The sequence below is a fragment of the Ramlibacter sp. AN1015 genome (assembly GCF_037726105.1).
Lineage (GTDB): Bacteria > Pseudomonadota > Gammaproteobacteria > Burkholderiales > Burkholderiaceae_C > Ramlibacter.
The window spans coordinates 1-55195 of sequence record NZ_JBBJUM010000010.1 but is presented as its reverse complement, the minus strand read 5'-3'; the positions used below and the strand labels follow the sequence as shown (position 1 = coordinate 55195).

The window sequence follows — 55195 nt, the reverse complement described above, 5'->3', positions numbered from 1 at the left end:
TCGGCGAGCTTGCGCCGGGTGATGTCCGAGGCGATGCAGATGAAGCCGTTGACGTGGCCTTCGTTGTCGCGCGTTGGCTGCAGCTCCGTGTCGGTCCAGTAGCGCACGCCTTCGCGCATCTGGTTGAGCAACTCCAGGCGCCGCACCTCCCGCTTGGCAACCGCCGCGCGCAGCAGCGCGCGGGAGGCCGGTTCCACCCCCGCGATCTCGGGCAGTTCACCGGCGAAGCGGCCCACGCATTCGTCGGCCGCCAGCCCGGTGAGGCGCTCGAATCCGGCGTTCGCCCAGGTGATGCGCCCGTCCAGGTCCATGCCGAACACGGCGCTGGAGGTGCGCTCGACCACACGTGCCATGCGTTGCAGGTCCCCCGTCATGCCACTCGCCATGCGGCGGGCGCGGTCCTTGGCCGACATGAGCAGCCAGCTCGCCAGCGCCAGGAGTGCACTGAGAAGGCCGCCGCTGACGCCGATCACCCACGGCAGCGTCTGCCCCGGCGCCAGCTGCAGCGCCGGCGTGCTCACCACCCGCAGGGTCAGCGGCCGGTCGCCCACCACCAGCTGCTCCTCGCTGGCGAAGCGCCCGCGCGGCAGGGGCGCATAAGCGAGGGACGCGCCGGGCATCGCCCGGCTGTCGTAGAGCAGGCTCTGGGGCCGCCCTTCGTCGCCGTCGAACAGCTGGAACTGCAGGCCCCGTCCCATCCCGTCGCGCAGCGGCTCCATCACTTCACGAATGCTCAGCGCAGCGAAGAACAGCCGCGCGGGCGCCTCGACGCCCTGCGCGCCCGCGGCGTCGTGGGCCGGCACCATCAGCAGCCAGGCCTTCCTGCCGCCCTCGAGCCCCATGGAGACGGGCCCGCTCAGGACCGCGCGGCCGGTCGCGACCGCCTGCTGGGCGAGGGCCAGGCGGGCCCAGTCGGCGCCCAGCGCCTGCGCAGGAGCCCAGCCGCTGCCGTGGGCCGGCTCTGCGAAGTGGGTGATGCGCAGGCTTGCCGCGGCAGGCCTGGCCACCGCGTGCGGCCTGTCGGCCGCGGCGACCCGGCGCCCCGACAGATCGTCGGACGGTGCCACGAGCGCAGGCTCCGCGTCCAGCACCCCCAGGCCGCGCACGCCGGGAAAGAGGGCCCCGAGATCCCGATTGGACGCATAGGCGCGGAACTGGTCCTGCGTGAGCCTGCCGGAGATGCCGAAGGTCGCGCGGGTGCCCTTGAGCAGGTCTTCGGCCAATGCGACTTGGCGATGCAGCCCAGTCTGAAGCCGATCGACCTGCGTCAGGAAGCGCGCCTGGGTCTCGGCCTGCAGCGCCGAGCGGGCGCCGGTGACGGCGGTGGCGGTCAGCCCCAGGCCGAGCACCAGCACCAGCAGCGACAGGCCGGCGGCGCTGCGGGCGTCGGCCCGGTCGGCGGGAGGCGTGCTCGTCGGCCGGGAGGTGGCCCAGGAGCGCGGGCGCGGAACGCGCGGAAGGCTCGGAAGGAAGGTCATCTGCCGCGCATTGTTGCGTGGTTCTGCTCAGCTGGCATCAGGTTCGCGTCTGCGGGCGCGGGTCGGGCGCCGATAGAATCGCGGCTCCTCAAGGAGCGTTGCAGCGGCGGCACATCGGTTGTGCGGCCGTCAGGCTTGAGCATGGTTCAACGGCGCTCACCTCACGATCTCTCCGGGCCGCGGCCCGGCAATTCCGGCAGGTGAACCATGCAGCCCCAGACCCCTTCTCCTTCGCGGACCACCTCCCTTTCGCCGACGACTGCGGCCCCGCCGCCGCTGCACCTGGCCGGCCTGGAGCCTCTCTCCATCGCGCCCGGCAGCCTGTTCGTGAACATCGGCGAACGCACCAACGTCACCGGCTCGCGCGCATTCGCGCGGCTGATCCTGAACAACCAGTTCGAAGAGGCCCTGGCGGTGGCGCGCCAGCAGGTGGAAAACGGCGCCCAGATCATCGACGTGAACATGGACGAGGCGATGCTGGACAGCCGCGCCGCCATGGTGCGCTTCCTCACCCTCATGGCCAGCGAGCCGGACATCGCCCGCGTGCCCGTCATGGTGGACAGCTCCAAGTGGGAGGTGATCGAGGCGGGCCTGCGCTGCATCCAGGGCAAGGGAATCGTCAACTCGATCAGCCTGAAGGAAGGCGAGGCCGAGTTCCGCCGGCAGGCCACGCTGGTCAGGCGCTACGGCGCCGCCGCGGTGGTGATGGCCTTCGACGAGAGGGGCCAGGCCGACACCTACCAGCGCAAGATCGATATCTGCGCCCGGGCCTACCGCATGCTGGTCGATGAGATCGGCTTCCCGCCCGAGGACATCATCTTCGACCCCAACATCTTCGCCATCGCCACCGGCATCGAGGAGCACGACAACTACGCCGTCGATTTCATCGAGGCCACCCGCTGGATCAAGCAGAACCTGCCCGGCGCCAAGGTCTCGGGCGGGGTGTCCAACGTGAGTTTTTCCTTCCGCGGCAACGACCCGGTGCGCGAGGCCATCCACACCGTGTTCCTCTACCACGCCATCCAGGCGGGCATGGACATGGGCATCGTCAACGCCGGCATGGTCGGGGTGTACGACGAGGTCGAGCCGACGCTGCGCGAGCGCGTCGAGGACGTGGTGCTCAATCGCCGGCCCGACGCCGGCGAACGCCTGGTCGAGATCGCCGAACAGGCCAAGGGCGCGGCGCGCGACGACAGCAAGCGCAACGAATGGCGCGCCGGCACCGTCGAACAGCGTCTGTCGCATGCCCTGGTGCACGGCATCACCGACCACGTCGTGGCCGATACCGAGGAAGCCTGGCAGGCGGTACGGGCACGCGGCGGGCGGCCGCTGCACGTGATCGAAGGCCCGCTGATGGACGGCATGAACATCGTCGGCGACCTGTTCGGGCAGGGCAAGATGTTCCTGCCGCAGGTGGTCAAGTCGGCCCGGGTGATGAAGCAGGCGGTGGCCCACCTGATTCCCTACATCGAAGAAGAGAAGCAGCAGCAGGAGGCTGCGGGCGAGGACGTGCGGGCCAAGGGCAAGATCGTCATCGCCACCGTCAAGGGCGATGTGCACGACATCGGCAAGAACATCGTCACCGTGGTCCTGCAGTGCAACAACTTCGACGTCGTGAACATGGGCGTGATGGTGCCCTGCCACGAGATCCTGGCGCGGGCCAAGGTCGAGGGCGCGGACATCGTCGGCCTGTCGGGCCTGATCACGCCCTCGCTCGAAGAGATGCAGTACGTGGCCGGCGAGATGCAGAAGGACGAGCACTTCCGCATGCGCAAGATCCCGCTGCTGATCGGCGGAGCGACCACCAGCCGCGTGCACACCGCCGTGAAGATCGCGCCGCACTACGAGGGGCCCGTGGTCTACGTGCCGGACGCCTCGCGCAGCGTCGGCGTGGCGCAGAGCCTCCTGTCCGACCAGGCCGCGCGCTACATCGCCGAGGTCGAGGCCGACTACGACCGGGTACGCCGCCAGCATGCGAGCAAGAAGCAGACGCCCTTGTGGCCGCTGGCGCAGGCGCGTGCCAACAAGACCCCTATCGACTGGAGTGCCTGGCGCCCGCCGGCTCCGAAGTTCCTGGGGCGGCGGGTGTTCCGCAACTTCGACCTCGCCGAACTCTCCCGCGCGATCGACTGGGGCCCCTTCTTCCAGACCTGGGACCTGGCCGGCCCCTTCCCGGCCATCCTCAAGGACGAGGTCGTCGGCAGCGAAGCCGTGCGCGTGTTCTCGGACGGCCAGCGCATGCTCAAGCGGCTGGTCGAGGGCCGCTGGATCACGGCCAATGCCGTCCTGGGCTTCTGGCCCGCGCACAGCGTGAACGACGACGACATCGCGCTCTACACGGACGAGACGCGCGAGCAGGTCGCCATGACCTGGTGGGGGCTGCGCCAACAGGCGGAGAAGCAGGCCGTGGACGGGCAGATGCGGCCGAGCCGCGCGCTGGCCGATTTCGTGGCGCCGCGTGGCGCGGCGCCGGACTATGTGGGCATGTTCGCCGTCACGGCGGGGATCGGCGTCGATCGCAAGGAACAGTACTTCCTCGACGACCACGACGACTACTCCGCCATCATGCTCAAGGCCCTTGCCGACCGGCTGGCCGAGGCCTTCGCCGAGGTGCTGCACGAGCGCGTGCGGCGCGACCTGTGGGGCTATGCGCCGCACGAACAGCTGTCGGTGCCGGAGCTCATCGCCGAAAAGTACCAGGGCATCCGCCCCGCGCCCGGATATCCGGCCTGCCCTGACCACAGCGTCAAGCGCGACATGTTCGCGCTGCTGCAGCCGCAGGAGATCGGCATGGACCTGACCGAGAGCCTGGCCATGATGCCGGCGGCCAGCGTCTGCGGCTTCTACCTGAGCCACCCCGAGAGCCGCTACTTCAACGTGGGGCGCATCGGCACCGACCAGCTCGAAGACCAGGCCCGCCGCCGCGGCGAAGAGCGCACGCAGCTCGAGCGGCTGCTGGCGCCGAACCTCCAGTACTGAAGCCGGCGGCCGGCACGCAGCGCGTCGGCTGCACGAGCGCGCATGTCCGTGAGGAAAGGCGCGGCCCGGCTCCGTTGCTCGCGCCCTCGGCTGCTTGAGCGGCAGCTGCTTCCTGCAACGTGCCCCGTGCCCCGTGCCCCGTGCCCCGCGCTTCGAGCTTCGTCCGCGCCGCACGCGTTGAACCGTGGGGCCGGCGGGGCATGCGCCAGCAGCCGCACCTGCACGCCTCACGGCACACCGTCGGCCGCGGACTACGCGCAGCTTCAAGCATGGCCGATAGGCCGGCTGGCTCTGCCATGCCTACGCTGGCCCATGCCCTCGTTCAAGCTCCGGGCGTCCGCCTGGGCGCAGCGCATGCAGTCCGCGGCGCAGCCGCTGTGGCGTGCCATCGAGCTCTGGAACGGAGCCGAAGGCATGCGCATGAGCGCGGCCATGTCTTTCTATGGCGTCCTGAGCCTGGCACCGCTGCTGCTGGTGGTGGTGGCCCTGCTCGGCTGGTGGCTGGACCGGGCGCTGCTGGAGCAGACCCTCGTCTCGCAGGTCGGAGAGATCGTCGGTCCGCGCGGCGCCGGGCTGATCCGCGAAGCCCTGTCCAGCGCCCAGAGCCCCGAGGAGGGCCTGCTGGCCTCGCTGATCGGCTTCGCGGTGCTGTTGTTCGGCGCCACCGGCGTGTTCGGGGAAATGCAGGAGGCGCTGCACCGGCTCTGGGCCTACGGCACCGACGCCCCGCCTGCAACGGGCTGGCGCCGCTCGGTGCGCCTGCGGCTGCGCGGCATCGGCTACGTGCTCGCGTTCGGTTTCCTGCTGCTGGTGTCGTTGGTGGTCTCGACGGTGCTGAAGATCTTCTCGGGTTGGGCGGGTCGCTGGATCGCGGTGGAAGTGCTGCTGGCGCTGATGAACGAGCTGCTGGCTTTCGGCGCCTGTGCAGGGCTGTTCGTGGCCATGATGCGCCTGAGCGTGGGTCGGCGTCCCCAGCTCCGTTTCATCGTGCTGGGAGCGCTGATCGGCGGGTTGCTGTTCACGCTCGGGCGGCAGTTGCTCGCGGTCTACCTGTCCACCGCACCGATCGTCTCGACCTACGGCGCCGCCGGCTCGCTGGTGGTGCTGCTGTTCTGGATCTACTTTTCGTCGGCGGTGCTGCTGTTCGCCGCCTGCTGCGCGCGGGCGGCACAGGAAGCACGGCGGCGCTGAGCGGTGGGCGGCCGCGCAGGCCCGCCTGTCGATCGCCAGCCGCACGGCTGCACGCGTGCGTCCCCTCCAGGTCCGCAGGCGCGCGCAGCCATCTGCGCCCGGGCATCCCGCGGCCCTGCGCAGCAGGGTGCTGGCCGGGTCCGGTGATCCGCTTGAGCGGGGGGCGCCGCATGCCTACTCGCGTTGCGCGAGCGGCCCCCGGCGCAGCTGCACCGCCTCGGCTACGTGCTCGATGCGCACGCGCTCGCTGCCGTCCAGGTCGGCGACGGTGCGCGCGATCCGCAGCGCCCGGTGCATGCCGCGCGCACTCCAGGCCAGCCGGGTCGCGGCCGTGCGCAGGAAGTCGCGGGCCGCGGCCTCGGCGCCGGCGTACTCGTCCAGCGCGCGGCCCTGCAGCCGGTGGTTGGCGCTGCCCTGACGCGCCACCGCGCGTTCCCGGGCCGCGGCGCAGCGGGCCCGCACCGTGGCGGTGGACTCCCCCGGCGGGCCGTCCAGCAGGGCGTCGGCCGGCAGCGCCGGCACCTCCACCTGCAGGTCGATGCGGTCCAGCAGCGGCCCGCTCAGCCGACCCTGGTAGCGCGCCACCTGCTCGGGCGCGCAGCGGCAGCTGCGCGTGAGGGCGCCCAGCCAGCCGCAGGGGCAGGGGTTCATCGCGGCCACCAGCTGGAAGGCGGCGGGGAAGGTGGTGCTGCGTGCGGCGCGCACGATGCGCACCTGCCCGGTCTCCAGAGGCTCGCGCAGCGCCTCCAGGGCCGCCCGCGGGAACTCGGGCAACTCGTCCAGGAACAGCACGCCGTGGTGCGCGAGCGTGATCTCGCCCGGCCGCGGCGGAGAGCCGCCGCCGACCAGCGCCACCGGACTCGCCGAATGATGCGGGCTGCAGGTCGGCCGCAGGCCCCAGCGCTCGCTGCTGAACTGGCCGGCAAGGCTGGCCACGGCCGCGCTCTCGAGCGCTTCCTGCAGCGGCATCGCCGGCAGCAGCCCCGCCAGCCGCTGCGCCAGCATGGATTTGCCCGAACCGGGTGGGCCGACCAGCAGCAGGCTGTGGCCGCCGGCCGCCGCGATCTCCAGGGCACGGCGCGCGACCGCCTGGCCCTTGACGTCGGCCAGGTCGGCATAGGCCGCCATCGCCACCGGCGCGCCTGTGGGGAGCTCGCGCCAGCCGCCCTCGTCGGCGTCGTCGGGCGCAGCTGGCCCGGCGTCTGCCGCGGGTCGGAAGCGGCGCACCACGTCGAGCAGGTGCCGGGCGCGCCAGACGCGTGCACCGGGCACCAGCGAGGCTTCCTCCGCGCTGCCGGGCGGCAGCACCAGCTGCACCGGATTGCCTTCGGCGCGCAGGGCCAGTCCGATCGCCAGCGCGCCGCGCACCGGCCTGAGTTCGCCGCTCAGGGACAACTCGCCCTGGAATTCGAAGCCCTCCAGCGCCGCCGCGTCCACCTGCCCGCTCGCCGCGAGGATGCCCAGGGCGATCGGCAGGTCGAAGCGGCCCGAGTCCTTGGGCAGGTCGGCCGGCGCGAGATTCACCGTGATTCGCTTGTTGTGCGGGAAGTCCAGCCCGCAGGTGAGCAGCGCCGCCCGCACCCGCTCACGCTGTGGGTAAAAACGGTAGCTGAACAAACGAAAATGCCGGTGAACACGGGACCATTACAAATCAAGTACTTAGCTGGGGAAAGCCCATGCCGCGCCGAACGTGAACAAACATTGCTAGCCCTCCAGCCATCAAGGCGTGATGGCGACCTTGAGCACACCGTCGCGCTGGTTCGCGAAGAGTTCGTATGCCTGCTCGACTTCATCGAGCTTGAACCGATGCGTCACCAAGGGTGCAAGGTCGAGCCGCCCAGCCTGAATGACGGCCATCAGCCGGCGCATGCGTTCCTTGCCGCCGGGGCAGAGCGTTGTGATGATCTTGTGATCGCCCAGGCCGGCGGCGAAGGGACCGAGCGGGATCTTCAGGTCGCCCGAGTAGACTCCCAGGCTGGAGAGCGTTCCACCGGGGCGCAGCACGCGCAGGCACCCCTCGAAGGTTTCCTGCATACCCAGGGCCTCGATCGCCACATCGACGCCGCGCCCGCCGGTCAGCCGCAGGATCTCCTCCACCGGGTCGGCGCGGCTGCTGTCGATGACGTGGTCGGCGCCCATGCGGCGCGCGATCTCCAGGCGGGAGGACAGCCGGTCCACGCCGATCACCGTGGTCGCGCCGCTCAGCTTGGCACCCGCCGTGGCGCACAGCCCGATCGGCCCCTGGGCGAACACCGCCACGGTGTCGCCGATGCGGATGCCGCCACTTTCCGCGCCGCCGAAGCCGGTGGACATGATGTCCGGACACATGAGGACCTGCTCATCTGTGAGTTCGTTCGGCACGGGCGCCAGGTTGGCCATCGCGTCGGGCACCAGCACGTACTCGGCCTGGCACCCGTCGATCGTGTTGCCGAAGCGCCAGCCGCCGAGTGGCTTCCATCCATGCGCCGTGTGGCTAGTGCCAATATAGGTTGTCTGGATCCCCGGAGGGAGGTGCCGGCCCCGCAAAACGCGCTGAGTCTGTCTAGCGCTCGACTTGCAGACCATGCAAGCGGCACTTCGACAATGTATCCTGTCTGAACAGGTGTTCGCACCATCATGGTGCGGCCTTGAGACCTACCTCAACTAACGCGGAAGTGATCGGAACACAAGGGAAATCAAAGACCCCACGGCCAGCGGCTCGGTTCTAGATGTTCACGCTTCGTCCGAGACGCTCATGCGCTGTCGTTCTCGTCACCGTCGGTGGCGATTACCACCAGCGCGTTGGCGAGGTAGTCCGGCATTATCTAGCTGATGCACTAGACACCCACCCGGTCCTCTCAGCAGGATGGGGGCATGCCGACCAACCGTGATTTCCAGCCGGCGGCTCAGTCAGAAGTCGGAAACGCCTCAAAGGACCTCTTGTGCGGGTCGTCAAAAACACCCATAATCGGGGGTCGTTGGAGACCTCCTATGGGAAAAGCGAAGATCAATTTCGAGTTGGATGAGCGCCTGCTTGCTCAGGCGCAAGCGTACGCCGCGGAGAACCGCACTTCGCTGAGCAAGCTGGTCTCAGCTTTTTTTGCCCAACTCGGAAAGAAGGAGCAAGGCATTGCCCGCAGCGCCATGGATGCCACACTGACCGAAGTCGTGGTGGGTAAGGTCTCCGTCGCCGACGCCGCTCGCGAACTCGGCTTGCAGGACGCCGGATTCCTGCTTCAGATCATGCGTGAGAAGGGTCTGCCGCTGCCGTCCATTGATCCTGTCGAGGTCGAAGAGATGGCCGGGCGCAGCCTCGACGCGCTCCGGACTGCGATGCGCCCCGTTCCCCTCAACTCCGAGGAGAAAAGGCCCGCGCGCAGCAAGCGCCTCGTTCCTGGTTGATGGAACTGCTCGTCGCTGATTCGGGGCCTCTGTTCTCGCTGGCGGCCGCAGATCTGCTTGTGGTTTTGGACCACTTCTTCCTGTCGGTCACCGATGTGGTCAAAGAGGAGACCTTCGACAAGGGCCTTCTGCCAAACTGCTCCGTTGAGGCGCAGCGGCTCGTCGACTATTACAACCGGAACGCGCCGAACATCAAAGTCATCGCCACCCAGGTGGGTAGAGTCCTGCGCGCCGCGCGCGCTGCGGATCCGAACTATAAGCAGCCGAGAAACCTCGGCGAGTTGTCGATCCAAAGTTTCCTTATCGATCTTCGCGTTCAAAGCCCCGATGCCAATCCGATCGTCCTTTTCGAGGATGGATGGTTCTTGCGTAATGCCGCTGCGCTTCCCCTTGGCACTTTGATCAGTACGGAATCGTTTTTGCTTGACCTAGAGGCCTTGGGGATCATCAGGTCCGCCGCCAGCGCGCGCGTCGCCATCCAGCAGGCTCGTCCGGACGCAAGCATCGTTGTCCACAAGCAAGGACTGGGAAAGCGAAGCTAGGGCTCGCCGCCTTGTCGCAAGGCGGCAGTATCAGCGAGCGATTGCGTCTACGTGCCGTGATGCAGGTCGGCGCACAGCACCCGCTGCGCGCAGCCACCTCTCACTGTATCGCTGAAATTCAGCCAAGTATGCGATTCGGATGGGCTTTTTGCCCGGTCCAATGCATCAGCTAGATAATTCCTGACTGAGAGCCCCAACCTCGCGCGCGGGGCAATATGCCTTCCCTGGCCGCTTACCATCGAACTTGCGCGACGGCAGGAACACCAAGCGGAGACGCGAGGTCGGCGACCACCGCTCAAAGGGATAGAGGAGTATCCCTTTTCGCAAAAAGCGCAGTTCTCTATCCACTGATGTTCATCCCGCTGTTTCTCGATTTTGATGGCGTACTCCATCCCGAGCACTGCCCCGAGGACCTGCACCTGTGCCGGTTGCCCCTGTTCGAGCAGGCATTGAATGAGCTTTCGCTCCTGCACGTGGTCGTTTCAAGCACCTGGCGGGAGCGTGGGGTGGAGATTCTTCGAGCAGGACTGCAGCCGCAGCTGCGCGAGAGGGTGTTGGGCGTGACTCCGCAGTACTCGGATCTGGGCGAAATCCCGCCAGAGCTGCACTACTTCGGCCGGGAGGCCGAGTGCGTCGCATGGTTGCGCCGCAATGCGTGCTTCGGCCGGCCATGGCTTGCGTTGGACGACAGGCCCTGGCTCTTCAGACCATTTCACAAGAACTTGATTTTGGTTGACGGGAAGAAGGGCCTCCAAGCCCCTGACGTCCAGACCATGAGAGATCGGTATGCGCAGGCACTTTCGTAGCGGCTGCGCTGGATGACGCTGTCGGAGGTAGAGAGCCGAAGTTGCGGACCCCACATACCCGTGGCAGGGTCCTGAAGCACCCCGCTGGACGCGCTTGCAGCTCCTGGAATGAGTTAAGCCTTCTCCAGCTCCTGGAGCGCAGCGGCCTTGGAAAGCTTCCGAACGCGTGCGATTGCATCGAGTTGGGCCCGCCTTGGGCGCACCTTCCCGGACTCCCACTTGTAGACCGAAAGCGCCGAACACCCAACCAGGTGTGCCATCTGCTCAGCGCTCAGCCCAAGGCGTTTGCGGTGCTGAGCGAATCCCTCAGGCCTCCAGCGCAGACTCGTCTCTTGCCGCATCGGCAGAACTTTACTTGGAGCCGGTCTCACGGTAACTCCCTTCTGCAATCGGGTGACCGCCCGCTGCAGCTCAAGGATCTGCTGCCGCAGAGCGGCAATCTGCTTTCGCTGTTCCGAGTTCGTCTCCGCGAGAGCACCGGTTTGGGAGCGGATCTCTTTCCGAGCAATACGAGCAATTTCAGATTTAAGGACTGCGGCGATGTTCGGCATGCTGGTAATTATGACGGGCTGCTGCAAGCATTCGCCTGGAGGAAGGTACGGATCGAATCGGCGCGCGCCCCTAGGCAGGGGGAGCCAAGCCTGTCGTTTCGGCCCGCATACGCGCCACGCACGCACTCTTAACAGGTCCGCGTCCATCAGCAGAAACTGCGCAGACCGCATCCGCAGCCTGCGTCCCTCCAGCAACCGGGTAAAGTTGCCGGCGGTGATCGGGCTATCGCCGATTCCCGGATCCACCTAGGCTCTCGCTTGTCGCTGGCCCTCGCGTCATCCAAGTGCTTCTGTAGCCGCCGTATACTGCCCTCCCCGCCCGGTCTCCGCCGAGCTGTCGAATTCGCGCTATGAGCTGGTCAGCATGCGCGCACAAACCCGCACCAGTCACGTCAGCCGCGGCGGAGGGCTAGCGCGGCGAGTCGCAGATCGAGTCCTTGCGAACGAGCGCCCGATCCGATCGCTTTGCGCCACAGACCCCGGCAGCGTCCTTCCACTGCAGCGAAGCAGCCAGCATGCCTCAGGTGACGAGACCGCGTGCTTTCGCCTGTCGTAGGGAGTGCTTGTAGAGGTATGTCGTTCCGAGCGGCATAGGGTCACATCCGAGCAATGACAGTGTGCGCTCATGCTCCTGACCATCGAAGTACCTTCGCAGCGCTAGCTGGAAACAGCTCTCGTCCAAATTTGCGACTCGATTGAACATCGTCACGCAAGACCAGAAAGCCTCGACATCAGCGCTATCGAATAGCAACTCAATCTTCTTGTGATACGCGATCACGGCGTACAGTTCGCCCGTGAGACGGTGGCGGTGAGGGCCCTGGTATAGGTACGACCATGCTTCAGGAAGCGTCCGTATACCAATGTCATCGGTCCTGTTGGTGGCAACGAGCCCCCAGACCGCCGGGAAAACGAACCGGCGCCAAGGCGTAAGTACCTTACCAGTCGATATCTCCAGGCTGATCCCACCCCATAGTCGGTACGGAACATTGAAGCGGCTGAAATCGAATGTCTCAACGCGTTTGATTGACATGACTGCTCACTCCGGAAAACAGACTTCGACGAGTTGTGCTGAGAATCCCTGACCCTTGGTGAGTGTATGGCCTTGTGAGCACCCCGGTGACGCCCGTCTGCCCGCCGACAACAACCGGGTGGAAAACCTGATCCGGCCCATTGCAATCGGTCGCAACAACTGGCTGTTCGCCGGCAGCCTGCGCGCGGGCCGGCGCGCCGCGGCGGTCATAAGCCTGATCCACTCGGCGCGAATCAATGGGCACGACCCCTACGCCTACCTGCGCGACGTGCTCGAACGCCTGACCATGCAACCGGCCAGCCTGATCGGCGAGCTCCTGCCGAATCGCTGGTGCGCTGCGGCCGCTTGAGCCGAGGATCCCGCCAACCTCGCGCGGTCAAGATGGAATCGCCATCTGCTTACTACAGAAGCCGCCCGGCTTTCCCCATTCGCGTGCAGCTTTGCGCGCAAATGGGGAAACAACCGGGAGTCGAGCCGGATCGCCCGGTAAAGGAGGTCGCGCCTTGGCGGCGCTCATCAAGGGGAAAAGTGACGAGGCAAAACCGCGTCGGTAAAGGGACCGCGGAAAGCACGGGCCTACCTGAAGGACATCATGCAGCGCCTGCCGACGCAGCCGGCCAGCCGCATCGACGAACTGCTGCCGCACCGTTGGCAGCCGCTGCAGGTCTGACCAGCATTCCCCGTCCCGTCAACACGGAATCGCCGGACGCTTACCTCCAGCATGGGCAATGCCGTAGAAGGGCGTGCAGCGGGATCACCGGTTGTTGGCATCAAGCACGATCGCCAGCCGACTTGACCGAGCTCGCCATTGGTGCCCTCCATTCTCGAAGCACGGGTATACGGCACCTTGGCTTTGGCCAGAGCAGCACGCCCATGTTGCCCCGGCGTGCGGCCGCCCACCGGATGGATGGCGTACTCACCGCCTGACCCTGGAGCTTTTCCACGAGTTCTTCACCTCCGCGTGCTGCTGAGCGACACAGGCCCTGCTGTGCTTCAGTGGTCGGGGCGGGACCGCGCCCCCACTCGCGACGCCGCTACAACCGAAACTCTCGTGCCTTCCCACGTGAGCACCTAAATGAGCATGCTGGTCCGCGCCCGAGGCACAAAAAAAGCACCTGCGCTGCCCCCTGAGATCAGCCACGTGACGGTCTGGAGTCCAATTCACCCTGTGAGGAAATTGGACGATGAAGAAGCGATTCACCGAGGAGCAGATCATTGGCTTCCTGCGTGAGGCCGATGCCGGCCTACCGGTCAAGGAGCTGTGTCGCAAGCACGGGTTTTCCGAGCCGAGCTACTACGCCTGGAAGGCCAAGTTCGGCGGCATGAACGTGTCGGACGCCCAGCGCTTGAAGACGCTGGAGGCGGAGAACAACAAGCTCAAGAAGCTGCTGGCCAATTCGATGCTGGAGATCGATGCCATGCGGGAGGTGCTCAAGGGAAAGTAGCGGCCGTGGCGGCCAAGCGCGAGTGCGTTCGACAACTGCAGGCCAGTGGTCTGAGCGAACGCCAGGCGTGCCGGCTGGTAGGCATCAGCACCAGTGTGCTGCGCTACCAGCCGCGCACCGACGGCAACGAGTCACTGCGCGAGCGCTTGAAGGAATTGGCGGGCCAGCACCGCCGCCACGGCTATCGGATGCTGCACAACCGCCTGCGCCATGAAGGCTGGGCGATCAACGTCAAACGTACTTGGCGGATCTACCGCGAGGAAGGCTTGGCGGTGCGCAAGCGGCGGCGCAAGAAGCTGCCAGTGCCCGAGCGCCATCCGCTGGTGCGTCCCGAGCAGCCCAACGAGGTGTGGAGCATGGACTTCGTGTTCGATGAGTTGGCCAACGGCCGCAAGGTCAAGACCCTGACCGTGGTGGATGACTGCACCAAGGAGTCCGTCCAGATCGCGGTCGATACCTCGATCCCTGCGCTGTACGTCACGCGCGTGCTGGACCAGGTCAAGGCCGAGAGGGGCTTGCCCAGGGTGATTCGCACGGACAACGGTCCGGAGTTCGCAGGACGCACGATGCAGGATTGGGCCGCCATTCAACCCGCGGACTCTGAATCGTCATGTTGCTAATCCAGGGGGCAGCGCAATGGCATTGAAGCCGAAGGCGACGTACGTATAGAACCAAAGCCTAAAGCGCTGCGTGTTCTCCTTCACGCCGTACGCATACCCGTTCAGCACTTTGTCGGGGTTGTCCGCGCTAGTGATATCCGACAGCACGTCGAGTGCGTCCGTGAGTTTCGCCGCTCGCAGCGACGCGATGGAGCCGTTCAGACCCCGACGATCTCTCAGCCAAGGCGGAAGATCCCATCGATCCTGCTCAGGCACCCGCTCTATCAGCGCATCGCGGACCGTCCCCCTTGCATTTCGGATGGCCTTGCAAGCTCGCTCGAAGTCTTCGATAGCGATGGTGGCGAGGCAATAGGATGGCTGTGCGCCGAAGCTTACGAGCAGGACTCGTCCACAGCAAGCACCATTGTCAAGCAGGAAGTAGCGCTCCCCCTTCTTCAAGGGTCCGAATCCTGCGGGGGTATGGAGTTGAATGCTCACGTCACCTCGCGAAGAGGTGAGCGTATGCATCCAGGATGTCGAGCTTCTCAGGACGCATCGGCTTGTCATCCAAGATGGGGTCGAAGAGCGACACCCGAACTTGTCGCCGCCAAACGGCCACATAGAAGGCATCACGCGCATCCTCCCAGGCAATGCGGTGCTTTCTCAGGCGCGGGTAAAGGGACGTGAGGGGCTTGCCCTCACTGAGCGTCGAGTTGAACTCCGGCAGAAGCGCCTGCAGCAGCCCTTTAGGCAGGAGCGGCTCACGTCCGTGTGACCACCAGAGGCGCACGAGATTCGTCGCAGCCGTGAAGTCGAGATCGTCGGCAGCCACACGCTTGATTGGGATGCCGAGCTCCTTCATGTACCCCTGATAAATCTCATCCCGGCACTGAGCTCTGGCGATTGCTCGTGGCTGCACCTTAGACGTTGCCGTTGCTGGACCAGGTTTGCCGTGGTCCCCAGTCGACTTCTTGATGTCCCACTCGACGGCATATGGCCCTTGCTCCGCTGCAAGACACACCAGATGGTCGCCGATGTAAGGCCAGTAGATACGAAGAGTGTCACCTCCGTCCGCGTGCAGCACGCTCGCATGACGGCGAAGCAGCCCGAGTTCCTGGGCGATGGCGACGGTCCCCTTAGTGGATGGCCAAGGCACTTGCCCATGCACCGGGTGGCTGGCAAGCGGGTGCTGCGCCGCATAGGGGTTCAGCACGTGCTCCTCAAAAAGTGCAATGGTGTTTGGGTGATATAACGCGAGTGCTGTGTAAACTTCGGCCGCACCGTGACTCACCACTACCCGCCCCAGTTTTTGCGATACGGCCGTCGCCGTGCCGCTCTTGCTGGGCGCTTGGACCCGGGTTCCCGCAATGCCTGGCGTGTACGTGCCATCCCAAAGCGGCTGATTCGCCAACTCCGTCAGACGAAGTACGTGCGTCACCTTCACGGAACGCGATTCATCGGCGCTGTTCATATCATCTCGCCCAATTTGCGCGCATGAATCCCTTCGCAGGCGAAACGACCTTCGCCTCCGATCATCGGAAAACGTGCTTGCAAAGTGCAGCTGCTCACCGCAGCGTCGATCGGCTCGGGCGAATGCTCCTTTCGGCGTTGATGTGGTGACCGTCCAGTGCCAGCCGCGTTCATGGCTGCGCATGAGTTAAAACTGTATCCAAAAACTGCCGCTGTGTTGCACGATGTGCGTGCGAAAGCGCGCCTTTTTTGCCGTGCCTGCCTGACGCGCAGATATTTGAGTTTCGATGGTGGACACCTCGGCTGGCCTCCGGCAACTGTGGTATCAGGCGCGGACAGGTGACTAGGCTAGGGCCAGCACGACTTGCCCGGTGGGGAGAATAGATTTATGGTGGTGCGAACGCTGCCGCCGCGCGGGCCCTCTGTGCGATGCGCGCACTCGGGTGCAGTCCCATGAATGAACATCTGTCCACGGTAGGCGACCCCAGGCGAGGCTCGGCTCGCGAGGAGATAGGGCCGCGATCAAGCGCACAACCCGTTCCGCCGGTTTCACCTGTTCCCCCCTTCCCACCGCTTTCCTGGTTACCTGGTGAAAGTCTATTCAGTCTTGTCAGTCGTGCCCACGTTGTAAGCGGCAATGCCCGCCCGGAGGCAACCACCAGTCGGTTCTTCGGCCATCCGCGCATCGGCTGCGCCCACGACCTGCCCGCACGAATCGACGAGTTTGTGCGCCGCTCCGCTGGCGCAATAGGCCAAGCCGAGGACATCATCAGTCGGCGCACCGTGATCGGAGCGTACCTTCCGCTCCTGGATGCGGCGAACGCCCGGGCCGCTGTTGCGGCGATGAGGTCGTCGAGCATTGCCGGATTGAAAACCCGTCTCGGGCTGCCGGCCAGCGGATTTGGCGCCTGGCACCCGTTGCGGGCCTGCTTCCGTTGCATATCCCAAGACCGTCTCAACTTCGGGCTTGCCTACTGGCATATGGAGCATCAGTGGCCGGGCGTATGGACCTGCTCGAGGCACGAAAATGAGGTACTTGGGTTTGCCGCATCAAAGTCGACGCGCGTCGAGCGCTTTTTTTGGTGCCTCCCTTCCGAGGAAACCCTGATCCGCCCGAGCTTTCGGCAACACCGGCGCGACGACATCACTCACGACGATCTCACCCGGCGGACCGGTGCGATCGCGGCCGGTGTCGCATACCTGGCCACCCTTGACCCTGCATCGGTGTGCCCCGAATCCGTTGCCGCAGCAGTCAAACTCGGTCTTGCTCGTCACGGCCTACTCTCGCCTTCGGGCCGGCTGCGCGTCCAAGAGTTCAGCAAAGCGTTTTCGGAACACTTCTCCCCCTTTGAAGCCTTCGTCCCATTGCATCACCTGGGCGCGAGTACAACGGCCAGCACCAGCCGAATCCATCGAGTCTTGTCAGGATCTCGCGGGCGATCTATTCACCCCATCGTACTGTCTGCTCTTGGTGATTGGCTGTTTGGAAGCGTGGATTCGCTGCTTTCGGCAGCTCGAGACGGGGCTGGAACCAGCACCTTGACGCTCGAAAGAGAGACTCGTCCCAAGTCCCATGCAAGAGGCAATCCCTACGGGGCAGATAAGCGACTCGAACTCGTTCGCCTCGTGCAGCGAGATCATCTCTCTGCAAGGAAGGCTGCCGAGCAGCTTGGGATCAGCACCAACACCGCTCTAGGGTGGCTCGCCCAAGCCGGCTACAGCCCCATGCGAAAGCCCAAACGGCTGGAACGCACCCTGCTAGAAAAGGTGCGAGCTGCGCTCGGCCAGGGAACCTCCCAGGCAGACGTGGCTCGGCGGTTTACCATTTCAATGTCTTCTGTGTCCCGAATCCTGGTTGCGGACGCATCCCTTATGAAGTTGTGGCGTGCTCGATGCTCCGAGGCTGATCTTGTGCACCACAGGGACGCCTGGACCGCTGCAGTCGCCTCGGCTCAGGCTGGCAGCGTCAAGGTAGCTCGAAGTGCCGCGCCCGCGACTTATGCCTGGCTTTATAGGAACGACCGGGAGTGGCTGCAGCTAGTGTTCGGAAGGACAAGGCAGCAAGCCGGCAGAGCTGAGGGCCGTGCTGGCGAGGGCATTTCCTTCGCAGCAAGCCGGCAGAGCTGAGGGCGGTGCTGGCGAGGGCATCTCCTTCGGCGCCCGCCGTTGTTTTCGCGCTCGCGCTTCGGGCGCCCTCCACTTGCAGCTCCAGCTGCGGGTTCCTGACAGGCCGGCTTCATCGCGTGCGGCCTGTACAGCAAAGAGCTCTTTCCTTGCTGCGGACAACTCCGGATTAGCGGCGAGTGCGTGCGCCACTGCTTCTGCCAGGCTCAGGGGAGCACTGGAAGGCTGGGAACTTTGGCAAGACTCAGGCGATGCCGGGATCGGCGTCTGCGCCTGGCTGTGCAGGGAGACGAATGCGGCGGCCGCCACTGGCCACCAAAGATTTTCCATGGATGCTCCTGAAACGTTGAACCAACCCGGAGATCCGGAGCGGTGTGGCAGCGGTCCGGCGATGCGATGGTTCGGACGCTGCAGCCCACTCGAACCAAGCGCATCCTTCGTGTACTCGCGAGGCTTGAGATATCAACCGACCTGCAAGTCCAAAGTCACAGCAGCGCATCGCCACGTGCTGCCGGCGAACAGTTCATGGCGCACTACTGGCGCTGCCTTCATGGGGCAATCGTTTCACTCACGCAAGGCCACTGGAAGAACGGACGGAGCAGAGCCCATTTCCTTTTCGAGCCGGCGTCATAACGGAAAGATAACCCATGGGTAAGCCGACGGTCACTGGCGCGCCAATACATACGTCCTCGTGATGCAAACGCGTCGCGGGTTCCAAGAACGGCCGCAATCGCGGCCTTGGGGATCACAGCGGCGTCACAATGGCGTGTACTGTTCGCGTGCGGCGCCATTCCACCAGCCAGCTCGCTAGCGTTGATCGGGGCATGTGCACGGCCGGGGGGGCGTTACCCCTTGACCTGCTCTTGCCGGTAGTAGGGCACGTCGTCAACGCGAAGCGCGAGACCAGCGTGTGCGCCACCAGGCCAGCGATGGCTGCCCCTGGTCCGCGGTCTGCGGTCTGCGGGGCCTGAGATGTCAGGCGACACGTAAAACTGACCCCCTGGCGACATTGAGAACTGACCCCCTTCTTCAATGAAGGAGGTTCTATGGAACAGTTGGTCCAAGCTCCACCGGTCGTATCAGACCGTGGGGGCGAATGGATATTGTGGATGTCGGCGCCGCAGGAGGTCAAAAGATGCTGGCGCTGCATGCGCTGGGCTGCCGAAGTGCGGCTGGCTGCGGGCTTGCAGAGCGTTTGGGCCGCACAGCAGTACCTGCGCGAAGTGCTGCTACCCCGCGCCCGCGCTGGCGAAATCTTCCTTGTGCTCCGGCGCAAGCACCGACTGTGGGGCGTGCATGAGGGGTTCGCGGCTCCGAATGTCGCCGTCGTGAGGGAGCCATCGATTTCCGCCAGGCGGCCAAACGAGCTTGGGACGCGCATTCGGCAATGGCTGCAAGCGGCAGGCTAGGGCCGCCGCCTCCGACCGGTTGCAAGCGGCGGCCCAATTCTTTCGAGCCTTTGCGGCCGCTATGGGCGCGGAGTCAACGAGCTGGGCGCCCAGGCCCAGCGGCTCCAAGCGGCCAAGCACTTCCGAGACCGGCGAGGTGTGCGCGACCGTGAGCTTTCGCGCGCCAAGGTCGAACGCGAGCGACTGCACGCCCTGCGCGCCCTGCGCGCCCTGCAAGGCCATCCTGACCATGATCTCTTCGGAAGGGCAGTCCATCTTCGGGACTGCGAAGGTGCTTCGTTGCTTCTGCTGATCCACATCCGCTCCAGGGGGCATGGCCGATTTCAAACCTGCTAGCTGCTACAGAGTCAAGCAGGCGCCAGTGGAGGTCTCCTCACGGCGCCGGGCTGGCTGCCCGAGCGCCCCTGACCGGCCGGGCTCTTGACCCTCTAGGGGCTACAGGGTTTCCAATCCAGGGATGAAAGCCACTTCCGCGACCCGGAAGCCTCGCCTAACCCCAGCCAGTCCGCCGGCCGGCGCATGGAGTGATCGCCTCAGCGTTGCCTTGCCTTGGTGGGCCTTGGCTGGCCTCGCGGCGCTCGCGGACTTCGGCACCAAGCAGGTCGTACGCGAGAGGATGGCCGAAGGCTCCTCCGTGAGTCTCGCCCCGTTCTTCAACCTCGTCTCGGCGCGCAACCACGGGGCTGCGTTCAGCATGCTCGCGGACGCCGGCGGCTGGCAACGCCACGCGCTGGCGGCGTTCGCCCTCGCGGTGACGGCCGCCCTCGCATGGATGCTTACCTGGCAAAGGAGTCGGCTCGAGGCGGCGTCTTTCAGCTTGATCATGGGCGGCGCCGTCGGCAACGCGATTGATCGCATCCACTTCGGCGCCGTCACCGATTTCCTGGACTTCCACTGGGCCGGTTGGCACTGGCCGGCGTTCAACGTGGCGGACATCGCCATCTGCGTCGGCGCGGCGCTCCTCGTGACTTCTTCGCTCAGTTCCGCGCGTTCAGGCGGCTGATCCGGCTCAGGTGGGCGCGCGCCTCGCGCAGCTGGCCCCTAGCCGTCACAGACCTGTCGCCGCTCCCGAGATCGCCAGGGCTGCCAGCGCTGCCCCTGGCTCTTCAGGGGTCGGGTCGCGCGCTCCTATCGAGCCAAAATCAGCTAAACCCGGCATTATCTATCTGATGCACTGGATGCCTGTCCAGTGCCTCTGGCATCCTTTGGCGATGTCGAAATACCGTGACTACACCGGACTGTTGAGGACCCCGCCCTCGCTTGCTTGGCTCATTCGTGAGCGATCGCGGCTCAAAGGCCAGATCGATCAGTGCGAGAAGGCGCTGGACCAGTTGCCGCGCACACTGGTCGAGCTGAACCAGCAGCTCGCAGCGCTTGATGCCGTGATACCACGACATGAGGTCAAGGTGGACCCGAAGCGAATCGTCGGCACTCGCCCGCGTGGGCCCGCGCTCCTGCCGTTTGGAGTCATGAGCCGCGAGATTCTGAGGTGCCTGCGCCAGGCTGAGGGGACGCCACGCTATACGTCAGAGATCGCTATGCACGTGGCGCGCGCGACCGGCCTGGACATGACGAAGGTGCGCAAGGCCGACCTAATTGGACGGGTTGGAGATCGCTTGAAGAAGATGAGGGCCGCAGGCCTCATTCGATCTCAGCACGATCAAGCCACGAACTCAGAGGGGACGTGGGCGCTTGTGCAGGACGCGGAGGAGGAGCAATCCCCTCCGGCGATGAAGCGCAAGGCGGGCTGAGCCAAGACGGGTGCCCGCGCCTCCAGGCGCTACGGCTCGAAGATGTCTTCAGTTCGCCGCCGCTTGCGCTGCCAATATCCGCACCAGTCGCGCGCTGCCCGACGAAGCGAAGCCTTCACGAGGTCCTTCACGAGCACGCTGGGAGGCATCCTCCGGTTGTCTTCTCGCCAGGCGACCTCCCGCGCATAGCTCACCATGTACCGCGGCGTGACTCGATGCACTTGGCCGATAACCATTCGGCGCATCCGAGCGAAGTAGCTTTCAGCCTGGTTGTTGCTGACGCCAGCATCGCTCGAGAAGTGCGTGCTGTGATTCACGGTCTCGTGGTCGTACCTGGCCATGAAGCCAGAGTAAGCAGGATGCTCGTCCGTGTGCACTGTCGCATCTCGCTTGATGTACTTCTTCGCCAGCGCGGCGGCGATCTCTGCAGTCTCGCCACGGGTCACTTCAACCACAGTCCGCACGGCGCCCTTACCCTTTTCGGGCGAGACGGTGCGCATCACCATCACGATGCGCCGATTCCGATGGGTCGGGTTGGCGGCGACGTCGACGCGGTCCCGCGCCTGCGCTTTATTGGTCGGCTCCTTCACCCTCGGCTTTCGCAGGCGTCCGGACACGTGCGCCCCGTCCATGTGAACGATCCCATCCAATTGAGCCGGCGAGCATTCTTCTGCGATCCCCTCGCGCAGCTTATGGAGCAGGACGAAGGCGGTCTGGTAAGCGACGTTGATCTGCCGCGCCAGGGCGCTTGCAGAGATCCCCTTCACGTTGGCAGCAAAGATCAGTGCGGCCTTCAGGATCTTCCGCAGGGGTAGCTTGTGGTCTGCGAACTTCGTGCCTGACGTGACGGAGAAGAACCGGCCGCAGGCGATTTCCTTGCACCGCCATTGCTTGCGCGTGCGGATCCAGTAGTGCTTGTCGATTGTCCCGCACTCAGGGCAGACCTGTGTGCCCTCATCACCCCATCGGCATCGCGCGAAGTAGTCCCTGGCGCGCGCCTCGGTCATGCCCTCGAGATCCTCAAGGGTGAAGTTTCTCGCGGTGGCGGTGAGGAGGAAGTGGGCCGGCACGACTCACTCCTAGCCGACCCGCGCGCCGACCCACAAGACCGAATGTGGGCCTTTGCTGGCGGAGTTCAGGTTCGAATGCATGAGCTAAGTCTCTCAACGAAAGCGAGACGCTCGGGCCGGCGCCGGGTTCTCGCAAATCGTTTTCGATGTATTCCAGATAAATAGCTGTTTGCTCCGTCTACGATGACAAATCGGTTTCGATTTAAGGGCACGTGGCAGACAAGGACAGTCTTCAGATCGACTTCTTCCGGCGGTATGCGAAGAAGGTGATCCAGGACGCGCGCCACGACGGCAACTTCCCCTACTGGGAGATCGCCGAGCGCCTCCAGGCGCTCGGGGTCGACATCGAAGAGCAGGCCCTCATCAACAAGGTGAACCGCAACTCGTACAGCTTCGTCTTTGCGCTCCAGCTGCTCTCGGCCATGGGAAAGACATCGATCGACATTCCCACGCTCCCAGAGGAGCTCAAGCGACGGCGGCGCCGTCGCGTGCCCGGTTCGTAGCTGTATTTCTATACAGTCGAGGGCCACCTGGCAAGTTGCCAACTGGCGTTGCCCTTGGACGGCGCTGGGGAACGGCTGCTGGCCTCGCCGCGGGGCCGATGAGCTGGCGGCCGCTGGGCTGAGAAGCGGGGAACTCGGAACCAGTCGCACTCTTCCCCCGGAAAAGTGATAACCTCTCCGGTTAATAAAAACAGATGGACATCACGTTTGCGAACAAGCGCCTGGCCAAGGAGCTGAACGAAGGCAAGACCATGGTTCGCGTGCACGGCCCGCTTAGGACCAAGAAGCTCCAGGTGCTGCTGACGATGCTGAGGGCAGCACCTACTCTGGCGGCGTTCGGGCCGCCTATGAGCCCGCCACACCGATGCCACGAGCTCACGGGCGACCGGCAGGGGCAGCTCACGATGGACCTGGATCACCCCTATCGGCTGGTCTTCAGGGTCCATCACAAGCCACTTCCCACGCGCCCGGAGGGAGGCCTCGACTGGAAGCAAGTGACGGCCATCGAGATCTGCGGAATTGAGGACACCCATGGATGAGAGCAACACCTTGAACGAGTACCGGCCGGACTACGCGGTCCCGCCGGGAGAGGTCCTGGTCGCCGAGCTGGAAATGCGGGGCATGACGCAGCACGAGCTCGCCCTGCGCACCGGCCTAACGCCCAAGCACATCGTTTCGATCGCAAAAGCCAAGTCGGCGATCACCTCGGACACCGCCATCAAACTGGAGCGCGCCCTGGGCATGCCCGCGCAGTACTGGCTCAACCTGGAGAGCAATTACCAGGAGGTGCTCAGTCGCCTGGCGGAGGAAGAAAAGCTTGAGCGGGACCGGACTTGGCTCAAGAAAGTCCCCGTGACCGAGATGATCAAGCGTGGCTGGATTGCGAAGGCGGCGGACGCGAAGGCACAGTTGGTGGAGGTGCTGCGATTTTTTGGCATTGCCAGTGTCGACCAGTGGGACGACATGTGGCCGAACCTAGCCGTGGCCTACCGCCAGCACGTGCAAGGCGAGATCTCGCCGGAGGCGGTGTCTGCTTGGCTGCGCCGCGGGGAGTTGGAGGCCTCCAAGATCTCCTGCGCGCCGTTTGACCGCAGCGCTTTCCGCACCGCACTGGCCGAGATTCGCAGCCTCACATGCGAGGCCCCAGAAGTCTTTGTGCCTCGCCTCGCAAGCTTGTGTGCCGAGGCGGGGGTGGCCGTCGTGTTCGTTCCCGCGCTGCCGAAGACAGGCGTCAGTGGCGCCACGCGCTGGCTCACCCCAACCAAAGCCCTTATTCAGCTGAGCCTTCGGTACCGCACCGACGATCACCTGTGGTTCACGTTCTTTCATGAGGCTGGCCATATCCTGCTGCATGGCAAGAAGGAGTGCTTCCTCGAGGGCGCGAACGGACTCGATGAGGCCAAGGAGCATGAGGCCAATGAGTTTGCCGAAAACGAGCTGATCTCTCGCAAAGAGTTCGCCGCGTTCTCGGCTCGGCCCATCTTCAGTAAAGCCGCGATTGTGGCGTTTGCTCGCCAGGTGGGAATCTCACCAGGCGTCGTCGTCGGTCAGCTCCAGTACAAGAAGCTCCTGCCGCCCTCCCATTGCAACGACTTGAAGATGACGTTCACGTGGACCCAGTAAGGCGCTTATGGTTGACCACGAGCAGATCAAGCGCCGCGCCCTAGAAGCATGACTTGTTGGAGGCTAGTAGGCGCGGACAACCTAGCAGTTTGGCTGATCAGTCCACCTTTGTCGCGCGCAGCCTGAGAGCATTCGCAATCACGCTGACCGACGACAGCGCCATCGCCGCAGCCGCGACCACAGGCGACAAGAGCAGGCCCCACAGCGGGTACAGCACGCCAGCGGCCAGCGGGATACCGGCCACGTTGTAGACGAACGAGAGAAAGAGGTTCTCGCGGATGTTGCGCATGGTGGCGCGCGACAGGCGCCTGGCACGAACAATCCCGAGCAAGTCACCCTTGAGCAAGGTCACGCCCGCGCTCTCCATCGCCACGTCCGTTCCGGTGCCCATGGCGATGCCCACGTCGGCAGCAGCCAGGGCAGGCGCGTCGTTCACGCCGTCTCCGGCCATTGCAACGATCCGGCCTTCCGACTTCAGCCGCTGAACGATTGCGGCCTTGTCTTCCGGGAAGACCTCGGCCACCACTTCATCGATTCCGAGCTCACGTCCGACCGCCTCAGCGGTCGTGCGGCCATCGCCCGTGAGCATGACAATGCGCACCCCTGCCTCGCGCAGTCCTTGGAGTGCCTCTGCCGTCGTGGCTTTGATCGGGTCGGCAATGGCCACGAAGCCTGCCAGCGCGCCATTGATGCCGACATAGATCACCGTGGCGGACTTCGCACGCTGGGCCTCGGCCGCCGCCTCCAGCGCCGTCGTTTGGACGCCATGCTCAGCCAGGAACTTGGCGCTGCCGCTGGCAACCTGTTGGCCGTCGACCAACCCGACGACCCCTTTGCCAACCGGCGAGTCGAAATCGGTTACCTCGGACAGTTGCATGCCTGCTTCCTTCGAAGCAGCCACGACGGCAAGGGCCAATGGGTGCTCACTGGATCGCTCGACGCTGGCGAGCTTGCGCAGCACCTCATCACGCTCGAAGCCAGCCGCCGCTTCCACGTGCACCACCTTTGGCCGCCCCTCAGTCAGCGTTCCGGTCTTGTCGACGACCAGCGTGTCGACCTTCTCCATGTGCTCGAGAGCTTCGGCGTCCCGGATCAGCACGCCGTGCTGAGCACCCTTGCCCACACCGACCATGATCGACATGGGAGTGGCTAGGCCGAGGGCACAAGGGCAGGCGATGATCAGCACCGCCACCGCATTGATCAGCGCGTAAGAGAAGGCCGGGCTCGGCCCCCATGCGAGCCAGGCGGCGAACGTGAGCGCCGCCACGATGATGACCAGGGGCACGAACCAGCCGGCCACCTGGTCGGCCATGCGCTGGATCGGCGCGCGACTGCGCTGGGCGGCGGCCACCATGTGCACGATCTGGGCCAGCAGGGTGTCGGCGCCGACCTTCTCGGCCCGCATCACGAAGCCGCCAGTCTGATTCATGGTGCCCGCCGTCACCTTCGATCCGGCGGACTTGGCCACCGGCATCGGCTCGCCGGTCACCATGGATTCGTCCACCGTTCCCTTGCCTTCGACCAGTTCGCCGTCCACCGGCACCTTCTCGCCCGGACGCACCCGCAGCAGGTCCCCGACCGCGATGGTGTCGATCGGCACCTCGGCATCTTCCTGGCCGGCGGACACCTTGACCGCCGTCTTGGGCGCGAGGTCAAGCAGCGCCCGGATCGCACCGGAGGTCTTCTCGCGTGCCCGCAGTTCCAGAACCTGTCCGAGCAGCACGAGCACGGTGATGACCGCGGCCGCTTCGAAGTAGATGGCGACCGCGCCTCCCATCCCGCGCAGCTGCTCAGGAAAAAGCTGTGGAGCGACCGTGCCGACCACGCTGTACAGCCAGGCAGCACCGGTACCCAGCGCGATCAGGGTGAACATGTTCAGGTTGCGGGTGCGAACGGACGCCCAGCCGCGCACGAAGAACGGCCAGCCGGCCCAGAGCACGACGGGGGTGCCGAAGGCGAGCTGCACCCAGTTGGAGGCCTGCGCGCCAATGTAGTGGCCGAGAGCGAACACGTGCGCGCCCATTTCGAGGACCACCACCGGGATGGCCAGCACCAGCCCGATCCAGAACCGCCGCGTCATGTCGCGAAGCTCGGGACTAGGGCCGGTCTCCGCAGTTGCGAGAACCGGCTCCAGCGCCATCCCGCAGATCGGGCAATTGCCGGGGCCCATCTGACGCACCTGGGGGTGCATCGGACAGGTGTACTCGACGTCCTTGGCGCCCTTTGGTGGCGTCACCACAGCGCGTTGCGTTTCGTGTCCGTGGGGGCCGTGACCCGCCGCAGGCAACGGATGCTCGTGACTCGCGTGATGGCCATGGTGCGTGCACGTCTGCCCGGGGGCTTGACCACCTTCAACGTGATGGTGCGAGTGGTCCGGCATGATCTCTGCGGAGGTGGTATCGCGATTCATTGTTATTCCTTCAGCTAGGCACTACCCGAAGCGCCAGTACGGCCAACTATCAAAATGGCGAGCGCTGCCAGTAGCAACCAACACAGCCAGAAAAGTGCCTGCTCCCACCATCGCGGTTCCCGCTGCTCTTTCTCCCAGCGGTGCTTGAGCGTCATTCCGCCGCCGTGGACGATCAGCCCACTCGCGAGCAGGTGCAAAGCGTGTGGCTCGATTACCTCGTGCGCCATCGGTGCCAGTCCGGCGCCGAGTGCGATTGCACCGAGGCTGCATGCCAGATCGGCCGCCTTAGCCTTCCTGTGAATTTCGGCCGCCGGCCGGGCTTGATGGCTGTTCATGGCTAGGTCCGTGGTGGTGGCCGTGGCCGTGGCCACGGTGCATGAACATGTGCATCAGCGGACACACCGCAAGGACCAGGTACGGCAGCAAAGCGTAGACATGGGCCTGATGCGCCAGATACAGGTAAATGCTCGCCAGTACGGCCAGCACCGTTGCGGCAACCCCGAAAGGGGAGCGCCAGAAGGACCGGGTGGTCTGCGGCCCGCTGGTGGTGTGTGCTCCGTGTGCCATGTCAGTCCTTCCAGAACGGCTATGAATCTCAGCCGCAGCATCCACCCGCGCTCGCCTTGACGCGTTGATGCACGTCAACCGAGTCGACCGAGTCGCTGCGCCGGCTGGCGCAGCAGCAGCCACCGCCGCGGCGCGCCGGGGGCGATGTGGTCACCGTCCGGGCTGAGTACCCAGCCGCCTCGATGGCCGAGCGGTACACCTCGATGTCTTCACCGTCGGGCGCGTGCAGCCGCACCCGACGAGTGACTACATCGATTTCGACGCGCGCGTCCTCCCATCCCACGTCAGACAAGGCGCGCGCGATTCGGTTTGCGCATCCACCGCAGGTCATCTCAGGTATTTCGAATTCGATCACAGCAGCCCCCTATCAAACGGTATGGAGGCAGTTTCAACCTTCCCATGATGGGAGAGTCAAGCGCTGTGAGCGGGGATCGTCAGAAAAGGAAGACGGGCCTGCGGTGCTGCAGCGCACGCCCGAAGTCACTTCATCATCGGACACATCATCATGCCGTCCATTCCGCCCATGGGCCCCATGGAGGCGATAGCGACCTGTCCCTGCTCGTTCTTCTTCATCCGGTCGAACATGGCCTCTTGAGCCTTCAGGAACTCCTGCTTGGACAACAGGCCATCTCCGTTCGTGTCCATCGCACGCATGTGGTCGGCCATGCCCATGGCCGCACCTGGGCGCCCTTGCATGCCCCCAGGCATGCCGCCTTGCATTCCCCCAGGCATGCCGCCTTGCATGCGTCCCGGCATGCCTCCTTGCATGCCTCCTTGCATGCCTCCCAGCATCCCGCTTCGCATTGCGGGCATGTCGCCGGAAGCGGATCGCCCGGGACCGTCTCCAGCCATGGCGCCGCATCCAGCAAGTGCGGCGGCAAGCGCAGCCGTGATGACTACTCTCATGTTGATCTCCTTTTCTCGAAGCTAAGCCTCAGCGGTTTTCCAATTCCTGGACCAGCGCTTTCATCTCGGCGATTTCCTTGCGCTGGGACTCAATGATCTGGTCGGCCAGCTCGCGAACGCGCGGGTCGCTGATGCTGGCTCGTTCGCTGGTGAGGATGGCGATCGAGTGATGAGGGATCATGGCCTTCATCCAATCGACTTCGCCGACTGTCGCCTGCGTCCTGGCCAACGCCACGCCACCGAGCAGCAGCAGCGCTGCCACGCCGAGCACCACGTAGTTCGCGAACCGGTTCGGGTACATGCGCCACATGAAGAGCATCATGACCGCGGTCATGACGCCCGCCATGACAAAGGTCATGAACACCCGATTCCAGCTGAAATACACGTGATCCAGCTGATAGGTATTCACGTACATGGCACCGAAGCCCAGCACAGTGGAGGTCGCCACCATGGCCGCAAAGCGGCCATAGCTCGCCTTGTGCATGGAGTGGGTGCCCGCCGTGTCGGCGTGGTGGGCCGCGCCCGGTGAGGAGCGGCGCTCATGATGCCGCCGCTCGTGCTGATGAATGGCTTCAGTGCTCATCGTGATCTCTTGTCGTGGATTCAAGCCATGGCAGCCATCTTGCGGCACTCATCCGCACACCGCTTGCATGCCTGCGCGCACTGCTTGCAGTGCTCCATCTGGTGCTTGGCGCACTCCTGGCCGCACATTTCACAGATCTCCGCGCAAGCCCGGCAGACGGTTTTCGAGGACTCGCTGGCCCGCGACATTACGGCTGCGGCGAGTTCGCAGACCTGAGCGCAGTCGATGTCGAGAGCGATGCAGCGCGCCATCATCTTGACGTCCTGCTCCTGCAGGCAGGCGGCGGCGCAGTGGTTGCAGGCCTCGGCACACTCGAAGCAGACCTGGATGCAGCTCTTGAATTGCTCGTGGGGCATTTGAAAACTCCTGTTGGGTTGTTGGGATTGCCGCCTGGATCCCCGGGCGGCTCAGGGCGCGGCCCCTTCGCGCGAAGCGAGGACCAGCGGGTGCTGTCTGAGAGAAGGACGGCCGAAGGCACCTTGCCGGCGCACACTGGCCGGCAAAGATCGCCAAGTGGCTCAAGCCTTGGGCGGCTTGTGAGGAACGGGTACGGCCCGGCTTGGCAGATGCTCAAGCGCGGGAGCCGCACCGATGACATGGGGGCTCAATCCAATCCGCCAGGCGCCGGACGCGGCAGCCATCGGTTGGGAGCAGGCTTTCGCGCATTTGCAAGCCGAGTGCGTCTGCGACTTGTCGGAGCTGACGCCTTGAGAGACGTCGGCATGTCCAGCTTGATCACCGATAGCGGCGAGCATTCCGGTTGCGTGATACCCGTCGGATGCGCGTGCGGCATGATGGGCCGCGCCCTGCTGGTGATGGCGGCAAACGGAAACACCCGCAGCTGCGCCGGCCTGGATAGGGATGGCCACAGACAGCAACAACGTCAGCAAAAGCCGCAAGATCGACACGAGTTCAATTTACGGCTGCGAGATGGTGCGCCCCGTAGGACTGCGTTGACGCTGTGCACCTGCTTGTGAAACAAAAAGAGGAGCCAGGCGGCTCCTCTTCCTTGCGCGATTCGACGCGTATTCCCGCTCAGTTTGCGGCTTCGATCTGAGTGACCGTCAGCTTGCCGCCCTGGTCTGCGGCGCGGAAGCGCACCTTGTCCCCGGGCTTCACCTGATCGAGCATGGCCGCGTCGGCGACCACGAACACCATGGTCATGGGCGGCATGTCCAGGCTCTTGATCTGGCCATGCCGGAGGGTGATCTTGCCGGCTGCCTTGTCAACCTTGCGCACTTCGCCTTCTGCGAGGTCGGTGGCTGGAGCCGGGGCTGCCGTCGTGGTGGGGTGATGGGCGCTGTGGTCGTCCGCTGCCTGCGTCGCCGATTGCTGCGCCCACACGCTGTTCGCGCCGAGCACCAGTGCAGCGGTGATGAGGTATCGCTTCATGATTTGCTCCCTTCGTAGCGTTGATAAACCTTGCTCGAGCCGTCCTTGGCCAGCAGCAGCACGTCGTATGGGTGCTTGCGCCCGCCGTAGGCTTCTCCGTCCATACCCGGCGAGCCAATGGGCATGCCCGGCACCGCCAGGCCACGCGCTGCGGGCTTTTCCGCCAGCAGGCGGTGAATCTCTCGTGCGGGAACGTGCCCTTCCAGCGCATAGCCGGCCACCACGGCCGTGTGGCAGGAGCCGTACTTCGGATCGATGCCGAGCTGAGCCCGTACCGCCGTGTTTCCCGTGTCATGAACCGTGACCGCAAAGCCGTTGTCCTGCAGGTGCGTGACCCAATCCTTGCAGCAGCCGCAGTTCGGATCCTTCCAGACCTCCACAACGGGCTTTTTAGCGGCCGGAGCGACGACCTGCGCCAGCGTGGGAGCTGCGGCAGCCGCTGCGATGACTGCCAGCAGGGTGCGGCGAGTGGGATGGCGGCTCATTTGGACGCCTCCTTGGCGGCAGCGACGTTGATCTTTCCGACCATGCCCGCCTGGTAGTGGCCCGGGATCAGGCAGGCGAAATCGAACTCGCCCGCACGGTTGAACTTCCACACGAGCTCACCCTGTTTGCCGGTGGCCACGTGAGCCATGTGCGCCTCATCGTGTTCCATGTTCGGGAACTTCTGCATCAGCGCAGCGTGCTCGTCCAAGGCCGATTTCGTGCCGATGACCATCTCGTGCATCACTTTGCCCTTGTTCTGCACGATGAAGCGGACGGTCTCGCCCTCTTGCACCTGGATCGTGGAAGGGGTGAAGCGCATGTCGTCGGTCATGGCGATCCGGATCGTTCGCTTGACCTCCCGGGAGTCACCCGCGATTCCCCAGGGCTGCTGCTCCTTTTTCACTTCAGCGTTGTGCGCCTTCTTGTGTTCATCGTTGCCATGCGCAAACGCGGAGCTCATGGTGAGCGCAAGCATCGCAGCCGTGGCGACCACGCGAATGTTGAATTTGTTCATCAGAGTTTCCTTGTTGTCGGGTCAATGGCCGCTGTGGCCGGAGGCGGGACGGCGAACACGTACTTCGACGTCCTTGGTGGGCGCTGCCGTTGGCGTTGAAGCAGCAGGTGCGGCCTGCCGGGTAGGCTCTGGCACTTGTCCGGTGAACTCGTAGGCGACCGTGCCTTCAGGATGCTTGAACCAGCCAGGGTCGGCGTAGTCACCCCGCTTTTGCTCGCGGCGAACCTTGACGGTGGTGAACATGCCGCCCATCTCCAGGCCACCGAAGGGGCCTTCTCCGGCCATCATCTTTTGCGTGTTGTCGGGGATGGGCATTTCCATCTCGCCCATGTCCGCCATGCCGCGCTCGCCCATGACCATGTAGTCGGGAACGAGCCCCGCGATCTTCTTGGCCACGCCGCGGTGGTCGACGCCGATCATGGTGGGCACTTCGTGGCCCATGGCGCCCATGGTGTGGTGGCTCTTGTGGCAGTGGAACGCCCAGTCGCCTTCCTCGTCGGCCAGGAACTCCAACTGGCGCATCTGCCCCACGGCGATGTCTGCCGAGACCTCGGGCCAGCGGGAGCCCTTCGGAGTCGGCCCGCCATCGGTGCCGCTGACGACGAATTCGTGCCCATGCAGGTGCATCGGGTGGTTCGTCATCGAGAGATTCCCGACGCGGATGCGTACCTTGTCACCGCGCCGCACGTTCATCGATGCGATGCCTGGGAACACCCGGCTGTTGAACGTCCAGATGTTGAAGTCCGTCATCGTCATGATCTTGGGCGTGTATGAGCCCGGCTCGATGTCATAGGCGTTGAGCAGGAACACGAAATCCCGGTCGACCTCATCGATGAGCGGGTGTTTTTCCTTGGGATGGGTCACCCAGAAACCCATCATGCCCATGGCCATCTGCACCATCTCATCGCCGTGCGGGTGGTACATGAAGGTGCCAGGGCGGCGTGCCACGAACTCGTAGACGAAGGTCTTGCCAGGCTGGATCGTCTTCTGCGTGAGGCCGCCCACGCCATCCATGCCGTTGGGCAGGCGTTGACCATGCCAGTGGATGCTGGTGTGCTCGGGCAGCTTGTTGGTGACGAACACGCGCACCCGGTCGCCCTCAACGACTTCGATCGTCGGGCCGGGCGATTGGCCGTTGTAGCCCCACAGGTGTGCCTTGAAGCCGGGGGTCATCTCCCGCACCACCGGTTCGGCCACCAGGTGGAATTCTTTGACGCCGTTGTTCATGCGCCAAGGTGCCGTCCAGCCGTTGAGGGTGACGACCGGGTTGTAGGGTCGCCCGGTGGGCGGTGCGAGCGGACTGGCCGTGTCGGGCGTGGTCTGGATGACCGGCTCGGGCAGAGCGGCCATGGCGACCTTGCTCACGGAGGCGGCGCTCACGGCGCCGGCGATCGCGCCCATGCCCGTCAGGAAGCCGCGGCGGTTGCTTGCAGTCATGTTGTGGTCCCTTCGGATCAGTGCCCGGCCGGCTCGGCGGGGGCACTTCCCCCGGCAGCAGGCATGGCTGCGGCCTGGCCCGAAGAGGGCCTTCCGATCAACGTGGAAGAAAGAGCGGCGTCGGCCAGCCAGAAGTTGCGCTGCGCCTCGATGGCGGTGATGACGCCCGAGACCTGGTCGCGCGCGTCGGCCAGCAGCTCGAAGACGCCGATCATCATCCCGTTGTAGCGAAGGACGTTCTCCTCCGAGATCGTCTTGCGCAGCGGCACCATCTCGCCCAGCTGGTGCCTGGCCTGGTCGTAGGCGGTGCGATACGCGGCATAGCTCTCGCGTGCCTGCGATGAGGCGCTGCGGGCCACCGCCTCATAGCCGTTCACTGCGGCCAGGCTGCGCGCATCAAGCGCTGCGCGGCGGGTGGAACCCCAGTCAAAGAGCGGAAGACGGATCTCCAGCTCATAGCCGCGCGTGGTGGAGCGTTCCCCATCGCCTCCGAAGTGAGAGTCGCGCCGCACCCCCAGTTCGACGTCCGTGAGGCTGGTGAGAAGGTCGACGCCCCGCGAGCGACCCGCCGCGTCAAGCTCCAGGCGAGCCAGGCGGGCGTCCAGCCGCTGATCGGACAAAGCTTTGGCGATGTCGGATGGACCCTTCGGCGCCTTGGGGAGCTGTGGCAGCCGCTCAGGCAGCTTCAGCGCCGCTGCCTGGGCATCGGTGAGGCCCAGCTGCCGCACAAGGGCTTCACGCGTGGCGACACTCGCCTGCCGTGCGCTGGCTAGGCGCGAGGTGGCGTCACCGTAGAACAGGTGCTGGCGTGCCGCCTGCAACTTGGTCAGGTTGCCCACCTGTTGCATGCGCCTGGCGAGCTCGGCACTCGCTTCGGCGGCATCCTTGACCTGGATCGCGTACGTCTCCACCTCCTGGGCCGCCACCGCGTTCACCCAGGCCTGCTTGGCGGCTGAGACCTGGTCGATCACGGCGCCGGCCATGCGCACGCGCGCTTGTTCGGCCTGGACCTGTGAGACGGCGCGCCGCTGCGGCAGCGTGATGAGGTCGAACAGCCCGAATGACAGCAGCCGGCCGATCTCGAGGTCGGCGCCTTCGCGCAAACGCTCGAACGAGAAGACCAGGCCACCCGGCAGCCCGCGCTGCTGAGCTTGCGCGAGTTCACCCCAGCTTTGAGCCAGCGCGGCCTGGAAGGAGGGACTATTGGCGAGCGCCAGCTGCGCCGCGCCGTCCATCGTCAGGGGCTTGGCGAGCAGGTCGGCGGCGAGCTTGTCAGACGCCTGACGCTGGGCCGCGTCGCGTGAGAGCGTCGCCGTGGCGCCGCCTGCGATCGGACTTGCCAGTTCATTGGCCCGCCCGAGCGCCGCATCCATGTTGGGAGCGGCGCAGCCGGCCAGGGCAATCGCCGCGGCAGCGACAGCCGCCAGCTTGATGGGAGAGCGCGTCTTCATCAGTGATGCCCCTCATGCGGGTTGGCCGCCTTGGGCTGCTGCGCTGGAGCCGGGGCCGAAGCCGGTTCCGCCGGTGCGGCCGGCTGGGCGGGTGGCGACGCCTGGCCTTGGCCGCCACTGATCTCGCGGGCATAGGCGCGCCAGCCGCCGATCTCGCGGACGGTGTCGTTGCTGCGGCGCCAGTCCTGGATCTCCTCGGCGGCAAACGGCCGGTAGCTCTCGAAGGCCGAGTTGTAAGCGGCGCTCGCCGCGGGTGTTGGAGACTGCTCGGGCGCAGCGCTTTGGGCAGCTGCCTGCAGACCTGCAAGCAGTGCCGGCAGGCCCAACAGAAGTGTTCTGGTCGTGGGTGACATGGTTCCTCGCTGAGATTTCTTCGGAGCGCAGGCCGACGAAGGCAGAGCCTCACGGTCACGTGCGCAGCGGAAATGCGGCAGCCCGCCCCGGATCAGTGGGGGCTGGAGCGGCCTCTCAGGCGCGAGGAGGTTTGTCTGGGCGCGGGGTGGCGCGGCTTAGTGCAGGCATCGTCGGCTGAGGCAGGACAGCCGATGGGGAGTCAGCCGCAGATTGACTGGGCAAAGACTCGGAAAGTGCCACCAGATGGCAGCCGGAAGCGCAAATGGGGCAAGCGTGGGCAGCTTCCTCTGCGTTTACAGACTGCTGGTCGTCGTCCGCGGACTGCACCGCGTCCGCGTGCGGATGTGCGTCGGCCTTCGCAGCGTGGCTGCTCTGGTGGTTGACGCTCTCATGACCCTGAGCGTGATGGTGGTCGTGCCCAGAGTGCTCCTCGTGACCTGCCGCCGCTGAGGCGACGTTCTGGTCGCAGAACAGCATCGAGGCCGCCGCGATCCCCTGCAGGGGCAGCGCGGCCATCAGAAGCCAGGCGACGAAGAGGCGAACAAACGACATTGCAAGCGACATGGTAGCGCAGGCAGGGGCTTTCCCGCGCAATTGAAGGTTCCTACGAACACGAAATCTGCTGATGTTCCCAAGTTTTCGAGAATGATCAACCTTCACCTTGGGGGAAGGTCAAGAGAAAGGATCTGCGTCTTGGCGTGCTTGTCTGGGCCTTATGAGGCTCAGCATCACACCAGACGACGATAGCGGGCGACAAGCTCCTCGATGTCGACTTGTTTCAACCCGGTCTCGCCATCCACCAGGACGACATGCTTATGGAACGGCCTGAACAACCAGGCGCGGTCTTCCAGCGCGAGCCACGGGCGCGACAGCAGGCCATGATCGCGCAACCACGCGGTGCACTCCGCCTCGCGCCGGTAGGCGTAGAGCTGGTCGGGCACATCACCCAACTCGGAAAAAGTCGGAGTTAGATCGTGGATGCGCTGGCGCAGCGTCGGTGGAAGACGAAGGGCGAGAGAGTCAATGCCGCGAACTCTCCAGGTGCTCGAGATCACAACCTGCAGGAGCGGCAGCCGCTCCAAGGCACCCTCCAGCAACGGTAGCCGGCAGAAGTACATGTCCTCACGGCAGTGTTCAGGATGGAGCACGCCGTCAAAGTCCAGGAACAGTGGGATCACCTCCAAAGGATAAAGAAATGCGCAAACGCCGCGAAAGACTACTTCTTTATCCCTTGGCCGCCTTAGGAACGTGCCCACTCAAGAGTGCGCACGCCCGGGGGAGCGCAATGCGGCCCAAGTCGCCGCATCAGACAATGCCCAGCAGCCAGAGGCGCGATCTCCTGATCAGTGGCCGGACTGCCAAGCGGCCCGTTTTATAGCTCGGCACTATAAAACGCTATAAAGCCGCGCCGGCGAGGCGATGCCATTCGTAGCTCCCGCCCGTCGCCCTCTGGCGGTGGCTACTCAACTGTGAACCCACGCGATCCTCAAGGGTGGATACGAGCTAAGTCCTTGTCGCCATTGACCTTTCTGGCGGTTTACTTGCATCAGATAGATAATGCCGGCTAAACCGCTCGAGCCCCGCCGAGACGAGCACGAACAGCACAAAGCCGCTGGTGAAGGCAAGCATTGACCACTTCGTGTCTTCTCCGCTCTCGTGCGCTTCACTGATCATGTCCTCAACAGCTGCGAGAGAGAGCAACCCTGCAACGAACGCAAGCGCCCCCATTTTCCAGGCATCAGCGACGTCACGAAGCAGGAAGTAGGACACCATGGCCATCCCGACCACCGGGATCACGAAGGACGCCGATAGCAAGATCCGACGGGACCTCGGGACCTCGTTCTCCTTCATGTTGGCGATCGTCGCATAGCCTTCCGGGATGTCGGCCAGGACCTGGCCCATCGCAAGCACGAGGGCCATGCTTGCCGACACCGCGGAGCCTGATCCGATCATGAGCCCGTCGCTGGCAAGATCCATGGAGACGGCGATGTAGATCATCCACATACCGCTCGACGAGGCTCCACCCTTCGGTTTGGCAGAGGCTTGCAGCCTATCGACCGCACCGCTGATGGCGACATAGCTCACCCCTCCCGCACCGAAAGCGGCCGCAACGAGCCAGGGAGAAAGTTGCTCGAGTGCCTCCGGCATGAGCTCAGTTGAGACCACCGCGATCACAATGCCGGCCGCCCCATGTAAAGCGATGCTCACGATGCGGTTGTTGGTCGGAAAGAACTCGGCGAGCATGCCGCCGCCAAAGTTGCCGATGGCTGGCAGGAGCGCCAACCCGAGCACAAGCCAGGGATCCACGCGTATCTCCTTGACGTTCTTGTTTGCACGCGAGAGGACGCAAGAATAGGTGGTGCAGCACCTCGTCGGCGTAGGAGCTTGCGAGCGCTCAAGGTGGATCCCGTCCGGCGCCGCTGTTGCGCGCGAACGCAATCCTCTCCTATCCGATCTTCCGGTGAGCTCCGCGAGGATGAGCGAATTGATCGCCTGGCACAGCAGCTGACGTGCTGTCCAGCGAAGCTCTATCCAGTCCACTGAGGATTCCGCAACACGCTGCCTCGCGCGACGCCCCGCACTCATTGCGAAGTGTCCGAAGCTCAGCCTGCAGATCGCGAAGCTCCTTGATGCGCGCAGTGACATGCGCGATGTGCTCATCCAGTAGCTCATTGACCCCTTCGCAGTTCTCAGAAGGTTCGTCCTTGAACCGCAGCAATGTGCGGATCTCCTCGAGCGTCATGTCGAGGGACCGACAGTGCCTAATGAATGCGAGCCTTCGCACGTGCGCGGGCCCATAGAGCCGGTAGTTGGAATCGGTACGCGCTGCCCGAGCAAGCAGCCCTTCCCGTTCGTAGTAGCGGATCGTCTCCGCTTGACATCCGGTTGCCTGCGCCAGCTCTCCAATTTTCATAACCTGCTCCTGAGTACTTGACTCTGTAGCGACTACAAGGTTTGTAATTTGGCCATGAAAAGAGAAACCCTGCGCGAGTCCCGCCCGGACACCTGCTGTTCATCTGGCTGCTCAGTCCCGGTTGCGCAAGCCGCGGCCGCGAGCCACCCCGGCCAGGGGCAGGTCTACCGCATCGCCACAATGGACTGCAGTGTGGAGGAAGCTGAGATCCGCCGCGCCCTCGACGCCGTGCCCGGCATCAGGTCCCTGGGGTTCCAGCTTGGCGCCAGGTCGCTTCGGATCGACGCCGATACAAGCTCATTCGCGCCAGCACTCGACGCAATCCGCAAGGCCGGATTCGACCCGCAGCCGCTGGAGCCGGCGGACCTGGCCGCCCGCACCGGATCTGGCGCTCAGGCCGGCGCACGGGCAGACGAGCACGGGCCGGGAGCCGGCTTGACCCGCATGGGTTTTGCCCTCGCATTCGCGGTCGCTGCCGAAGCCGTGTCGTTCCTGGCGCCGGACGTGCCTACCTGGAAGGCAACGGGCATGGCTTTAGCGGTCGTTGCGATCTGGCTGGCCGGGCTCGACGTCTATAAGAAAGGACTCACGGCGCTGCTGCGCGGCAAGCTCAACATCAATGCCCTCATGTCGGTGGCTGTGACAGGCGCCTTTCTGATCGGCGAGTGGCCGGAGGCTGCAATGGTGATGGCTCTCTACGCCCTTGCTGAGCTCATCGAATCGCGAGCGGTCGACCGCGCGCGCAACTCCATCAAGGGCCTGCTCGAGATGGCGCCAGAGACGGCCCTCGTGCGTGCGGCAGACGCGAGCTGGTCCGAAATGGCGGCATCGCAGGTGCCCGTGGGCGCCACCATCCGCGTGAGGCCAGGCGAGCGGATGCCGCTCGACGGCGTGGTCACCCAAGGAGAGAGCGCGGTCAACCAGGCGCCGATCACCGGCGAAAGCATTCCGGTGGACAAGGCCCCAGGCTCCGCGGTGTTTGCCGGCACGATCAATGAGACAGGTGAACTGGAAGTGCGCGTGACCGCCGCCTCCGCGAACACGACGCTGGCCAGAATCATCCATGCGGTGGAACAGGCGCAGGGCACGCGAGCTCCGACGCAGCGCTTCGTCGACCGGTTCGCGGCCATCTACACGCCTGCGGTCTTTGCGTTCGCACTCGCCACGGCGGCCTTGTTGCCTATGTTGACCGACTCCACGTGGCTCGACGCGATCTACAAGGCACTGGTGCTGCTGGTGATCGCCTGCCCGTGTGCGCTGGTCATCTCCACGCCCGTCACGGTGGTGAGCGGGCTTTCGGCGGCGGCACGCCGCGGCATCCTGGTCAAAGGCGGCACTTTCCTGGAGCAAGCGCGCCTGCTAAAAGCCGTCGCGCTGGACAAGACCGGAACCATCACCGAAGGTAAGCCCAAACTGGTGGAATTCCGTGTCTGGGCTTCTAGTGACGAGAGCCGCGCGAAGAGTCTGGCGAGCGCCCTGGCGTCTCGTTCCGACCACCCCGTGTCCAAGGCCATCGCGCAGGGGCTAGCAGCACAAGGCCCCGACGTGCAGGACTTCAAGGCCCTGCCCGGCCGCGGGGTGCAGGGGGTGGTCGAAGGCGAAGTGATCCTCCTTGGCAACCACCGGATGATGCACGAGCGGGATTTGTGCGGAGTCGAGCTTGAATCACAGCTCGCGGGCCATGAGGCGCAGGGCCGCACGGTAACCTTACTGGCGAGCCAGGCGGGCGTGCTCGCGCTGTTCGCCGTTGCCGACACGATCAAAGAGACATCCAAAGCGGCCGTTGCGGATCTGCGCAGCCTCGGCGTGGAATCGATCATGCTGACTGGCGACAACCCGGCCACGGCCAGAGCCATTGCCGCACAGGCTGGGATTGCTGAAGCCAGGGGAGACCTGCTGCCGGAAGCCAAGATGCAGGCGATTGAGGACCTGCGGGCCCGCTACGGTGCTGTTGGCATGACGGGCGACGGTATCAACGACGCTCCGGCGCTTGCCCAAGCTGACGTCGGATTCGCGATGGGCGCAGCCGGAACCGATACCGCCATGGAAGCCGCGGACGTAGTGATCATGAATGATGATCTGCGGCGCGTGGCCGAGACCGTTCGCCTCTCCCGTAGAACGCACAGCGTGCTTTGGCAAAACATTGCCTTCGCACTCGGGATCAAATCGGTTTTTCTCGTATGGGCAGTCGTTGGCGGTGCCAGCATGTGGATGGCCGTGTTTGCGGACATGGGCGCCAGTCTGCTGGTTGTCGCAAACGGGCTACGGCTACTTCGACCAGCCGCGCCGGTCTCGAAGGAAGCCTAAGCATGGCGTTTGCTACGGGCGACCTTTCAGGTGTTTGTGTACCGAGGCGGGTCATAGCGAGAGTGCTGCTGTGAGCCTTGCAAGAGATATGGCTGCCGGCGCCGCCGGCGTATTAGCTGGCGGCTGCTACTGACTGCCTTCATGGCAGTGGCGAAGCGCGTCGAACGCGGTCACAAGCTTGAGGTGGATCAGGAGTGGAGCGCGAACGGGCCCAGCGCGTCGAAGCGGTCGCTAGAGCCCCTGAGTTGTCCAGCCGCCCTGACCGGAATACGAGCAGCGCCCCAGCATAGGGGGGCTCTGCAGTGCCGCTGGTCACAAAGTCACCAGCAGCCCCGCATAGGCGACTGCGCCTAAGGCAAAGGGCAGGAGCTTGCCCTTCTTCTCTGAGGGCAACTCCTCCTTAAAGACGTTCAGGAGGACAGCGCCTGCCAGCAAAGCCTGCAACACCGCTGGGCCGACATTCGGGACGGTGTAGACGTAGCCTGTGCCCCATCCGACGACAACTGCGCCTGCGAGGAGCCAGCGCCCCAGTCTGTCATAGCCCGCCTTGTGCGCAGCATGCAGGCTGTTGTCGTTGATGAGAAACTTCACCAGCATCGCGAGGAAGAACAGGACAAGGGCTTGGATCGTCTCGTGCCTGTGAATCATCAAATAACCGACCAGCACGTTCATGACGCCGAAGGTGGCCATGTGCAACCAGAACACCGCCGGGCCAGGGCGGTCCGATTCAGACTGCTCTTTTCGACTCGACCGCGAAGTTCTCGCTGCTTTCTCGAGGCCGTAAAAAAGGAGAACGCTCGCAAGCATCAGGAGGTAGGCGTGCCGATCCAGGAACCAAAAGATTCCGCCTTCAGATGCCTGGACCAGCGTTTCCTGACCTTTGCTGATCCCTGGCAGAAGTTGCAGGACCACAAATGCAACCGCTGCGCCGCCTGCAGCTGATAGGAATTTGTGGCGAGGCACGTTCTGGAAGACGCGCAGGCGGTTGGAGAACACGTGGACGCAGGCGAGCACCAATACGGCCGCCAGCGCCGCAAGCTGAATGGTTTGCATGGTCCGGTCCTCTCAGAAAGGGCGAGTGCTCGCTCTGAGGCCTTGATGCGGTGACTGGACGAGCTCAGCACCTCAACCCTCAGCTCCGCTCGAAAGCGTTCCTCTATGGCCGCCGCCCTCGGGCTCCTCACCCGCAATTTCAACTTCGATCGTCACATGCTCAAATGCCTTCGCGCTGAGTAGCTGCCTCACTGCTGCTTTCGCCGCGACGATCTCCTGTCGGGTAACGCCCGGGTTCATCATCAAGTGCGTCGTGAGCACGTGGCTTTCCCCGTCAATCGACCAGCCATGGGTATGCTGCGCCTTGACCACCCCAGGTATGGATCGCACATCCTGCTCAAAACGCTCCATTTCAAATCCCGGCGGCGTGTGTTGAAGAAAGACGGCGAAGAAATGTCTGAGCGTTCGCAATATGTTCCAGAGCACGAACAGCGCGATGCCGATGGAAAGCAGCGGGTCAATGATGGGCAAGTCCCAAATAGACATGGCCGCAGCCCCCAGGAGCACGGCGACCCAGCCCATCGTGTCTTCGAGCAGGTGCCAGCTGACCACGCGCTCTGTCAGCGACGTGCCTCGTCTCACGCGGAGCACTGCAGCGCCATTGAATGCGACCCCAATCAGGGCCAGCACCATCATGCCCGGCGCATTCACCGGCTCGGGCGCGAACAACCTGGAGACGGCGTTCCAGAGCACGAATGACAGCCCCACCACCAGGACTGCGGCGGTGATCAATCCGCCCAACAATGAGTAGCGCCGCAAGCCGTAGGTGTCGCGTGGCGTGCGCCCCTGGCGAGAGAGGCGGTCGAAGTACAAGGCCGCGCCGAGCGACATGGAGTCGCCCAGGTCATGCACAGCGTCGCTCAGAATGGCGATGCTGTTGGTCCAGAGGCCACCGATCACCTCGATGACGGTGAAACTCAGGTTCAGAGCGAAGGCCGCCTTCAGATTTGCGCCGCCGCCGTGAGCGCGGCCATGACCATGACCGTGTGAGTGCCGCAGGCTTTCCGTACCGCGGCTGCCCTCCCCATGGTTATGGTCGTAGTCGTGGTCGTGGTCGTGGTCCGGTCCACTGTCACTTCTGTGGCCGTGCTTGGATCCGTCAGTCATCTCAAGGCCCGCCCTTGCTGCCACCTGCGCCTGGCCATGCAGTTCATCATTTATTCACCATGGACACTTCTTCTGCCACAAGAGCAGCCAGCTGGTCAGGACCGAAGCTCGGGAGGTTGCGGCCGTTGACGAAGAACGTCGGCGTTTTGTTGACCTGCAGCGCCTTGAGGTCTTCGACGTCCTGCTCCAGAACGGCCTGGAACTCAGGGCGTTGGGCGTCCTGCACTGCACGGGCAACATCGAGCCCTACTCGCTCGGCAGCCTCGAAGGCCAGGGCTGGGTTCGGCTTCGCGTGATCCGCCCAGGCGGGCTGGGATGCAAGCACTGCTTCCAGGACCGGCTGGTATTTGTTCTGAAGTCGCGCCGCTTCAAGGAGCTTCACGACTTGCTCAGAGCCCTGGTGGAAAGGTGCATAGCGGATCACCAGGCGAACGACGTCCGGGTATTGCGCCATCAGTTTCTTGACGATTGGATAGAACGCACGACAGGTTTCGCATGCAGGGTCGAAGAACTCGACGATGGTCACGGGTGCTTGTTGCGGCCCGAGTACGGGTGAGTGCATGCGCACCAGACGCGCTTGTTGGGATCGAACCTGCTCTGCCTGCTCCGCTTGAACGCGAGTGCGGTAGGCGCCGATGCCAAAAACAAAGGCGGCAACCACAAGGATCAACAGCACGACAACTGTGCTCTTCTTTGCATTCATGACCGGGTCTTTCGCAGGTAGATAAGAAGCAGGAGGACAACCGCCACAAAGGCGGCCAGCGACAGCCAGGGAAGCTGGACTCCGCCGAGAATGGCAAGGCTTTGGTCACCGCACGACGGTCCGGTCCCGCACGGTATCCACCAGCGTGGCACCCAGCCTGCGACAAGGGCGGTGTGATATCCGGCAAGCACGGCGCCACCGAGCGCAAGAGGCAGTGCGTACACGGCACCACGCCTGTCTTCGCTGAATGCAGCCATGCCCAGGATGATGGCCAAGGGGAACATCAGAATCCGCTGGTACCAGCACAACAGGCAGGGAGTCATCCCCAGAACCTCGCCGATGAAAAGCGCACCGGCTGTAGATATCAGGGCAAGAATCCAAGCCGATAGCAGCCAACCCCAAGCCTTACTCATCGGCTTTCCTGCGTTGTTTCATATGGGCGCATCAGGTTCCCGCAGATCCGGAGGCACTACGCGGCAGAAGACCTCTCGCATTGCAGGTGCGAACATTTCGCGTAGACGAGGTCCCCCGGTGCTGGTTCTGGCGAGCCTGCCGCCAGGGGCACGATGGCGCGTCTTGTACGGCTAACGCCCCGGACAGCCACCACGACGAACCGGGTCGCCGCCAGTTCCTGGCGATCCATCTTGTAGCGGCAGTCCATGGAGTGCCGGCCGCCCAGCTGTGAGGCCTCGGCGACCCGGACCACCTTGCCTTTGCGCCACCCGCTGTCCCAGGCGTACTTGCCTTCGTACACGGATGACGCACAGCCGGTGGCGACCAGGGCGGCCGCCAGCAGCGCGGCAAGGCGCGTGCGCATCACTTCACCTCGAATCGGGCGGTGGCCGCGGGCTTGCCCGCGAGCGAGACGGCCGCAATCCCCTTGGTGCCCTTGGCAACCTTGAAGGTCCCTTTGCCCTCCAGCTTGTCACCGGCGGGCGCGAGGTCGACCTCGGTCTTGTCGCTGCCGTTGAGCAGCGTCACCTTGCCCTTTGCTCCCTCGAGCTTGACCGGCTTGCCGTGATCAGAGACGTACACATGGATCACCTCGGCCTTGGGGACGATCTCGAAGTCCAGGGCTTTGGTTTCCACAAAGATGCCGCCGTGCTTGGCCGCATGATCGTCCTTCTGAGCGATTGCGGCGCCGGAGAAGCCAAAAGCAACGGCTGCAGCAGCGACGGCGATGTGCTTGATGAACATGGAAATTCCTTTCGGTGGTTGGGGGAGGAAGCTGGATCAGAAGGCTTCGGAGCCCGATTGGTTGACCAGGTTTTCGATCGGCTTGCGGCCAAAGAGCTTGACCATTGCCGGGGTGAGGAACGAGTCCAGCAGCGTGGAGGTGATAAGCCCGGAGAAGATCACGACGGCCACGGGATGCAGGATTTCAGTGCCGGGCTGATCGGCCTCGAAAAGCAGAGGCGAGAGCGCCAGCGCGGCGACCAGCGCCGTCATGAGCACCGGTGTGAGTCGTTCCAGCGATCCGCGCGCGAGCATGTGGTCGCCGAAGTTCTCGTTTTCGAACGCGCACAGGTTCACGTAGTGCGAGACCTTCATGATTCCGTTGCGGATTGCGATGCCTGCCAACGTAATGAAGCCCACGAGCGCCGCCACCGACAGCGGCTGGCCGGAGAGCCACAGTCCGAAGACGGCGCCCACCAGCGCTAACGGAATGTTCGCCATGATGATCGTGGCCAGCACGGCGGACTTGTAGCGCGAGTACAGGATCAGGAAGATGAGAGCCACCGACGCGATGGACAGCAACCCGATCAGCCGGCTCGCGTCTTCCTGCGCCTGGAACTGCCCCCCGATCGTGATGAAGTAACCCTCGGGCAGGTTGGTCGAGTCAGCGACTTGGCGAATGTCCGCCACGACATCGCTCAAGGCGCGCCCAGCCGCGTTGGCCGAGATCACGATGCGCCGCCGTCCGTCGTCGCGGCTGATCTGGTTCGGCCCATCGTCCTCCTCCACGACCGCCAGCTGCGACAAGGGCACACGCCCGCCGGGCGTATCGATCACGATGTTGCGCAGGCCCGCAATGCCGCGCGCGGACTCCGGCAGGCGCAGCACCAGGTCGAAGCGGCGGCTGCCCTCCACGATCTGGGCCACCTTCTCGCCGTCGATGATCATCTGCAGCTCGCGCAGCAGCTTGGCTGGTGGAAGGCCGTAGCTCAACGCCTTGTCGTAGTCCGCGCGCACCTTGATCTGGGGCGTGAGGACCTGCTTTTCTACTTCCAGGTCCACCACGCCCTCCACCCGCGAGAGCCGCTGCCGCAGGGCCTCGGCCTGACCGCGCAGCACGTCCAGGTCATCCCCGAAAATCTTGATTGCAATCTGCGTGCGCACGCCCGAGAGCATGTGGTCAATACGGTGGCTGATCGGCTGCCCGATGCCGATGGCCGCGGGCAGCGACGACACGCGCGAGCGCAGGTCGGCGTAGACCTCCTCCACGCTGCGATCGCTGCGCCGCAGCTTCACATCGAGCTCGGAAACATGCACGCCTTCGGCATGCTCGTCCAGCTCGGCCCGGCCGGATCGGCGGCCGACGTGCTCCACCTCGGGCACGGTCTGCAGGTTCCTTTCGGCGACGGCACCGATCCGGATGCTCTCGGCCAGCGTGGTTCCGGGGTTCAGACGCAGCCCGACGAGCGCCACGCCCTCGTTGAAAGGCGGCAGGAAGGTGGTGGGAAAGAACGGCACCGCCGCCGCAGCGGCCAGGGTCGCCACGGCGCCGGCGCCGATCCAGAGCTTGGGACGGGCCAGCACCCGCATCAGCCCGCCCTCATACCGGCGCTTGACCCAGGTCTGCACCTTCGAGTCGCCATGATCGAGCGACTTCATGTTGGGCAGGAGGTAGTAGCACATCACCGGCGTCACCGTGACCGACACCAGCATGGAGGCCAGCAGCGAAACGATGTACGCCACGGCCAGCGGCTGCATCAGGCGTCCTTCGATGCCAGGCAGGAAGAACAGCGGCAGCAGCACCAGCACGATGATCACTGTCGCGTAAACGATGGCCGACCGCACCTCCAGCGTCGACTTGGCGATCAGCTCCAGTGGGCCCATGCGGCGTCCGGGGTGCGCCTGCCGGTCGATCTTCAATCGCCGAAGCACGTTCTCCACGCCGACGACGGCATCGTCCACGAGCCCGCCGATGGCGATCGTGAGCCCGCCGAGCGTCATCGTGTTGATGGAGAAGCCAAAGTACTTGAAGACAAGCACCGTGATCATCACGGACAGCGGAATCGCCGTGAGCGCGATCACGGTTGTCCTGATGTTCATCAGGAACAGATACAGCACCGCCGCCACCACCACACCCGCAGCGAGGAACTTGCCCTGCAGCGTGCTGACAGACGCCTCGATGAAACTCGCCTGGCGCATCGTCACGATCGGCTCGCCCATGCCAGGCGGAAGGCTTTTCTTGAAGCCCGCCAGTGCTTCCTCAACCGCGAGGGTGAGCTTCACCGTGTCGGCGTCTGGTTGCTTCTGCACGCCCAGAAGCACCGCCGGCTTGCCGTTGTAGCCGGCGTCGCCGCGCTTGATCGCGGGGGCGAAGGCCACCGATGCCACCTGTCGCAGACTGATCGGCTGGTTGTTGCGGAACGCCACCGGTAGCCGCTCCAGATCCTCGATCCGGGTGGTCCGCCCGATGTTGCGAATGAGGTACTCGCGCGAGTTGAGCTCCAGGAAGCCCCCGCTCGTGTTCGCCGAAAACCCCTTGAGCGCGTCTTCGATGTCTTCCACGCTCACCTGCAAGGCCGACATGCGGGCGGTGTCGGGCTGCACCTGGTACTGGCGCACCTCGCCGCCGATGGGCACCACCTGGGCGACACCGGGTATCGTCAGCAGCCGGGGGCGGACCACGAAGTCGGCGTACTCCCGCACGGCCATCGGGCTGATCTTGGCCGGATCGATCGGCAGCGCCACCGACATGATCTCGCCCATGATCGAGCTCACCGGCCCCATGCCGACGTGCTCGACCCCGGGGGGAAGCTGTTCGCGCGCCGTGGACAGGCGTTCGCCCACCATTTGACGCGCGCGGTAGATGTCCATGTCCCAGTTGAAGGTTACGTAGACGAACGCCAGGCCCACGCTGGAGACCGAGCGGATGCTTTCCACGCCGGGGATGCCGCCCATCGCGGTTTCGAGCGGAATGGTGATGAGCTGCTCCACCTCCTCGGGCGCCATGCCGCCGGCTTCCGCCTGCAGCGTGACGGTGGGCTTGTTCAGGTCGGGAAAGACATCCACGGGCATGCGCACCAGCGTCATGGCCCCATAGGCCATCAGGACCAGTGCGCCGACGAGAACGATGAGACGGTTGTGCAGTGAGAAATTGACGAGCTTGTCGAACATTCCCGTCCTCACCTGACCTGGTTGATCAGAGCGGCGCCCTGTGTCACCACGCGCTCGCCGGGTTTGAGCCCATTGACGACCGACACGGTGGACCCATCCACCGCAGTGGCACGAACCGGACGCGGTGCGAAGTGCTCGGCCGCGGTGTGGACCCACACCATGTCCTGGTTGCTGGGGCTCTTGACGACGGCCGCCGCCGGAACGGGCACGCCCTTGACCATCGTCTTCGTCTGCACCAGAACCTTGACGGGCTGGTTCACGGCCAACGGAACAGACTGCGAACCGCTGGTACGGAACTGCAGCGGGATGGCACCTTCGCGTTGCGTGCGCCCTGCGCCCATAAACCGAAGCGGCACGCTCACGCCCGGGGTGGGGGTCGCGCTGGCCGTGCCGATGTTGGAAAGCAGCCCCACGTCGAATGCCAGCGCCTCGACGATGAGCCTGTTCGGATCCACGATCTCGAACAGGACTTCGCGCGCATCGACGACCTGGCCAGCCACCACATTGGTGGCCGCGATCACGCCGTCGACAGGCGCTGTCAAGCGTTCGACCGCAACCAGGGATCCGCCCACCGCGGCCGCGCGCTGCTGAAGGCTTTGCACATCGGCCTGCGCCGCCTCGATTTCCTTTTGCGGGACGGTGCCCTCGAGCTGCGCGAGCCGAGCGGCGCGTCGGCGCGCCTGATCGAGCTGCGAACGCAGTTCGGCGGTCTGAGCCTGCTGGTTCGCACGCTCGATCGCCGAAGCCGACGAGCGCACCACGGCCAGCGTTTCGCCTTTGCGAACGGCTTGTCCGAGTTGCGGCAGCCCGCGTGGGCCTGCCTCGACGCGCCCGGCCTGGGTCGGCTGGACGCGGCCACCGGCATTGGCATCCATCAGGACGCGACCTGTGAGCTCGACGGTCTGTGGCGTGAGCTTCTCTTCGGTCACCAAGGTGCGCACCTCCAGCTGGCGCTGCGAGTTCTTCGGCAGGAACACGCTGCCATCCGGCTGCCGCTTGGGGGAGTTGCTGGTCGCGGCCGGCGCGGCCTTGCCGTGGTTGTGGTCAGCACCGGCGAAAGAGGGCAGTGCGATCGCTCCTGCCAGGAGCGCGCACCCGGTCAGCGTGAGCAGGCGGTTATTCATTGCAAGTCCTTTCGCGCGCTGCGTGCAGTGCGCTTGCGCATGGCGATGGCCACCGCGGTGAGAAGTGCCAGTGCGGCCAGTCCCGCTGCGGCAAGCACGCCCCAGCGCTGCCAGGGGCTGGCTTCCTCCTCCTCATGCGCATGGGTGTCTGCAATGTCGAGCTCACCGGCGAGCAGATCGGTATCGGTGCCGGAGGTCACCGTGAAGGAGAAGGGGACATGCCCGGGCTTGGACAGCGCGTCGAGCTTGATGATGTAGGTGCCGTCAGCCTGGGGCGCAGCGACGCCCTTCGCCTCCCCGGACTCAAACTCCACCTTGGCGTCCACCACGGGTTCGTTGGTTGCATACCGGTCCAGGTAGACAGTCAGCTGGCCGTTTTCGGCAATACCCACCAGTTCGAAAAGGTCCGAATGCGCTTCGAAGCGGGGGCTGGCAGCGCCTTGTTCGACCGCCGCTTCGTTTCCGTGGTCATGGCCTTCCTCGGCAAACGCTGGCAAGGTGATGTGGAAGAGCGCCGCCGCAAAAAGTGCCTGAAGCAGCAAGTGCCGCCAGAGGGGGCACACGTGTTTTCTTGTCATTGAACGGATCCGTTAGATTGATTGAGTCGGGTGATGGCGCGACGCGCCTCCAGGGCAGCCCTGGCGCGCGCGAGTTCGGCCTCAAAGCGCTCAGCGTCCGCCCGTAGCCGGGTTGGCAGGTCGCTCTCACCGAGGCGGTGTGAAGTGGCGACGAGCTCCTGGGCCTCTCGTGCAAGCCGCTCGCGCTCTAGGGCGAGTTGGTGCGCCCGCTGGGCGGCAGCAACCTCGGCACTGGCAGCTTGGCGATCTGCCTCGACCTGCCGCCGTGCAGCGTCCAGCTCGGCCCCAGCCGCGTCCAGTTCTGCCCGCGCTGCGGCAATTCGTGCGCCGTTGCGGATGTCCCCGCCCAAAGGAATGCGAAGTGAGACTTGGATTGCGTTCTCGTCCGCAGCTCCGGGCCCTGGACGCTCCCGAACGACGCCGACGCCGACCTCCATCGGGTCGCTCCGATCAGCGTCTGCGAGTCTCAGTCGCGCCCGGGCCGCATTCCACTGGGCCTCAGCCGCCGAAACGAGCGGGTGTGTTGCATGGGGCACGGGCGCCTCGGCCAGGGCCGCGACCTGGCTTAGCCCTGTCAGTGCCCGCCAGGTAGATTGCGCCCGGGACAGGGAGCCCTCCGCCACGGCTCGCATGGCCTCGGCCTCTCGCACTGCACCTTGGGCGCGAAGGAGATCAATACGTGCGGTGTCACCCGCGCGCACGCGCCGTTCGACGTCAGCGGCAAGGGCCGCCGCTTCTGTCAGCTTGCGCTCGGCCGCATCGCGCTCGACCTGCGCGAGCGCCACCGCGGCTGCAAGCTCGCGTGCCTCGGCTGCCAGCTTCAGCTTGGTGGCGTCGATCTGAGTGGCCAGCAGTTGCCGGTCCGCGTCGATCTGGGACTTCGTCGCAGTTCTCAGGCGCGGTTGCCAGAGCGGGGCGGAGATTTCCGCCTCCGTCTCCCGCGCGCCGCTCGCTTGTCCGCGGCCAGCGCGATGCGATAGTGAAAGCGCCGGTGGCCCCGCCAGAAATGCGCCCGCGGCGCGTGCCCTGGCGTCTAGCTCGGCTTGGCGGCTTAACAATGACCTAGCTTGGGGGCTCAGCTGCCAGGCGGATTCGACAGCTTCTGTGAGCGTCGGTTGCGGCTGCGCCCATGCCGAACAGGCGAGCGCAAGAAATCCAAGCAGCACGGCCTGCCGCGGCCGTGAAAAAGACAAAGGCATCGAGTTCTCCGAAAGTCGAAAAGGGACGACTTCGGCGAACCGCGAGCAAGGAAATAAAAGAGGAAGAGTGTATCGCGGCCCGCCGTCAGGCGGCGAGCCATTTCGGGCGTTCCACTCGTGCCGAGAGTTGAATCAGGGCCGGCGCCGGTCCGGAAGTCAGGTTGATCTGACTGGATACTTGCGCTGTGAACTCCGGTGCAGCATGGCCCATCAGATGGTGTAGACCGTGGCAGGCGTGGGCCGCGCCACAGCAGGCGTCGGAGAACTGCTTCCCGTCTTCAATTTCCACGTTCGACACATCAAGGGCGATCGCGCGGTCGGATCCCGGGGCCTGCGCGTGCGCAGTAGCTGTCGCAAGCTCGTCGTGACAAGCGTGCACGGCCGCCCAGCTCATTTGCAGAGGCAGCACGAATGCGAGCAGCAACAACAACCAGCGTCTCATGGGCCGCGCCATCCTACCATCTACGGATATACAGACCTCGCGGCCGGGCAACATTTGGATGCTTTAGTCCCCCCAACGAAGGCAGGCCCGTCAAGGTATTGCAGGGTGTTCCAGCCGCCCCCACCTCATGCAAGCCGTAGCACGGTCACAGGGGTCACCGCCGCCTAGGCTGCCGAGCGCGGATCGCACATGATGATCCCATGCATAGCGTGTGGCAGCAGCGGCGAGCCTTTGCCGCGCTCGTGGCGGGGCACCATGAGCTCGGCCGCAACGGTGTCCAGGCGTTATGTGACGTTCGCAGGCCCCGGGGGTGGCGGGTAGTCGAGGCTGCAGGCGGACCTACGGTGTGAGCCTGCAGGCGCCTTCCTACACGCAATCCGGGCAGCGTCGAGCATTGGCCAAGCCGATCTGCGGAGAGCATCTGCCTTCAATGCACCAAAAGCGGTTACCTAAGCACATCGGTTTCATTCCCGACGGTAATCGTCGCTGGGCGGAAGCCCGCGAATTGCCCAAGGAGGCTGGCTACCACCATGGAATCAAGCCCGGCCTCGCGCTGTACGAGGCCTGCGAGAAACTCGGGATCGAGGAGGTGTCCGTGTACGGCTTCACGCAGGACAACACGCATCGGCCCAGTGTGCAGGCCAGGCAGTTCCGTGCCGCATGCGTCGCGTTCGCCCAGGAGATCGCGCACAGGGGGGCGGCCCTCGCGGTCATTGGTGATGCCGAATCCCCGCAGTTTCCCCCGGAACTCGCCCACCTCACGCGGCGCCAGGGAAGCGGCATCAAGGTGAATTTCCTGGTGAACTACGGCTGGCAATGGGACCTAAACGGCCTGCGGGAATCAGGCACGCTGCGTTCGTCCGAGGTGTCGCGCATCGACCTGATCGTGCGCTGGGGCGGTGGACGACGCCTCAGCGGCTTCCCGCCAGTCCAATCCGTGTACGCCGACATGTACGTAGTGGACGACTACTGGCCCGACTACCGAGACGAGCACCTTCGCGAGGCCCTTGAGTGGTGGTCTCGGCAAGACCGTACGTTCGGCGGCTGAACCGCAGTGGGCCACCGCAGGTGGTTGCCGACGCACAGATACCTGTGCATGCTGCGACCTGAGCGGAGTCGGCAGCAGATCGATCAGTGTTCGGTGGGCAGTCAGAGATCTGCGTCTCGGTCCAGCGCAAAGGCGCCGGCACCAGGGTGAACTGGCACCGTCGCCTGCGGCTGGAGAACTGAGGCATGGAGCCGACAGGGTCGGTGCCAGCTTGTCGCCGGACAGATGGCGGCTCGTTTCCGTAGCCACTGCCGTCGGGTAGATGGCGTACACGGTTCGTGTCAATGAATGGTGTAGACACGGCAATCAAAATGCCCGGCTCCACCGCTTTTCGAATGGTCCAGTTCTCGTTCCCTCCCGACCTGCAACGGATGACCGTGTGCTCGATGCCGCTGGAAGAGTGATTGTGCTGGTCGCGCGGCCGGAAAAGTTCTGCGCAGCGCGCCCACGACTTACGTCCACGGCTGCAGGATCCTTTCGCCTCGGCCAGGGATTCACACCAGCGTCAGTGTTCCTGTGTGCCCGAAGGCGCCGCCGTGCGGCACTCGAGGAATCCCCCATAGCCGACCTTCAGCTCTTGGCCGACCTCAAAGGTCATGTCGGCTTCGATGCGTTGGGCACCGCCCTGCTCGGATGCCAAAGCGTGGGGAAGCGGTCGCACGCTGACCCGCACTGGTTCGCTGCTCAGCACGAAACCGGCCGCAGCCAGACCGGACTTCGACGGCTCAGGCTGAAGCGACACGAGGTGGTTGTTGAATTTGATCACACCGAGCTCTGCACTGCCGTCCTGGCGCAGGCCAGCCACCACCACCGGGTGCCCCGAGCCGGTGTACCTGAAGGTGCAGTGAGGACGCGCTCCGATGACCTTGCGGACCTCCGCTCCGCGCAAGGTGGTGGGATCGAGTGTGCGGACATGCGCTCCCTGCAGTGCCTCCTTGGCGCTGGCAACGCGGGCCACTACCGGGGCCGGAGTGGAAGCGTCGTCCGGCAGCTCGCTCTGGCCGCAAGCCGCCAGAAAAGCCACTGCCACACCTGCAGCGACGAAACGGAAAACAGAGGTGCGGCGCCGCATCAGTCGCGCCTCTCGAGGTTCCGCACCAGGTAGCGCATCTCAGCGATCTCGCGCTCCTGGGCCTCGACGATTTCATCGGCAAGCTTGCGCACCCGCGGATCTGTGATTTGCGCGCGGGTGCTGGTCAGGATGGCGATGGAGTGGTGCGGAATCATCGCCTTCATGTACTCGATGTCGTCCACGCTGGCTTGACTGCGCACCAGCCAGAGGGATGCCGCAAAAACGGCAATCGCGCCGCCGAAGATGGCGTAGTTGACGCCCTTCTTGTTGTACATGTTCAGCATGAATGCCAGCATGATCACCGCCATCGTCGAGCCCATGACGAGGGCCATCCAGGCGCGGGTCTCGCTCCAGAACACCTGCTTCCATGCCCACGTATTCAGGTACATAAGGCCGTACATCACCACCGTGGACGTGGCAATCATCGCGGCGAAGCGCCAGTAGGACATCTGCATTGCGTGCTCCTACTGCTTCGGGTTTCCTGAAGGGGGGTGCTGGCTAGCCCCGCCAGGGCCGTGATGGTCGCCGGATGCTGCTGGCCCAGTCGAGCCGCCTTGTTGCCCCCCCGAACGGCCCGGTTGCCCCCCCGAGCCATGGTGGTTGGCGCCGCGCTGTTGGCCAGCTGCGCCCGATCCCGAATCGGACCCCAAGGCAGCGTATCGCTCCGGCGTCATCGCCGGCAACTCGCTGACGAATGCGACGATGCTGCGCAGTGTCTCGTCGTCGTGGGTGGGACCGAACGCCGGCATGCCGGTCATCTTGATGCCGTGCTTGACGATCCAGAGGATTTCGCCGGGCTTCCAATCGGCCGCCGCTTCGGCCAAGTGAGGCGGCTGCGGCCGCATGCCGTCAGCCCATTTCTCGCGCTTGGCGCCAGGACCTCCGTGGCAGTGCTGACACATGGCCTTGTACTCGCCTGCTCCCCTGGCCAGCATCACCGGGGTGACGGGTTCGGCTTGCTGGACCGAACCGGCCCGCTGCTTGACAGAGCTGTGCATTGTTGTGTCGAAAGCCCATCTGGTCACAGAGAGGTGCTCTTCAGTCGCCGCGACGTTGTATGCACCCGTGTAGGCGATCGTTAGTCCGGCGAGCGCGGCAACTACCACTGCACCGAGAAAGCCTACGACGAGCCCTGCGCCAAATTTGTCGCTCATTGTTTACTCCGCAAAAGCTGCTGCCAGCGGGAAGCCGCGGGGTTCAATCTTGCCTTGGCAGCACTATTTTGAGGGCACCCGTTCACCAACTTACACAGGCAGGAGCGCGCGTTACTCTGGACAGGATGTCAGCTGCTCAAACAACATCCAGTGAGGTCCGCAAAGTTAACGCCGAGCAGGGAAAGGTGACGCTTCGCCACGACCGATTACCAACCTAGATATGCCTTCGTTGACCATGGTGTTCCGCGCCCGCGCCGAGCCCCCGGAACCTCTCAGGGGCTTGAAGGCCGGGAGCAAGAGCAAGTTTGACGCCGAAACGGGCCAGTTGTTATGTCATCACCCACATCCAGAAGACCGGGAGTTGAGGGGGCTGCGCCGGGCGATCCTGCAGCGAGCGGCGGCCCTGCCGAGGGTTGCTTTTGCATCACCCTCGACCGCTCGCAGCTGCAGGAACGCCTGCGCAGCGAACTCGGCGACGCGTTAGCCGAGCGCGCCCTGAGCGGCGGGTGGGCAACTGCATTCGCCGAGCTACCGGTGTTCGTCCCCGAGCCGGCACTTCGGCGCATGCGCCAGGCGGTCGAAGCGATCGAGCGGGTGGTGGCGCTGCCCGGCTGGCGCGAGCACAGTCTGCACTCGGCGCCAGAGGCGGCCCGCCACGACCCACAGGGCGCGCGAGGCGCTTTCCTGGGGTACGACTTCCATATCAGCGGGAGCCGCCTGGGGCTGATCGAGATCAACACCAATGCCGGTGGCGCGCTGATGAATGCGCTCCTGGCGCGCGCGCAGCGCGCCTGCTGCAGCGTCTTGCTGCCGATGCAGCCTACGTCGGCGGCGGCTGAGGAGCTGGAGCGCCGCATCGTCGCGATGTTCCAGCGCGAGTGGCACGCGGGCCACGCCGGCGAGCCGCTCAGACGAGTGGCGATCGTCGACAGCGACCCACCTTCTCAGTATCTATACCCCGAGTTCCTCCTGTTTCAGCGGCTGTTCCAGCGGCACGGCATCGAAACGGTAATTGCCAGCCCTGAGCAGCTATCGTTCACCGATGGCCGTTTGCGCCTGGGGGAAGTGGCGATCGACCTGGTCTACAACCGGCTAACCGACTTCTACTTCGAACAGCCGAGCAGTAAGTTCCTGCGAGACGCCTACCTCACCAACGCGGTGGTGGTCACGCCGCACCCACAGGCGCACGCGTTGTATGCGAACAAGGAGCGCCTGGTCGACCTGAGCGATCACCAGACACTGGAGCAGTTCGGCGCCGCCGCCGAAGACCGCGCACTGCTGGCGGAGGTGGTTCCCCGCACCGATCGCGTGCGAGCCGCCAACGCTGACGACCTCTGGAGCCGGCGCCGGGAGCTGTTCTTCAAGCCGGTCAGCGGTTTCGGGGCGCGCGGCGCATTTCGGGGCGACAAGCTTACCCGTCGTACCTGGGAGGACATCCTCAGGGGTGGGTACGTGGCGCAGGCACTGGTGCAGCCGGGTGTGCGGCACACCGCCCGCAGTGAAGGCGACGCGCCGATGAAGTTTGACGTGCGGCAGTACGTGTATGCGGCGCAGGTCCAGTGGACAGGTGCCCGGATGTACCGCGGCCAGACGACGAACTTCCGCACGCCCGGTGGCGGCTTTGCACCGGTGTACACGCTGCCGCAGGCGGACGCGTCAATCGCGCATGCGCTCAAGGACGCGGTATCCCGCGACGATTCCGAATACGCCAGCTACGTCTTCCTGTTGGGCGCGGACGGCGTGCATCCCATCCCGCACGCGCTCTACGTGGCGCTCGCGCGGTCGGAAGCGGCCAGCGACGAACTGGCGGGCCGGGCATTCAGGCTCGCGGACTGGCACGTGCGGCTGGAGCATGGCGCGCCCGCGGATATTGTGCGCGAGTGGTACGGCTGGGTGCGCTTCGATGAAGGTGGCAAGTTCGAGCCGACAGGCTCGCCGGCGAAGTCCAGCGGTGATGCCGCGTCTGGTATCGCAAACGTAGACAGGTCTGCGCTCCCCGGCCCTGCGGAACTGCAGGCGATGCGCGCTGCCGTATTCGGCGGGCGCGATGCGGAGCGCAGCCCTTGAAGCGAACGCCCCCTGCTGCTGAATCGCG

General features: G+C 64.7%; 55 protein-coding genes, 4 pseudogenes and 1 riboswitch (1 of these 60 cut by a window edge). Of the genes and pseudogenes, 19 read left to right on the top strand and 40 right to left on the bottom strand.

Features of this window, described 5'->3' with window-relative positions; all coding sequences use genetic code 11:
* Window positions 1-1478: the 5' portion of a response regulator gene (locus WG922_RS16095; RefSeq protein ID WP_340283767.1), read on the bottom strand. It extends 2464 nt beyond the left edge of the window; the window shows 1478 of its 3942 coding nt (coding positions 1-1478); the start codon lies at window positions 1476-1478; the stop codon falls past the left edge of the window.
* Window positions 1479-1562: 84 nt separating this feature from the next.
* Window positions 1563-1643, top strand: a riboswitch (S-adenosyl-L-homocysteine riboswitch).
* A 42-nt stretch (window positions 1644-1685) separates the two neighbouring features.
* On the opposite strand from WG922_RS16095, the gene metH reads away from it, so the two are divergent.
* Entirely contained in the window at window positions 1686-4457 is a 2772-nt protein-coding gene (gene metH / locus WG922_RS16090) for a methionine synthase (RefSeq protein ID WP_340283766.1), read from the top strand.
* Between the two features lie 312 nt (window positions 4458-4769).
* A complete protein-coding gene (locus WG922_RS16085) occupies window positions 4770-5648 on the top strand; it encodes a YihY/virulence factor BrkB family protein (protein WP_340283765.1) in 879 nt (292 codons plus the stop codon).
* Window positions 5649-5822: 174 nt separating this feature from the next.
* Here the strand turns inward: WG922_RS16085 and WG922_RS16080 are convergent, their stop codons facing one another.
* Together WG922_RS16080 and WG922_RS16075 are read right to left on the bottom strand one after the other, a co-directional pair.
* On the bottom strand, window positions 5823-7265 hold the full coding sequence (locus WG922_RS16080; RefSeq protein WP_340283764.1) for a YifB family Mg chelatase-like AAA ATPase: 1443 nt from the start codon (window positions 7263-7265) through the stop codon (window positions 5823-5825).
* A 102-nt stretch (window positions 7266-7367) separates the two neighbouring features.
* Window positions 7368-8213, bottom strand: a complete 846-nt coding sequence (locus WG922_RS16075) for a zinc-binding dehydrogenase (RefSeq protein WP_340283763.1) — start codon at window positions 8211-8213, stop codon at window positions 7368-7370.
* Between the two features lie 405 nt (window positions 8214-8618).
* Between WG922_RS16075 and WG922_RS16070 the strand changes: the two genes are divergently transcribed.
* The 3 genes from WG922_RS16070 to WG922_RS16060 all read left to right on the top strand — a co-directional run bounded on the left by WG922_RS16070 (window position 8619) and on the right by WG922_RS16060 (window position 10377).
* A complete protein-coding gene (locus WG922_RS16070; protein ID WP_340283762.1) occupies window positions 8619-9029 on the top strand; it encodes a DUF6364 family protein in 411 nt (136 codons plus the stop codon).
* Window positions 9029-9571, top strand: a complete 543-nt coding sequence (locus WG922_RS16065; RefSeq protein ID WP_340283761.1) for a hypothetical protein — start codon at window positions 9029-9031, stop codon at window positions 9569-9571. The genes WG922_RS16070 and WG922_RS16065 overlap by 1 nt, the downstream gene beginning before the upstream one ends.
* A 350-nt stretch (window positions 9572-9921) precedes the next feature.
* Entirely contained in the window at window positions 9922-10377 is a 456-nt protein-coding gene (locus WG922_RS16060; protein ID WP_340283760.1) for an HAD domain-containing protein, read from the top strand.
* Window positions 10378-10490: 113 nt separating this feature from the next.
* Here WG922_RS16060 and WG922_RS16055 read toward each other — a convergent pair whose 3' ends face one another.
* Both WG922_RS16055 and WG922_RS22025 read right to left on the bottom strand, forming a co-directional pair.
* Window positions 10491-10928 carry a helix-turn-helix domain-containing protein gene (locus tag WG922_RS16055; RefSeq protein ID WP_340283759.1) on the bottom strand — a complete coding sequence of 146 codons (438 nt, stop codon included), beginning with the start codon at window positions 10926-10928 and terminating at the stop codon, window positions 10491-10493.
* A 520-nt stretch (window positions 10929-11448) separates the two neighbouring features.
* A complete protein-coding gene (locus tag WG922_RS22025; protein WP_445322843.1) occupies window positions 11449-11958 on the bottom strand; it encodes a DUF1810 family protein in 510 nt (169 codons plus the stop codon).
* 88 nt (window positions 11959-12046) lie between these two features.
* On the opposite strand from WG922_RS22025, the pseudogene WG922_RS16050 reads away from it, so the two are divergent.
* The 4 genes and pseudogenes from WG922_RS16050 to WG922_RS16035 form a co-directional block, all read left to right on the top strand.
* Window positions 12047-12307, top strand: a pseudogene (locus tag WG922_RS16050) (transposase domain-containing protein); the annotation flags it as partial.
* A gap of 225 nt (window positions 12308-12532) precedes the next feature.
* Window positions 12533-12628 (top strand): annotated as a pseudogene (locus WG922_RS16045) (transposase domain-containing protein); the annotation flags it as partial.
* 514 nt (window positions 12629-13142) lie between these two features.
* A pseudogene (locus WG922_RS16040) lies at window positions 13143-13513 on the top strand (transposase); the annotation flags it as partial.
* Window positions 13499-14023, top strand: coding sequence for a DDE-type integrase/transposase/recombinase (locus tag WG922_RS16035; protein ID WP_340283905.1), 525 nt, complete (start codon window positions 13499-13501; stop codon window positions 14021-14023). The pseudogene WG922_RS16040 and the gene WG922_RS16035, both read left to right, overlap by 15 nt.
* Here the strand turns inward: WG922_RS16035 and WG922_RS16030 are convergent.
* Window positions 14012-14500 (bottom strand): hypothetical protein, encoded by a 489-nt coding sequence (locus WG922_RS16030; protein WP_340283758.1) that lies wholly within the window; start codon window positions 14498-14500, stop codon window positions 14012-14014. The two genes, WG922_RS16035 and WG922_RS16030, sit on opposite strands and share 12 nt — an antisense overlap.
* Before the next feature lies 1 nt (window position 14501).
* A complete protein-coding gene (locus WG922_RS16025) occupies window positions 14502-15473 on the bottom strand; it encodes a hypothetical protein (protein WP_340283757.1) in 972 nt (323 codons plus the stop codon).
* A gap of 428 nt (window positions 15474-15901) precedes the next feature.
* On the opposite strand from WG922_RS16025, the pseudogene WG922_RS22020 reads away from it, so the two are divergent.
* Window positions 15902-16486 (top strand): annotated as a pseudogene (locus tag WG922_RS22020) (TniQ family protein); the annotation flags it as partial.
* A gap of 36 nt (window positions 16487-16522) precedes the next feature.
* Here the strand turns inward: WG922_RS22020 and WG922_RS16020 are convergent.
* Window positions 16523-16747, bottom strand: coding sequence for a hypothetical protein (locus WG922_RS16020; protein WP_340283908.1), 225 nt, complete (start codon window positions 16745-16747; stop codon window positions 16523-16525).
* Between WG922_RS16020 and WG922_RS16015 the strand changes: the two genes are divergently transcribed.
* Complete coding sequence (locus WG922_RS16015; RefSeq protein WP_340283904.1) at window positions 16697-17599, top strand: TnsD family Tn7-like transposition protein; 903 nt, start codon at window positions 16697-16699, stop codon at window positions 17597-17599. The genes WG922_RS16020 and WG922_RS16015 overlap by 51 nt on opposite strands.
* Window positions 17600-18825: 1226 nt before the next feature.
* Here the strand turns inward: WG922_RS16015 and WG922_RS16010 are convergent.
* Window positions 18826-19302 carry a hypothetical protein gene (locus tag WG922_RS16010; protein WP_340283756.1) on the bottom strand — a complete coding sequence of 159 codons (477 nt, stop codon included), beginning with the start codon at window positions 19300-19302 and terminating at the stop codon, window positions 18826-18828.
* A 160-nt stretch (window positions 19303-19462) separates the two neighbouring features.
* Between WG922_RS16010 and lspA the strand changes: the two genes are divergently transcribed.
* Both lspA and WG922_RS16000 read left to right on the top strand, forming a co-directional pair.
* Window positions 19463-20008: a signal peptidase II gene (lspA, locus tag WG922_RS16005; RefSeq protein WP_445322842.1), complete on the top strand. Its 546-nt coding sequence runs from the start codon at window positions 19463-19465 to the stop codon at window positions 20006-20008.
* Window positions 20009-20216: 208 nt separating this feature from the next.
* Window positions 20217-20756 carry a hypothetical protein gene (locus tag WG922_RS16000; RefSeq protein WP_340283753.1) on the top strand — a complete coding sequence of 180 codons (540 nt, stop codon included), beginning with the start codon at window positions 20217-20219 and terminating at the stop codon, window positions 20754-20756.
* A 29-nt stretch (window positions 20757-20785) separates the two neighbouring features.
* On the opposite strand, the gene WG922_RS15995 is transcribed toward WG922_RS16000, so the two are convergent.
* The gene (locus WG922_RS15995) at window positions 20786-21826 is read right to left on the bottom strand and encodes an IS1595 family transposase (RefSeq protein ID WP_340283751.1); all 1041 of its coding nucleotides are present in this window, start codon (window positions 21824-21826) and stop codon (window positions 20786-20788) included.
* Window positions 21827-22038: 212 nt separating this feature from the next.
* On the opposite strand from WG922_RS15995, the gene WG922_RS15990 reads away from it, so the two are divergent.
* The 3 genes from WG922_RS15990 to WG922_RS15980 all read left to right on the top strand — a co-directional run bounded on the left by WG922_RS15990 (window position 22039) and on the right by WG922_RS15980 (window position 23952).
* Window positions 22039-22329, top strand: coding sequence for a DUF6471 domain-containing protein (locus WG922_RS15990; protein ID WP_340283750.1), 291 nt, complete (start codon window positions 22039-22041; stop codon window positions 22327-22329).
* 194 nt (window positions 22330-22523) lie between these two features.
* Window positions 22524-22868 (top strand): type II toxin-antitoxin system RelE/ParE family toxin, encoded by a 345-nt coding sequence (locus WG922_RS15985; RefSeq protein ID WP_340283749.1) that lies wholly within the window; start codon window positions 22524-22526, stop codon window positions 22866-22868.
* Window positions 22861-23952 carry a HigA family addiction module antitoxin gene (locus tag WG922_RS15980; RefSeq protein WP_340283748.1) on the top strand — a complete coding sequence of 364 codons (1092 nt, stop codon included), beginning with the start codon at window positions 22861-22863 and terminating at the stop codon, window positions 23950-23952. The genes WG922_RS15985 and WG922_RS15980 overlap by 8 nt, the downstream gene beginning before the upstream one ends.
* 97 nt (window positions 23953-24049) lie before the next feature.
* On the opposite strand, the gene WG922_RS15975 is transcribed toward WG922_RS15980, so the two are convergent.
* From WG922_RS15975 to cadR, 16 genes are all read right to left on the bottom strand, one after another.
* A complete protein-coding gene (locus WG922_RS15975; protein WP_340283747.1) occupies window positions 24050-26362 on the bottom strand; it encodes a copper-transporting P-type ATPase in 2313 nt (770 codons plus the stop codon).
* A gap of 14 nt (window positions 26363-26376) precedes the next feature.
* A complete protein-coding gene (locus tag WG922_RS15970) occupies window positions 26377-26697 on the bottom strand; it encodes a hypothetical protein (protein WP_340283746.1) in 321 nt (106 codons plus the stop codon).
* A complete protein-coding gene (locus tag WG922_RS15965; RefSeq protein ID WP_340283745.1) occupies window positions 26648-26929 on the bottom strand; it encodes a DUF2933 domain-containing protein in 282 nt (93 codons plus the stop codon). Before WG922_RS15965 ends, WG922_RS15970 begins: the two co-directional genes overlap by 50 nt.
* Before the next feature lie 28 nt (window positions 26930-26957).
* Window positions 26958-27284 (bottom strand): heavy-metal-associated domain-containing protein, encoded by a 327-nt coding sequence (locus WG922_RS15960; protein ID WP_340283744.1) that lies wholly within the window; start codon window positions 27282-27284, stop codon window positions 26958-26960.
* Between the two features lie 125 nt (window positions 27285-27409).
* A complete protein-coding gene (locus WG922_RS15955) occupies window positions 27410-27625 on the bottom strand; it encodes an EF-hand domain-containing protein (protein WP_340283743.1) in 216 nt (71 codons plus the stop codon).
* Window positions 27626-27863: 238 nt separating this feature from the next.
* Window positions 27864-28418: a DUF305 domain-containing protein gene (locus tag WG922_RS15950; RefSeq protein WP_340283742.1), complete on the bottom strand. Its 555-nt coding sequence runs from the start codon at window positions 28416-28418 to the stop codon at window positions 27864-27866.
* A 20-nt stretch (window positions 28419-28438) separates the two neighbouring features.
* On the bottom strand, window positions 28439-28774 hold the full coding sequence (locus WG922_RS15945; protein WP_340283740.1) for a four-helix bundle copper-binding protein: 336 nt from the start codon (window positions 28772-28774) through the stop codon (window positions 28439-28441).
* A gap of 679 nt (window positions 28775-29453) precedes the next feature.
* Window positions 29454-29810: a copper-binding protein gene (locus WG922_RS15940; RefSeq protein WP_340283739.1), complete on the bottom strand. Its 357-nt coding sequence runs from the start codon at window positions 29808-29810 to the stop codon at window positions 29454-29456.
* A complete protein-coding gene (locus tag WG922_RS15935) occupies window positions 29807-30295 on the bottom strand; it encodes a DUF411 domain-containing protein (protein ID WP_340283737.1) in 489 nt (162 codons plus the stop codon). The genes WG922_RS15940 and WG922_RS15935 overlap by 4 nt, the downstream gene beginning before the upstream one ends.
* Window positions 30292-30810, bottom strand: a complete 519-nt coding sequence (locus WG922_RS15930) for a cupredoxin domain-containing protein (RefSeq protein WP_340283736.1) — start codon at window positions 30808-30810, stop codon at window positions 30292-30294. The genes WG922_RS15935 and WG922_RS15930 overlap by 4 nt, the downstream gene beginning before the upstream one ends.
* Window positions 30811-30831: 21 nt before the next feature.
* The gene (locus WG922_RS15925; protein ID WP_340283735.1) at window positions 30832-32247 is read right to left on the bottom strand and encodes a multicopper oxidase family protein; all 1416 of its coding nucleotides are present in this window, start codon (window positions 32245-32247) and stop codon (window positions 30832-30834) included.
* Between the two features lie 17 nt (window positions 32248-32264).
* Window positions 32265-33698, bottom strand: coding sequence for a TolC family protein (locus WG922_RS15920; protein WP_340283733.1), 1434 nt, complete (start codon window positions 33696-33698; stop codon window positions 32265-32267).
* Window positions 33698-34051, bottom strand: coding sequence for a hypothetical protein (locus WG922_RS15915; protein WP_340283731.1), 354 nt, complete (start codon window positions 34049-34051; stop codon window positions 33698-33700). The genes WG922_RS15920 and WG922_RS15915 overlap by 1 nt, the downstream gene beginning before the upstream one ends.
* A gap of 729 nt (window positions 34052-34780) precedes the next feature.
* Window positions 34781-35230 (bottom strand): HAD domain-containing protein, encoded by a 450-nt coding sequence (locus WG922_RS15910; RefSeq protein WP_340283730.1) that lies wholly within the window; start codon window positions 35228-35230, stop codon window positions 34781-34783.
* A gap of 325 nt (window positions 35231-35555) precedes the next feature.
* Window positions 35556-36359: a ZIP family metal transporter gene (locus tag WG922_RS15905; protein WP_340283729.1), complete on the bottom strand. Its 804-nt coding sequence runs from the start codon at window positions 36357-36359 to the stop codon at window positions 35556-35558.
* Window positions 36360-36498: 139 nt separating this feature from the next.
* The gene (cadR, locus tag WG922_RS15900; protein ID WP_340283728.1) at window positions 36499-36966 is read right to left on the bottom strand and encodes a Cd(II)/Pb(II)-responsive transcriptional regulator; all 468 of its coding nucleotides are present in this window, start codon (window positions 36964-36966) and stop codon (window positions 36499-36501) included.
* A 54-nt stretch (window positions 36967-37020) separates the two neighbouring features.
* Here cadR and WG922_RS15895 point away from each other — a divergent pair, with 54 nt between their 5' ends.
* Window positions 37021-39273: a heavy metal translocating P-type ATPase gene (locus WG922_RS15895; protein WP_340283727.1), complete on the top strand. Its 2253-nt coding sequence runs from the start codon at window positions 37021-37023 to the stop codon at window positions 39271-39273.
* Window positions 39274-39585: 312 nt separating this feature from the next.
* Here WG922_RS15895 and WG922_RS15890 read toward each other — a convergent pair whose 3' ends face one another.
* The 11 genes from WG922_RS15890 to WG922_RS15840 all read right to left on the bottom strand — a co-directional run bounded on the left by WG922_RS15890 (window position 39586) and on the right by WG922_RS15840 (window position 49826).
* Window positions 39586-40326, bottom strand: a complete 741-nt coding sequence (locus WG922_RS15890; protein WP_340283726.1) for a hypothetical protein — start codon at window positions 40324-40326, stop codon at window positions 39586-39588.
* A 72-nt stretch (window positions 40327-40398) separates the two neighbouring features.
* The gene (locus tag WG922_RS15885; RefSeq protein ID WP_340283725.1) at window positions 40399-41433 is read right to left on the bottom strand and encodes a cation diffusion facilitator family transporter; all 1035 of its coding nucleotides are present in this window, start codon (window positions 41431-41433) and stop codon (window positions 40399-40401) included.
* 46 nt (window positions 41434-41479) lie between these two features.
* A complete protein-coding gene (locus WG922_RS15880) occupies window positions 41480-42136 on the bottom strand; it encodes a DsbA family protein (protein WP_340283724.1) in 657 nt (218 codons plus the stop codon).
* Window positions 42133-42549, bottom strand: coding sequence for a disulfide bond formation protein B (locus tag WG922_RS15875; RefSeq protein WP_340283723.1), 417 nt, complete (start codon window positions 42547-42549; stop codon window positions 42133-42135). The genes WG922_RS15880 and WG922_RS15875 overlap by 4 nt, the downstream gene beginning before the upstream one ends.
* A 56-nt stretch (window positions 42550-42605) precedes the next feature.
* Complete coding sequence (locus WG922_RS15870) at window positions 42606-42953, bottom strand: hypothetical protein (protein WP_340283721.1); 348 nt, start codon at window positions 42951-42953, stop codon at window positions 42606-42608.
* Complete coding sequence (locus WG922_RS15865; RefSeq protein WP_340283720.1) at window positions 42953-43333, bottom strand: hypothetical protein; 381 nt, start codon at window positions 43331-43333, stop codon at window positions 42953-42955. The genes WG922_RS15870 and WG922_RS15865 overlap by 1 nt, the downstream gene beginning before the upstream one ends.
* Window positions 43334-43369: 36 nt before the next feature.
* Entirely contained in the window at window positions 43370-46483 is a 3114-nt protein-coding gene (locus tag WG922_RS15860; protein WP_340283719.1) for an efflux RND transporter permease subunit, read from the bottom strand.
* An 8-nt stretch (window positions 46484-46491) separates the two neighbouring features.
* Window positions 46492-47460, bottom strand: a complete 969-nt coding sequence (locus WG922_RS15855; RefSeq protein ID WP_340283718.1) for an efflux RND transporter periplasmic adaptor subunit — start codon at window positions 47458-47460, stop codon at window positions 46492-46494.
* A gap of 143 nt (window positions 47461-47603) precedes the next feature.
* Window positions 47604-48185, bottom strand: a complete 582-nt coding sequence (locus tag WG922_RS15850) for a hypothetical protein (protein ID WP_340283717.1) — start codon at window positions 48183-48185, stop codon at window positions 47604-47606.
* Window positions 48182-49384 (bottom strand): TolC family protein, encoded by a 1203-nt coding sequence (locus tag WG922_RS15845; RefSeq protein ID WP_340283716.1) that lies wholly within the window; start codon window positions 49382-49384, stop codon window positions 48182-48184. The genes WG922_RS15850 and WG922_RS15845 overlap by 4 nt, the downstream gene beginning before the upstream one ends.
* Before the next feature lie 85 nt (window positions 49385-49469).
* Window positions 49470-49826 (bottom strand): hypothetical protein, encoded by a 357-nt coding sequence (locus WG922_RS15840; protein WP_340283715.1) that lies wholly within the window; start codon window positions 49824-49826, stop codon window positions 49470-49472.
* A 346-nt stretch (window positions 49827-50172) separates the two neighbouring features.
* Here WG922_RS15840 and WG922_RS15835 point away from each other — a divergent pair, with 346 nt between their 5' ends.
* Entirely contained in the window at window positions 50173-50874 is a 702-nt protein-coding gene (locus WG922_RS15835) for an undecaprenyl diphosphate synthase family protein (RefSeq protein WP_340283714.1), read from the top strand.
* 505 nt (window positions 50875-51379) lie between these two features.
* On the opposite strand, the gene WG922_RS15830 is transcribed toward WG922_RS15835, so the two are convergent.
* From WG922_RS15830 to WG922_RS15820, 3 genes are read right to left on the bottom strand one after another with little or no spacing between them, the layout of a single operon-like run.
* Window positions 51380-51946, bottom strand: coding sequence for a hypothetical protein (locus WG922_RS15830; RefSeq protein ID WP_340283713.1), 567 nt, complete (start codon window positions 51944-51946; stop codon window positions 51380-51382).
* Entirely contained in the window at window positions 51946-52395 is a 450-nt protein-coding gene (locus WG922_RS15825; RefSeq protein ID WP_340283712.1) for a DUF305 domain-containing protein, read from the bottom strand. The genes WG922_RS15830 and WG922_RS15825 overlap by 1 nt, the downstream gene beginning before the upstream one ends.
* 15 nt (window positions 52396-52410) lie before the next feature.
* Window positions 52411-53100: a c-type cytochrome gene (locus tag WG922_RS15820; protein ID WP_340283711.1), complete on the bottom strand. Its 690-nt coding sequence runs from the start codon at window positions 53098-53100 to the stop codon at window positions 52411-52413.
* A 330-nt stretch (window positions 53101-53430) separates the two neighbouring features.
* Here WG922_RS15820 and WG922_RS15815 point away from each other — a divergent pair, with 330 nt between their 5' ends.
* On the top strand, window positions 53431-55167 hold the full coding sequence (locus tag WG922_RS15815; protein ID WP_340283710.1) for a hypothetical protein: 1737 nt from the start codon (window positions 53431-53433) through the stop codon (window positions 55165-55167).
* Window positions 55168-55195 lie beyond the last annotated feature (28 nt).

What these genes read in the sequence shown, in the direction of transcription:
- metH (WP_340283766.1), top strand. Translation starts at nt 1,686, where the DNA reads ATGCAGCCCCAGACCCCTTCTCCTTCGCGGACCACCTCCCTTTCGCCG.
- WG922_RS16085 (WP_340283765.1), top strand. Translation starts at nt 4,770, where the DNA reads ATGCCCTCGTTCAAGCTCCGGGCGTCCGCCTGGGCGCAGCGCATGCAG.
- WG922_RS16075 (WP_340283763.1), bottom strand. Translation starts at nt 8,213, where the DNA reads ATGGTCTGCAAGTCGAGCGCTAGACAGACTCAGCGCGTTTTGCGGGGC.
- WG922_RS16070 (WP_340283762.1), top strand. Translation starts at nt 8,619, where the DNA reads ATGGGAAAAGCGAAGATCAATTTCGAGTTGGATGAGCGCCTGCTTGCT.
- WG922_RS16065 (WP_340283761.1), top strand. Translation starts at nt 9,029, where the DNA reads ATGGAACTGCTCGTCGCTGATTCGGGGCCTCTGTTCTCGCTGGCGGCC.
- WG922_RS16060 (WP_340283760.1), top strand. Translation starts at nt 9,922, where the DNA reads ATGTTCATCCCGCTGTTTCTCGATTTTGATGGCGTACTCCATCCCGAG.
- WG922_RS16055 (WP_340283759.1), bottom strand. Translation starts at nt 10,928, where the DNA reads ATGCCGAACATCGCCGCAGTCCTTAAATCTGAAATTGCTCGTATTGCT.
- WG922_RS22025 (WP_445322843.1), bottom strand. Translation starts at nt 11,958, where the DNA reads ATGTCAATCAAACGCGTTGAGACATTCGATTTCAGCCGCTTCAATGTT.
- WG922_RS16025 (WP_340283757.1), bottom strand. Translation starts at nt 15,473, where the DNA reads ATGAACAGCGCCGATGAATCGCGTTCCGTGAAGGTGACGCACGTACTT.
- lspA (WP_445322842.1), top strand. Translation starts at nt 19,463, where the DNA reads ATGAAAGCCACTTCCGCGACCCGGAAGCCTCGCCTAACCCCAGCCAGT.
- WG922_RS16000 (WP_340283753.1), top strand. Translation starts at nt 20,217, where the DNA reads ATGTCGAAATACCGTGACTACACCGGACTGTTGAGGACCCCGCCCTCG.
- WG922_RS15985 (WP_340283749.1), top strand. Translation starts at nt 22,524, where the DNA reads ATGGACATCACGTTTGCGAACAAGCGCCTGGCCAAGGAGCTGAACGAA.
- WG922_RS15980 (WP_340283748.1), top strand. Translation starts at nt 22,861, where the DNA reads ATGGATGAGAGCAACACCTTGAACGAGTACCGGCCGGACTACGCGGTC.
- WG922_RS15975 (WP_340283747.1), bottom strand. Translation starts at nt 26,362, where the DNA reads ATGAATCGCGATACCACCTCCGCAGAGATCATGCCGGACCACTCGCAC.
- WG922_RS15970 (WP_340283746.1), bottom strand. Translation starts at nt 26,697, where the DNA reads ATGAACAGCCATCAAGCCCGGCCGGCGGCCGAAATTCACAGGAAGGCT.
- WG922_RS15965 (WP_340283745.1), bottom strand. Translation starts at nt 26,929, where the DNA reads ATGGCACACGGAGCACACACCACCAGCGGGCCGCAGACCACCCGGTCC.
- WG922_RS15955 (WP_340283743.1), bottom strand. Translation starts at nt 27,625, where the DNA reads ATGCAAGGGCGCCCAGGTGCGGCCATGGGCATGGCCGACCACATGCGT.
- WG922_RS15950 (WP_340283742.1), bottom strand. Translation starts at nt 28,418, where the DNA reads ATGAGCACTGAAGCCATTCATCAGCACGAGCGGCGGCATCATGAGCGC.
- WG922_RS15945 (WP_340283740.1), bottom strand. Translation starts at nt 28,774, where the DNA reads ATGCCCCACGAGCAATTCAAGAGCTGCATCCAGGTCTGCTTCGAGTGT.
- WG922_RS15940 (WP_340283739.1), bottom strand. Translation starts at nt 29,810, where the DNA reads ATGAAGCGATACCTCATCACCGCTGCACTGGTGCTCGGCGCGAACAGC.
- WG922_RS15935 (WP_340283737.1), bottom strand. Translation starts at nt 30,295, where the DNA reads ATGAGCCGCCATCCCACTCGCCGCACCCTGCTGGCAGTCATCGCAGCG.
- WG922_RS15930 (WP_340283736.1), bottom strand. Translation starts at nt 30,810, where the DNA reads ATGAACAAATTCAACATTCGCGTGGTCGCCACGGCTGCGATGCTTGCG.
- WG922_RS15925 (WP_340283735.1), bottom strand. Translation starts at nt 32,247, where the DNA reads ATGACTGCAAGCAACCGCCGCGGCTTCCTGACGGGCATGGGCGCGATC.
- WG922_RS15920 (WP_340283733.1), bottom strand. Translation starts at nt 33,698, where the DNA reads ATGAAGACGCGCTCTCCCATCAAGCTGGCGGCTGTCGCTGCCGCGGCG.
- WG922_RS15915 (WP_340283731.1), bottom strand. Translation starts at nt 34,051, where the DNA reads ATGTCACCCACGACCAGAACACTTCTGTTGGGCCTGCCGGCACTGCTT.
- cadR (WP_340283728.1), bottom strand. Translation starts at nt 36,966, where the DNA reads ATGAAAATTGGAGAGCTGGCGCAGGCAACCGGATGTCAAGCGGAGACG.
- WG922_RS15895 (WP_340283727.1), top strand. Translation starts at nt 37,021, where the DNA reads ATGAAAAGAGAAACCCTGCGCGAGTCCCGCCCGGACACCTGCTGTTCA.
- WG922_RS15890 (WP_340283726.1), bottom strand. Translation starts at nt 40,326, where the DNA reads ATGCAAACCATTCAGCTTGCGGCGCTGGCGGCCGTATTGGTGCTCGCC.
- WG922_RS15885 (WP_340283725.1), bottom strand. Translation starts at nt 41,433, where the DNA reads ATGACTGACGGATCCAAGCACGGCCACAGAAGTGACAGTGGACCGGAC.
- WG922_RS15880 (WP_340283724.1), bottom strand. Translation starts at nt 42,136, where the DNA reads ATGAATGCAAAGAAGAGCACAGTTGTCGTGCTGTTGATCCTTGTGGTT.
- WG922_RS15875 (WP_340283723.1), bottom strand. Translation starts at nt 42,549, where the DNA reads ATGAGTAAGGCTTGGGGTTGGCTGCTATCGGCTTGGATTCTTGCCCTG.
- WG922_RS15870 (WP_340283721.1), bottom strand. Translation starts at nt 42,953, where the DNA reads ATGCGCACGCGCCTTGCCGCGCTGCTGGCGGCCGCCCTGGTCGCCACC.
- WG922_RS15865 (WP_340283720.1), bottom strand. Translation starts at nt 43,333, where the DNA reads ATGTTCATCAAGCACATCGCCGTCGCTGCTGCAGCCGTTGCTTTTGGC.
- WG922_RS15860 (WP_340283719.1), bottom strand. Translation starts at nt 46,483, where the DNA reads ATGTTCGACAAGCTCGTCAATTTCTCACTGCACAACCGTCTCATCGTT.
- WG922_RS15850 (WP_340283717.1), bottom strand. Translation starts at nt 48,185, where the DNA reads ATGACAAGAAAACACGTGTGCCCCCTCTGGCGGCACTTGCTGCTTCAG.
- WG922_RS15845 (WP_340283716.1), bottom strand. Translation starts at nt 49,384, where the DNA reads ATGCCTTTGTCTTTTTCACGGCCGCGGCAGGCCGTGCTGCTTGGATTT.
- WG922_RS15840 (WP_340283715.1), bottom strand. Translation starts at nt 49,826, where the DNA reads ATGAGACGCTGGTTGTTGTTGCTGCTCGCATTCGTGCTGCCTCTGCAA.
- WG922_RS15830 (WP_340283713.1), bottom strand. Translation starts at nt 51,946, where the DNA reads ATGCGGCGCCGCACCTCTGTTTTCCGTTTCGTCGCTGCAGGTGTGGCA.
- WG922_RS15825 (WP_340283712.1), bottom strand. Translation starts at nt 52,395, where the DNA reads ATGTCCTACTGGCGCTTCGCCGCGATGATTGCCACGTCCACGGTGGTG.
- WG922_RS15820 (WP_340283711.1), bottom strand. Translation starts at nt 53,100, where the DNA reads ATGAGCGACAAATTTGGCGCAGGGCTCGTCGTAGGCTTTCTCGGTGCA.
- WG922_RS15815 (WP_340283710.1), top strand. Translation starts at nt 53,431, where the DNA reads ATGTCATCACCCACATCCAGAAGACCGGGAGTTGAGGGGGCTGCGCCG.